At 43.8% G+C, this 46,180-nt stretch carries 55 protein-coding genes; 14 read left to right on the top strand and 41 right to left on the bottom strand.

The annotated features are described in order from the left end of the window. Positions 1-426, bottom strand: a 426-nt coding sequence (locus V7K76_RS23430; RefSeq protein WP_335030082.1) for a pentapeptide repeat-containing protein, incomplete at its 3' end; no start/stop codon positions are given. 93 nt (positions 427-519) lie between these two features. Continuing rightward, positions 520-1,374 (bottom strand): hypothetical protein, encoded by an 855-nt coding sequence (locus V7K76_RS23425; protein WP_335030081.1) that lies wholly within the window; start codon positions 1,372-1,374, stop codon positions 520-522. Between the two features lie 441 nt (positions 1,375-1,815). Between V7K76_RS23425 and V7K76_RS23420 the strand changes: the two genes are divergently transcribed. Together V7K76_RS23420 and V7K76_RS23415 are read left to right on the top strand one after the other, a co-directional pair. Next, positions 1,816-2,256, top strand: a complete 441-nt coding sequence (locus tag V7K76_RS23420; RefSeq protein WP_335030080.1) for a hypothetical protein — start codon at positions 1,816-1,818, stop codon at positions 2,254-2,256. A 48-nt stretch (positions 2,257-2,304) separates the two neighbouring features. After that, positions 2,305-4,683 carry a tetratricopeptide repeat protein gene (locus V7K76_RS23415; protein WP_335030083.1) on the top strand — a complete coding sequence of 793 codons (2,379 nt, stop codon included), beginning with the start codon at positions 2,305-2,307 and terminating at the stop codon, positions 4,681-4,683. Positions 4,684-4,709: 26 nt separating this feature from the next. Here the strand turns inward: V7K76_RS23415 and V7K76_RS23410 are convergent, their stop codons facing one another. After that, positions 4,710-4,985: a hypothetical protein gene (locus V7K76_RS23410; RefSeq protein WP_335030079.1), complete on the bottom strand. Its 276-nt coding sequence runs from the start codon at positions 4,983-4,985 to the stop codon at positions 4,710-4,712. A 12-nt stretch (positions 4,986-4,997) separates the two neighbouring features. Between V7K76_RS23410 and V7K76_RS23405 the strand changes: the two genes are divergently transcribed. Then, entirely contained in the window at positions 4,998-5,162 is a 165-nt protein-coding gene (locus V7K76_RS23405; protein ID WP_335030078.1) for a hypothetical protein, read from the top strand. Here V7K76_RS23405 and V7K76_RS23400 read toward each other — a convergent pair. From V7K76_RS23400 to V7K76_RS23315, 18 genes are all read right to left on the bottom strand, one after another. Further along, positions 5,148-5,318 (bottom strand): hypothetical protein, encoded by a 171-nt coding sequence (locus V7K76_RS23400; RefSeq protein ID WP_335030077.1) that lies wholly within the window; start codon positions 5,316-5,318, stop codon positions 5,148-5,150. The two genes, V7K76_RS23405 and V7K76_RS23400, sit on opposite strands and share 15 nt — an antisense overlap. A gap of 119 nt (positions 5,319-5,437) precedes the next feature. Next, entirely contained in the window at positions 5,438-7,468 is a 2,031-nt protein-coding gene (locus V7K76_RS23395) for a pentapeptide repeat-containing protein (RefSeq protein ID WP_335030075.1), read from the bottom strand. Positions 7,469-7,561: 93 nt separating this feature from the next. Beyond that, positions 7,562-7,735, bottom strand: coding sequence for a hypothetical protein (locus V7K76_RS23390; protein WP_335030074.1), 174 nt, complete (start codon positions 7,733-7,735; stop codon positions 7,562-7,564). Further along, positions 7,732-8,214: a hypothetical protein gene (locus V7K76_RS23385; RefSeq protein WP_335030073.1), complete on the bottom strand. Its 483-nt coding sequence runs from the start codon at positions 8,212-8,214 to the stop codon at positions 7,732-7,734. The genes V7K76_RS23390 and V7K76_RS23385 overlap by 4 nt, the downstream gene beginning before the upstream one ends. Continuing rightward, entirely contained in the window at positions 8,211-12,800 is a 4,590-nt protein-coding gene (locus V7K76_RS23380) for a phage tail tape measure protein (protein ID WP_335030072.1), read from the bottom strand. Before V7K76_RS23380 ends, V7K76_RS23385 begins: the two co-directional genes overlap by 4 nt. A gap of 160 nt (positions 12,801-12,960) precedes the next feature. Further along, positions 12,961-13,317, bottom strand: a complete 357-nt coding sequence (locus tag V7K76_RS23375; RefSeq protein ID WP_335030071.1) for a hypothetical protein — start codon at positions 13,315-13,317, stop codon at positions 12,961-12,963. 32 nt (positions 13,318-13,349) lie between these two features. After that, positions 13,350-13,880 carry a hypothetical protein gene (locus V7K76_RS23370; RefSeq protein ID WP_335030070.1) on the bottom strand — a complete coding sequence of 177 codons (531 nt, stop codon included), beginning with the start codon at positions 13,878-13,880 and terminating at the stop codon, positions 13,350-13,352. After that, the gene (locus tag V7K76_RS23365; protein WP_335030069.1) at positions 13,877-14,101 is read right to left on the bottom strand and encodes a hypothetical protein; all 225 of its coding nucleotides are present in this window, start codon (positions 14,099-14,101) and stop codon (positions 13,877-13,879) included. The genes V7K76_RS23370 and V7K76_RS23365 overlap by 4 nt, the downstream gene beginning before the upstream one ends. A gap of 5 nt (positions 14,102-14,106) precedes the next feature. Further along, entirely contained in the window at positions 14,107-14,805 is a 699-nt protein-coding gene (locus tag V7K76_RS23360) for a hypothetical protein (RefSeq protein WP_335030068.1), read from the bottom strand. Then, the gene (locus V7K76_RS23355; protein ID WP_335030067.1) at positions 14,802-15,254 is read right to left on the bottom strand and encodes a hypothetical protein; all 453 of its coding nucleotides are present in this window, start codon (positions 15,252-15,254) and stop codon (positions 14,802-14,804) included. Before V7K76_RS23355 ends, V7K76_RS23360 begins: the two co-directional genes overlap by 4 nt. Beyond that, positions 15,247-15,618, bottom strand: coding sequence for a hypothetical protein (locus V7K76_RS23350; RefSeq protein WP_335030066.1), 372 nt, complete (start codon positions 15,616-15,618; stop codon positions 15,247-15,249). Before V7K76_RS23350 ends, V7K76_RS23355 begins: the two co-directional genes overlap by 8 nt. Next, positions 15,615-16,016 (bottom strand): hypothetical protein, encoded by a 402-nt coding sequence (locus tag V7K76_RS23345; protein WP_335030065.1) that lies wholly within the window; start codon positions 16,014-16,016, stop codon positions 15,615-15,617. Before V7K76_RS23345 ends, V7K76_RS23350 begins: the two co-directional genes overlap by 4 nt. A 1-nt stretch (position 16,017) precedes the next feature. Continuing rightward, on the bottom strand, positions 16,018-16,401 hold the full coding sequence (locus V7K76_RS23340) for a hypothetical protein (RefSeq protein WP_335030064.1): 384 nt from the start codon (positions 16,399-16,401) through the stop codon (positions 16,018-16,020). Continuing rightward, positions 16,394-16,783 (bottom strand): hypothetical protein, encoded by a 390-nt coding sequence (locus V7K76_RS23335; RefSeq protein WP_335030063.1) that lies wholly within the window; start codon positions 16,781-16,783, stop codon positions 16,394-16,396. The genes V7K76_RS23340 and V7K76_RS23335 overlap by 8 nt, the downstream gene beginning before the upstream one ends. A gap of 93 nt (positions 16,784-16,876) precedes the next feature. Next, entirely contained in the window at positions 16,877-17,056 is a 180-nt protein-coding gene (locus V7K76_RS23330; protein WP_335030062.1) for a hypothetical protein, read from the bottom strand. Between the two features lie 3 nt (positions 17,057-17,059). Further along, positions 17,060-18,193 carry a hypothetical protein gene (locus tag V7K76_RS23325; RefSeq protein ID WP_335030061.1) on the bottom strand — a complete coding sequence of 378 codons (1,134 nt, stop codon included), beginning with the start codon at positions 18,191-18,193 and terminating at the stop codon, positions 17,060-17,062. Position 18,194: 1 nt separating this feature from the next. Continuing rightward, the gene (locus V7K76_RS23320) at positions 18,195-18,812 is read right to left on the bottom strand and encodes a hypothetical protein (RefSeq protein WP_335030060.1); all 618 of its coding nucleotides are present in this window, start codon (positions 18,810-18,812) and stop codon (positions 18,195-18,197) included. A gap of 73 nt (positions 18,813-18,885) precedes the next feature. Beyond that, positions 18,886-19,620, bottom strand: a complete 735-nt coding sequence (locus V7K76_RS23315) for a hypothetical protein (RefSeq protein ID WP_335030059.1) — start codon at positions 19,618-19,620, stop codon at positions 18,886-18,888. A gap of 523 nt (positions 19,621-20,143) precedes the next feature. On the opposite strand from V7K76_RS23315, the gene V7K76_RS23310 reads away from it, so the two are divergent. Both V7K76_RS23310 and V7K76_RS23305 read left to right on the top strand, forming a co-directional pair. After that, positions 20,144-20,458, top strand: a complete 315-nt coding sequence (locus tag V7K76_RS23310; RefSeq protein ID WP_335030058.1) for a hypothetical protein — start codon at positions 20,144-20,146, stop codon at positions 20,456-20,458. Positions 20,459-20,803: 345 nt separating this feature from the next. After that, complete coding sequence (locus tag V7K76_RS23305) at positions 20,804-21,130, top strand: hypothetical protein (protein ID WP_335030057.1); 327 nt, start codon at positions 20,804-20,806, stop codon at positions 21,128-21,130. A gap of 559 nt (positions 21,131-21,689) precedes the next feature. On the opposite strand, the gene V7K76_RS23300 is transcribed toward V7K76_RS23305, so the two are convergent. From V7K76_RS23300 to V7K76_RS23275, 6 genes are all read right to left on the bottom strand, one after another. Then, positions 21,690-22,151 carry a DNA phosphorothioation-associated protein 4 gene (locus tag V7K76_RS23300; protein WP_335030056.1) on the bottom strand — a complete coding sequence of 154 codons (462 nt, stop codon included), beginning with the start codon at positions 22,149-22,151 and terminating at the stop codon, positions 21,690-21,692. Between the two features lie 24 nt (positions 22,152-22,175). Next, a complete protein-coding gene (locus tag V7K76_RS23295) occupies positions 22,176-24,224 on the bottom strand; it encodes an AAA family ATPase (protein ID WP_335030055.1) in 2,049 nt (682 codons plus the stop codon). Then, entirely contained in the window at positions 24,217-24,414 is a 198-nt protein-coding gene (locus V7K76_RS23290; RefSeq protein WP_335030054.1) for a hypothetical protein, read from the bottom strand. The genes V7K76_RS23295 and V7K76_RS23290 overlap by 8 nt, the downstream gene beginning before the upstream one ends. 12 nt (positions 24,415-24,426) lie before the next feature. Further along, on the bottom strand, positions 24,427-25,836 hold the full coding sequence (locus tag V7K76_RS23285; protein WP_442936789.1) for a DNA phosphorothioation system restriction enzyme: 1,410 nt from the start codon (positions 25,834-25,836) through the stop codon (positions 24,427-24,429). 768 nt (positions 25,837-26,604) lie between these two features. Next, positions 26,605-28,395, bottom strand: coding sequence for an ATP-binding protein (locus V7K76_RS23280; protein WP_335030053.1), 1,791 nt, complete (start codon positions 28,393-28,395; stop codon positions 26,605-26,607). Positions 28,396-28,446: 51 nt separating this feature from the next. Continuing rightward, a complete protein-coding gene (locus V7K76_RS23275) occupies positions 28,447-28,941 on the bottom strand; it encodes a sigma factor-like helix-turn-helix DNA-binding protein (RefSeq protein WP_335030052.1) in 495 nt (164 codons plus the stop codon). 831 nt (positions 28,942-29,772) lie between these two features. On the opposite strand from V7K76_RS23275, the gene V7K76_RS23270 reads away from it, so the two are divergent. From V7K76_RS23270 to V7K76_RS23260, 3 genes are all read left to right on the top strand, one after another. Continuing rightward, positions 29,773-30,618 carry a hypothetical protein gene (locus V7K76_RS23270; RefSeq protein WP_335030050.1) on the top strand — a complete coding sequence of 282 codons (846 nt, stop codon included), beginning with the start codon at positions 29,773-29,775 and terminating at the stop codon, positions 30,616-30,618. After that, positions 30,615-30,740: a hypothetical protein gene (locus V7K76_RS23265; RefSeq protein ID WP_335030048.1), complete on the top strand. Its 126-nt coding sequence runs from the start codon at positions 30,615-30,617 to the stop codon at positions 30,738-30,740. The genes V7K76_RS23270 and V7K76_RS23265 overlap by 4 nt, the downstream gene beginning before the upstream one ends. A gap of 67 nt (positions 30,741-30,807) precedes the next feature. Further along, positions 30,808-31,314: a DUF6464 family protein gene (locus V7K76_RS23260; protein WP_335030047.1), complete on the top strand. Its 507-nt coding sequence runs from the start codon at positions 30,808-30,810 to the stop codon at positions 31,312-31,314. A 145-nt stretch (positions 31,315-31,459) separates the two neighbouring features. Here V7K76_RS23260 and V7K76_RS23255 read toward each other — a convergent pair whose 3' ends face one another. Beyond that, complete coding sequence (locus V7K76_RS23255) at positions 31,460-32,416, bottom strand: minor capsid protein (RefSeq protein WP_335030045.1); 957 nt, start codon at positions 32,414-32,416, stop codon at positions 31,460-31,462. Positions 32,417-32,421: 5 nt separating this feature from the next. Between V7K76_RS23255 and V7K76_RS23250 the strand changes: the two genes are divergently transcribed. Further along, positions 32,422-32,808, top strand: a complete 387-nt coding sequence (locus V7K76_RS23250) for a hypothetical protein (protein WP_335030044.1) — start codon at positions 32,422-32,424, stop codon at positions 32,806-32,808. Here V7K76_RS23250 and V7K76_RS23245 read toward each other — a convergent pair. Then, positions 32,750-34,237 carry a hypothetical protein gene (locus V7K76_RS23245; RefSeq protein ID WP_335030043.1) on the bottom strand — a complete coding sequence of 496 codons (1,488 nt, stop codon included), beginning with the start codon at positions 34,235-34,237 and terminating at the stop codon, positions 32,750-32,752. The two genes, V7K76_RS23250 and V7K76_RS23245, sit on opposite strands and share 59 nt — an antisense overlap. A gap of 90 nt (positions 34,238-34,327) precedes the next feature. On the opposite strand from V7K76_RS23245, the gene V7K76_RS23240 reads away from it, so the two are divergent. Then, positions 34,328-34,597 (top strand): hypothetical protein, encoded by a 270-nt coding sequence (locus tag V7K76_RS23240; protein WP_335030041.1) that lies wholly within the window; start codon positions 34,328-34,330, stop codon positions 34,595-34,597. Positions 34,598-34,986: 389 nt separating this feature from the next. Here the strand turns inward: V7K76_RS23240 and V7K76_RS23235 are convergent, their stop codons facing one another. The 11 genes from V7K76_RS23235 to V7K76_RS23185 all read right to left on the bottom strand — a co-directional run bounded on the left by V7K76_RS23235 (position 34,987) and on the right by V7K76_RS23185 (position 40,941). Continuing rightward, the gene (locus V7K76_RS23235; protein WP_335030040.1) at positions 34,987-35,319 is read right to left on the bottom strand and encodes a hypothetical protein; all 333 of its coding nucleotides are present in this window, start codon (positions 35,317-35,319) and stop codon (positions 34,987-34,989) included. A 47-nt stretch (positions 35,320-35,366) separates the two neighbouring features. After that, positions 35,367-35,723 carry a hypothetical protein gene (locus V7K76_RS23230; protein WP_335030038.1) on the bottom strand — a complete coding sequence of 119 codons (357 nt, stop codon included), beginning with the start codon at positions 35,721-35,723 and terminating at the stop codon, positions 35,367-35,369. Next, on the bottom strand, positions 35,720-35,947 hold the full coding sequence (locus V7K76_RS23225; protein ID WP_335030037.1) for a hypothetical protein: 228 nt from the start codon (positions 35,945-35,947) through the stop codon (positions 35,720-35,722). The genes V7K76_RS23230 and V7K76_RS23225 overlap by 4 nt, the downstream gene beginning before the upstream one ends. Continuing rightward, the gene (locus tag V7K76_RS23220; RefSeq protein ID WP_335030036.1) at positions 35,947-36,147 is read right to left on the bottom strand and encodes a hypothetical protein; all 201 of its coding nucleotides are present in this window, start codon (positions 36,145-36,147) and stop codon (positions 35,947-35,949) included. The genes V7K76_RS23225 and V7K76_RS23220 overlap by 1 nt, the downstream gene beginning before the upstream one ends. Further along, a complete protein-coding gene (locus V7K76_RS23215) occupies positions 36,147-36,584 on the bottom strand; it encodes a hypothetical protein (RefSeq protein WP_335030035.1) in 438 nt (145 codons plus the stop codon). The genes V7K76_RS23220 and V7K76_RS23215 overlap by 1 nt, the downstream gene beginning before the upstream one ends. Next, positions 36,574-38,313: a hypothetical protein gene (locus V7K76_RS23210; protein ID WP_335030034.1), complete on the bottom strand. Its 1,740-nt coding sequence runs from the start codon at positions 38,311-38,313 to the stop codon at positions 36,574-36,576. The genes V7K76_RS23215 and V7K76_RS23210 overlap by 11 nt, the downstream gene beginning before the upstream one ends. A gap of 7 nt (positions 38,314-38,320) precedes the next feature. Next, positions 38,321-38,626, bottom strand: a complete 306-nt coding sequence (locus tag V7K76_RS23205; protein ID WP_335030033.1) for a hypothetical protein — start codon at positions 38,624-38,626, stop codon at positions 38,321-38,323. 84 nt (positions 38,627-38,710) lie between these two features. Then, positions 38,711-39,526 (bottom strand): hypothetical protein, encoded by an 816-nt coding sequence (locus V7K76_RS23200; protein WP_335030032.1) that lies wholly within the window; start codon positions 39,524-39,526, stop codon positions 38,711-38,713. A gap of 82 nt (positions 39,527-39,608) precedes the next feature. Further along, positions 39,609-39,848 (bottom strand): hypothetical protein, encoded by a 240-nt coding sequence (locus tag V7K76_RS23195; RefSeq protein WP_335030031.1) that lies wholly within the window; start codon positions 39,846-39,848, stop codon positions 39,609-39,611. 11 nt (positions 39,849-39,859) lie between these two features. After that, positions 39,860-40,204: a hypothetical protein gene (locus tag V7K76_RS23190; protein ID WP_335030030.1), complete on the bottom strand. Its 345-nt coding sequence runs from the start codon at positions 40,202-40,204 to the stop codon at positions 39,860-39,862. Between the two features lie 446 nt (positions 40,205-40,650). Next, positions 40,651-40,941 (bottom strand): hypothetical protein, encoded by a 291-nt coding sequence (locus V7K76_RS23185; RefSeq protein WP_335030029.1) that lies wholly within the window; start codon positions 40,939-40,941, stop codon positions 40,651-40,653. A 197-nt stretch (positions 40,942-41,138) separates the two neighbouring features. Between V7K76_RS23185 and V7K76_RS23180 the strand changes: the two genes are divergently transcribed. The 4 genes from V7K76_RS23180 (at position 41,139) to V7K76_RS23165 (ending at position 45,743) form a co-directional block, all read left to right on the top strand. Next, positions 41,139-41,375 (top strand): hypothetical protein, encoded by a 237-nt coding sequence (locus V7K76_RS23180; protein WP_335030028.1) that lies wholly within the window; start codon positions 41,139-41,141, stop codon positions 41,373-41,375. Between the two features lie 144 nt (positions 41,376-41,519). Next, on the top strand, positions 41,520-41,684 hold the full coding sequence (locus tag V7K76_RS23175; RefSeq protein WP_335030027.1) for a hypothetical protein: 165 nt from the start codon (positions 41,520-41,522) through the stop codon (positions 41,682-41,684). A gap of 225 nt (positions 41,685-41,909) precedes the next feature. Then, positions 41,910-45,281, top strand: coding sequence for a hypothetical protein (locus V7K76_RS23170; protein WP_335030026.1), 3,372 nt, complete (start codon positions 41,910-41,912; stop codon positions 45,279-45,281). 273 nt (positions 45,282-45,554) lie between these two features. Beyond that, positions 45,555-45,743: a hypothetical protein gene (locus tag V7K76_RS23165; protein WP_335030025.1), complete on the top strand. Its 189-nt coding sequence runs from the start codon at positions 45,555-45,557 to the stop codon at positions 45,741-45,743. Between the two features lie 108 nt (positions 45,744-45,851). Here V7K76_RS23165 and V7K76_RS23160 read toward each other — a convergent pair. Next, on the bottom strand, positions 45,852-46,180 hold a 329-nt coding region (locus V7K76_RS23160), incomplete at its 5' end, for a WD40 repeat domain-containing protein (RefSeq protein ID WP_335030023.1).

The raw sequence follows: 46,180 nt of genomic DNA, 5'->3' as shown, positions 1-46,180 counted from the left end.
GAAGGCTCCGTCGAGGGCTCCGGCGAGGGCTCCGGCTCCGGCTAAGGCGAAGGCTCCGCCTTCGGCGACGGCTGAGTTTAATCCTTGGCGAAGGATAACTATAAATAAAACAATTATTGTTACTAAGGCAATCCAGCCAAAAACATGATTTCCTGAACTTGAACTGTCAAATATGAAAGATATCCACAATCCAACGCTGATTGAGAATAATCCTGAAATTCCAGATAGCAGCCAGGAAACACCTACTAAAAAAAAAGCACAATGTCCTTGCAGTCCTGCTTTGGCATGACTGAAGTTTGCACCTATCAGATTAGCATTGGTGAAGTTTGCCCCTCGGATGTCGGCAGAGCTGAAATTTGCACCTGCAAGGTCTTCACCTTGGAAGTTGCGGCCTCGGAGATTTTGATGGGAGTTGTCTAAAGCCATATTCCATTTGACGGAGGTGAGCAAATTTTACTACACGCTCAACGCCAAAAATTTAGGAATCGTCAGATATTCTTTCTTGTTGCATGAGAATATTTACCAAAGTTTTTGCAAAGCCATTCGTTTAATTTGAATCGCCAGCACTGGGTCACTTTGGCATTCTTGCAGAAATTCATCAGGTGGACATTCCCCCATCGTCGCATAAGATTTAAGTCGATTGAGTCGCCCTGATCGCAGTTCTCGATTTTGCACACCTTGAGCACTTACAGTTGAGTAATCTGCCAGCTTGATATCCCACTGCGGGTTGTTTGTAATTGCGCCCAAGAGACTTCGCGCATGAGGTGTTTCTAACAGGGCTGTGATCGCTTCAAGGCTTGGGCAAATCCCCAGATTTGCAGCATCTAGAATATCTGATATCTCTATTTTTGTAAGGATTTGTAAAGGCAACACGGCAGGCGCGGCGGAACTTGTGCCCTCATGACAGTCTTTCACTTCAACACCAGAGACTTGGTTTTCTGTTGACAACGAAGTGGGTTGACCTTCTGGTTCATCCACAAGCGCCAGCGTCGTGCAGTCAGTCGCCATAGGCGAGTCTTCAAGTTCTGACGCGCTTTCGATTGACTGAGGCGACGCGCCCCCCAAGGGCGCGTGAGCCGTCTCCTCCCCACGCGAATTTTCGGATTGCGCGTCAGAACCAACTACCCTACCAACAACCTTAGTTGGTTGTTGGTAGGTAGTTAAAGAATTGTTAGCCACGTTGTTAGGATTTTGAAACCCTTGCAAATCCTCACTTTTTTGACCATTCTTTTGGAACGTTTCCAAATCAGCGTGGATTTGTTCCACTTCGGGGTGATTTTGATTCCGTTCGGCGTGGTTGATTTTCTCGCCGGCGTGGATATGTTTCTCGTCACAAGAATTGCTCCACTTAAAATCGATTTTTTGAATTCTCAATCACCGCAGTTAGACATTCCATACATTTTAACTTTCCGATCACATCGCCCCGCAAGGGGATGGAAACTCTTTGTATTGACAGTCCCAGATGCGACCCCAGAGTTCGTGTTTTAATTCCTTTACCCCTCACGGGGATGGAAAGATTTTATTACTTCTGCCCCTAACTTATGGTCAGGTTGACATAGCCAAAAATACTGCCCCTGCGATCGCCACAACCTCGCTTGAAAATTTTCCTGGATCTACTCAAGCTACAAACTTCTCTGCTTCTTGAAAAGAAAGGTGAGCAATTAGCTTTTCTGCTGCCACTGCTATTTCGCTCAGGAGCGATCGCTCCTGGTACTGTCGCACCGGCTCTTCGTTGAATACAGGACTTGGATGGCGCGATCAGAACTTCAGATGTGGTAAAAAATAAATAAGGATGCTGTGCTTACGAGGTAGTACATGGAGCCACTAACTGCTGGTGTGATCGCTATAGGGACTGTGATTGCGACTAAGGCTTTGGAAAAAACGGGTGAAAAGGTAGGGGAAACTCTATGGGATAAAAGTGGTAAATTTCTCGCATCGCTCAAAGAACATTCCCCTGGAACCGTAAACGCAATTGAGAAAGCGCCAGAACAACCTCTCGATTATGGCAAAGCTGTATTAGAGGTAGAATCAGCAGCTAAAGCTAATCCAGAAGTTAGGCAAGCTGTGCAGGAATTGGTAGCAGCAGCAGAAGTTAATCCACCATCGAATTTGGCTCAAGTGCTTCTAGAAATTAAAGAAGCTATAGAGAAATCTCAACAACCATATACTCCGGCTTTTATTCAAAACATCCAAAAAGCTATTAATGTAGCTCAAAATCAAACTATTGACCAAAGGGGTAGTACTTTCCACATTTGACTAGAGTCGTCTGAAGGGGAACGGACAAAGTTAAATCCCCCAAATAATATTCCATACACAGGAGCAGTTAACTTCGTTGGGCGACAGCATGAACTGACGATACTGCGTGAAAAGTTACAGCAATCAGGTACAGTAGCAATTTCTGCTGTGTCCGGGATGAGTGGAGTTGGCAAAAGCGAATTAGCAATACAATACTCACGAGAACATGAAAGCGATTACCCTGGGGGAATTTGCTGGTTAAATGCCAGAGAATTGACTCTGGCAGCACAAATCCTGCAATTCGCCCAGCTTGACATGGAACTGGAAGTGCCACAGCAGGATTGGCAAGGAAAGTCGCTAAGTATCAGTGAACAGGTAGCCTGGTGCTGGAAGAATTGGCAACCACAACAAGGGTTGGTATTGGTAGTTTTAGATGATGTAACAGATTTAGGGAATTGTCGAGAAGTACTGCCAACAGCTAACCGTTTCCAAGTGTTAATCACAACAAGATTGCGAAACCTAGACCCCAATATTCAAGAACTATCCTTAGATGTGCTCTCACCAGAGGAGGCTTTGCAATTGTTAACAGCCTTAGTGGGGGAAAAGCGGGTACAACGGGAATTGGAAACAGCGAAACAGTCGTGTGAATGGTTGGGGTATTTGCCTTTGGGTCTGGAGTTAGTGGGACGGTATTTAGCGAAGAAGCCTCCTCAATGGACTTTATTGAAGATGCTGCAACAGCTAGAGGCACAGCGACTAGAAGATCAAGCAATCAACTACGAGCAACAGCAATTACAACAAAGCTTGAGTACAGCACAACGAGGAGTCAAAGCCGCATTTGAATTAAGCTGGAAAGAACTCCATCCCCCGACACAAACTGTTGCACAGTTGTTAAGCTTATTTGCACCAGCTATCTTTGCCTGGAAATGGGTAGAGTCGGCAAGTGGGTTGCTCGATTTGACTGCAAGTGAAGTTGAAACAGCCAACGAGCAACTTTACGAGCGCCATTTAATTCAATGGGTAGAAAATACAGAAGATGGCTACAAAATCCATCCGTTAATTCGGGAGTTTCTGAAACTCAAGCTAGGAGCTTGCGAACAAGCCGATAATTTGAAACGCGCCTTTGTAGAAGTGTTTGTGGCAATTGCTCAAACAATACCGCAGTCACCAACTCAAGAATCAATTAACTCAGTAAAAGATGCTATCCCACATTTAGCGGAGTTAGCAGAAAACTTATTAGATGCAGTTAATGATGAAAATTTAATCTGGCCTTTTATAGGCTTAGGTAGATTTTATCAAGGACAAAGTTTCTATGCGCTGGCAGAACCTTGGTTGGAGCAATGTGTATCACTAGTAAAATCCCGTTTGGGAGAGGAGCATCCCGATGTCGCCACCAGTTTTAACGAATTGGCTGTACTCTACAGATCCCAAGGAAGGTACACGGAAGCCGAACCACTTTTGATCAAAGCATTATCACTCAGGCAACGCCTGCTGGGAGAGGAGCATCCTGATGTTGCCACCAGTTTCAACAACTTGGCTTTACTCTATGAATCCCAAGGAAGGTACACGGAAGCCGAACCACTTTTGATTAAAGCATTAGAACTGATGCAACGCCTTCTGGGAGAGGAGCATCCCTCTGTCGCCACTAGTTTAAACAACTTGGCTTTACTCTACGGATCCCAAGGAAGGTACAGGGAAGCCGAACCACTTTTGATCAAAGCATTATCACTCAGGCAACGCCTTCTGGGAGAGGAGCATCCCGATGTCGCCAGCAGTTTCAACAACTTGGCTTTACTCTACAGATCCCAAGGAAGGTATACGGAAGCCGAACCACTTTTGATCAAATCATTATCACTCAGCCAACGCCTGCTGGGACAGGAGGAGCATCCTGATGTCGCCAGCAGTTTTGACAGCTTGGCTGCACTCTACTTTTCCCAAGGAAGGTACACGGAAGCCGAACCACTTTTGATCAAAGCATTATCACTCTACCAACGCCTGCTGGGAGAGGAGCATCCCTCTGTCGCCACCAGTTTCAACAACTTGGCTCAACTCTATAAATCCCAAGGAAGGTACACGGAAGCCGAACCACTTTTGATCAAAGCATTATCACTCTACCAACACCTGCTGGGAGAGAAGCATCCTGATGTCGCCACCAGTTTTAACAACTTGGCTTTACTCTATGAATCCCAAGGAAGGTACACGGAAGCCGAACCACTTTTGATCAAAGCATTATCACTCAGGCAACGCCTGCTGGGAGAGAAGCATCCCGATGTCGCCAGCAGTTTCAACAACTTGGCTTTCCTCTATGAATCCCAAGGAAGGTACATGGAAGCCGAACCACTTTACATCAAAGCATTAAAAATTGCTGAACGAACTTTAGGGGTAAATCATCCCAACACAATTACTATCCGTGAAAATCTCAAATCTTTGGGCGATCGCCTAACTTAGCACCAGTCTAATTAAAAAGCTCAAAGCTAATTACCGCGATCGCAATTAGAGCTTTGCAGGCTGACAAGGGTTTGAGATGTTTTCGTAGTAGCGATCGCTTCAAGCTGGAAACTTCTCTGTTTCTTGAAAAGAAAGGTGAGCAATGAGCTTATCGCCCGCCTTATCAAATTCCGGCTCACTGACAAACCAAACGTAAAATTGAGCAAAATAGGAAACGTAGCTTGTGCCCACTGGTATTTCGCTAGTGCCAGGAGCGATCGCTCTAGTTCGGGGCGATCGCTCTCACCAAAAGCATTTATCAATTTTTGGAGTTTTTGAAGAATAGTTATTTTGGACTGAGAACCGGAGGGCGATCGCCAAAGCAAAAAAACTTTTTAGCCAGTGGCGATCGCACTTTAACTAAGACGAAGATACATTGCTGTTACCAGTTAAAACTAGCTCATCCTGAAAAATTTTCCAACATCTTACAAAATCATTAACGCATTAGCCAGCGCCGCAATCTGCCTTGCTATTATCTGCTTTCCTTCAGCCACCGAACCATGTCGCAATTCATGAATTGCTTGATGCAAACCTGTATGAGCATTACTGGCTGCTGCGATCGCTGTCTCTAAAACTTGAGGGTTTGGCTTGTTCACAACTTACCTCTATATCCCACTTTCAGTAAATATTACCAGTTATTTCAGACCTCTTGGACGTTCCAATTAACCCGAAAGCAGCAGGGATGGTGTTGTTAAAATGAGGGGTTAGGTATCTTTTACCCTAAACCGAATAATTTAGAAATCGCAGGCAATAATTTATTACCCGCTTCCACCACCGAGGCGATCGCAGGTAAGCCTGTAAATATCCCTTTCAACATGGTGATTGCGTTTTTTGCAGTCTTTTGCTTAGTCGATTCTTGGGGACTTTTACCTGCTTCGGCTATTGCTTGTATTTGTATTAATGCATCAGCTTTGTCTGTTTCTGGCAAATCTGCCGACTGTGAAATTGCTTCTTGCAACTGCGTCAACAATTCTTTAATTCCTGGTTTCTCGGCATCTGGTGAATCAGGCAATTGATTGAGGGCAATACTCACATTACCGCTAATGGTTCCTAGATTAGCAATAGAACTATTGCCAGCGATACCGCTAACATTACTGCTACCTTGAATATTGATGCCACTGATATCAGACATGATGGTATTTCCTTGTGTATAAGATTTCGGCTGCCCAAGTGCAGTTGTAATCATATTTTCTAAATTACGAATGCGATCGCTTTTTTCTACCAGCAATAATTGCTGACTCTGCGATAAAGCTTTGAGTTGATTATAATCATCAAAATATTCTGCACTTAGTTGAGATTTATCGCTACCTACTGCGGTTTTGGCTCTGAGTAAGAATTTATCATCGCCGCGTTTCTCCATTGCCACAATTTTTAACTCGGCTTCGGGATGGTTTTCGGCCAGGTTTTTGAAAGCGATCGCAACAGCGCGAGGGTCAACGCCTTGATTATGGTAAAGGTCGAGGGTGTCAAAAATTGGCTGGATAAATTCGGCAAAATCCCTGTCTGCAAATACCTCTTGTTTATTATCAGGTTTGCGGAGGGGATCAGGGTCTTCTTTGGTGGGTAAGCGCATAAAGACATATTCACACCTCACCCCATGCAATTTAGTTGTATTTGTAATGCCCCAATCTTCAATGTACGCGCCCGTGAGTGTTGCACCTGTTAAATCTGTGCCGTCTAGTTGCGTTTGCTTTAGCTTTGCTCTTGACAAATCGGCATCTTGGAAATTAGCTTCACTGAGGTCAGCACCGATAAAGCTGGCATCTGCTAGGTTAGCTTTTTTTAAGTTGATACCTCGCAGGTTTTGACGGTCAAAGTTTGTGTCTTGTCCCTGCCCTGTAACCAGCAGTTGACGTACTTGTGAGTTTTGAAGATAAGTCAAACCAGGAAGAACACGGTCAAGCATTTTGGCTTGATGCCAACAGCTACAGATAAGGATAGTGTTTCGGAAATCTGTACTTTTGAGCGTAGCTTGGGTGAAATCAGCATTGGTTAAATCAGCGCCACGAAAACTTGTACCTCTTGTAGCTGCAAAGGCAACAGCGATATTGCGAATTAAGGAATATTTTTCGTTTCCTTTCATCGCTTGCCAACCAATGTAAATACTAAATAACACTCCGACGACGGCGACAGCGAAGGCTCCGGCGACGGCAAAGGCTCCGGCGACAGCAAAGGCGATAGCGAAAGCAACGGCGATGGCTCCGGCGACAGCAAAGGCGACAGCAAAGGCGACAGCAAAGGCGACGGCGACAGTGAATGCTCCGGCGAAGGCTCCGGCTCCGGCGAAGGCTTCGGCGATGGCTCCGGTGACGGCGATGGCTCCGCCTCCGGCGACGGCGATGGCTCCAGCTCCAGCTCCGGCGACGGCGACGACGAAGGTCAAGGCTCCTAAACCAGCTACTACTCCTTGGCGAATTGTGACCAAGAAAAAGGCAATTAATAGGATTAGGACAGTCCAGCCCATAATATGAGTTTCTGGTCTGGAATTAAATATTTGTGACACGAAGGAACCATTGAAAGCCCATAACAATCCTGACAGTCCCGACAACAACCACGAGACAAAGACTAGGAAAATTACCCACCAGCGTTGCAGTCCAGCTATGGCATGGCTGAAGTTTGCACCTGTTAGATTAGCGTTGGTGAAGTTTGCCCCTCGGATGTCGGCATAGCTAAAGTTTGCACCCGCAAGGTCTTGTCTTTTGAAGTTTCGTCCTTGGAGATTTTGACCAGAGAAGTCTAAAGCCATGTTCCATTTTATGGAGGTGAGCAAATTTTACTACACGCTCACTGCTTTCAATTCAGGAATCGTCAGATATTGCTTATTTTTGCATGAGAATAGTTACCAAAGTTTAAGCAATGCCATTCGTTTAATCTGAATTGCCAACACCGGGTCACTTTGACATTCTTGCAGGAATTCATCAGGTGGACATTCCCCCATCGCCGGATATGATTTAAGTCGATTGAGTCGCTGCGATCGCCATAGCTCCAGGAAAATTTTCCTGCTTCTGTTCACACTGCGAACTTCTCTGTCTCCTGAAAAGAAAGGTGAGCGATTCGCTTGTCCCCTGCCTTGTCAAACTCTGGCTCAGAGACAAACCAAACATGAAATTGAGCAAAATAGGAAACGTGACTTGCACCCACCATTATCTCGCTAGTACCAGGAGCTATTACCCGAGTTCTGGGCGATCGCTCCTGATACTCTCGCACCTTATCAATCAGGGTAATCTCGGCACTAATTTGGGGCAATACCCTCCGTCTGACATCGGATTCATGATACATTGCTCCCAAAATACGCATATGCTGTTCGGTACAATAAACACTGAATGACCATAAGTGTGGTTGCTCAAAAGCTGGCCCATCACCAATGCCGTTTCCGTTGGCTGAATATTCCAGCTTCCCCCCATCTATAGCTCTGGCTCTGGGGAATTTTGGCTCTAGAAAATTGCTGAAGCTAACAGAAAGACTATCCAGGATTAAGGTAATACCGCTCATAAATTGGCACTCCTCACCGCATTTTTGGAAATATTGCTGTAAATGTCCGCTGCATCACTCACAGGGTTTGCGGTGGTAACATTAAGTGCAGATGGGCGAGAAGCGATCGCCACTAAGTTAGCATTCATTTTTTGCAGTTCAGTGACAACATCTTGATTCGATAGTTTGGACTCCATTGATGTGCTGCTCTTACCTGCATCACCCATCGCACCTGACACTTGGTTGCTCCATTTCGCTAAATCTTCCAATCCATTACTGACGTTAATTAAGGTATTAGAAAAATCAGGCGGCTTATCTGGTGCCGACAGCGGCTTGGTAAATGGATCGGGAGCAGCACTGCGGCTGACAGGACTGTAATAATTACTGTTTTTAGGAGGGGTAACTTCCTTATCCCTGGACTCCCTCGGAACAACTTCATTGGGCGAGATCCCACCCGTACCTGATGCTGTCGCTTTTTCCTGATTTGCTTTGATTTGAGACTCTCTTTCCTGATCCGCCTTGTCTGCTGCCTCACGTTCAGCTTTAGCCTTGGCCTCAATCCGAGCAATTTCCTTCGCCCTAGCTTCAGCTATTTCCAAAGCCGCCGCTTGATCTTGGGCTGCATGGGCAGCCTCCCGCTGCGCTTGCGCCCCTTCCTGTTGAGCCAACTGCGCTTTCTTCGCATTGTCGGCTAATTCAGCCTGCATTTCGACACTGCGCTTGGCAGCATCTATAGATTTAGCGGCGACTTCTTTGGATAAATCTGCGGTTTTTATATCCGCATTGGCTGAGGCGATCGCATTTTTGTCACCTAACTGTGTTGCTTTTTCTAAATTTGCCTTAGCTTGGATTTGTGATTGACTAGCCTTGGAATCGAGAATTTGAGCTTCTAAAAGAGCGATTTCTGCTGTTAATTTGGATCTATTTAATTCAATATCTAATAAAGTTCGAGCAGCCTTTTCCTCGCGCAGAGCCGCAGTATTTTGTTCTTCGGCTAGTGTGTTTTGTAATTTACGCCGTTCGGTTAGAATATCGGCTTCCGAAGTATTTGCAAATCCAGAAGCTTTTAACTGGGCATTGAGTACCGATGCAACCCCTGGATCTAAATTAGGATCGCTATCAAGCTTACGCCGTGCTTCTACTGCCCGATCCACCGATGCCAGTTTGCTGTTTGCCTTGACATCACTTAATCCGGCGATCGCCTTTTCTAGATTTAGACGACTTTCTAGTAAATCCTTCTCTTGCTGTTGAATTTGCAGCAGGTTATTACGAGCATTCTTCTCCTGCTCCAGCAAATTTACAGTTTCTTCAATTGCCCTCTTCTGGGCATCAGCACGCTCTTGAATACCTTTAATCGCTTCGTCTAATGCCTGTTTGCGGGCTTCAACTTCCTTAGTGACTTCTTGAAGAGTTAAAGCTGTTACTCGCTTTTCAATTTCAGTTCTACGGTCAGCGGCTTGTTCCTTGTCTATGAGTTTCTTAGCTTCTAATTCGCTAATTTGGCTATATTCTTTATTGGCTAATTCAATTCTTGCACTGACAGCTTGTTGCTCTATTTCTAGAATTTTCTTAGCAGCAACTTCACTCTTGATTGTGCCATCAGCTTCCTGCTGTTTGACACCAATAACGGCTCTATCACCCTTAATATCAACAGATGAGAGTTTTCTAGCATTAACTTTATCAATTGCTTTGAGTTCACGGGCACGAGCATTTTCTTGAGCTTGTACCTCATCCTCAATATCTTTAAGTTTTAACTTTTTGATATTGCCGTTAATTTCTATTTCTTGTTTTGCATACTCTTGAGCCGTGATTGCATTACGCGCTCTTAAACTTTTAATCCGGTCTAATTTATTTTCCTCTGATGTGATTTCAGTCTTGGTGCTTGCAATTTTAGCTTCAGCTATTTGCTTGGTTGCTTCTTCGTTTGAAATGACACCTTTAAGCTGTAATTCTCGAATCCCGATAGATTTTTCAGTTTCAATATTTATAATATTCCGAGCAGAAGCTTTAGCAATAGTATCTTCATTTTTTAAAGCTTCTTCATTAGCTGCTTTTTTCTGAGATACCAAGTTTTGAGCAATCTGCGATCGCAGGTTAGCACTTTCGCCTTCAAGGTCTTTAATTTTGGTATTAACTTTCTCAATTTCTTCTGGCTTTGCTCCCACTTTAGCCGCTTCTAATTTAGGAATCTCAGTTGCAATTAATTGTTTCCTATCATCAAGTCCCTTCTTTTCTACCTCAAGCAGTTTAGTATTTGCTTGTTCTTGAGTAATAGTTCCGGCTGCTACCTCTTCATTGATTCTGGCTTTTCTCTTGTCAGTAGCAAGGGCAATATCCTTGGTAGATTTATCGTAAGCTTTACCTAAAGATTCGACATCAAGAATTAAATCTTTTAAGGATTGAGAGTTGTTTTTATTCGCTTGAGTATCAGATTCAATCTGTAAAACTCGCTTCCGTAAAGCTTGTTTTTGAGATTCTAGATTCTTAATATTTTCATTGATTAATTGCTGTTGCTCAATAGTTGGAGCTTTTTGAGATTTGAGGGTATCGATGTAGTTATCGAGTACGTTGATTTGCCCAGAAACTTCTTGTTTAAATTTCTTAATCCCCTCAGCACCTAGCCGTTGCTTGTCAGCAGCATCAACTGTCATCAAACCATATTTAGCCAGGATGTCATTGGAGACATCCATAGTTTTTCCAGTTTGGTCGAGTTGCTTATCCAAAGCAAACATCGCCAATTGATTACCGCGCTGTTCAGCGGTGAGAATCGCTAACGAATTTCCATAAGTTGAAGTGACATCGCTAGTTCCCCCAAGCGCTTGGTCTAGTTGAGCCAATCCCGCCCGCGCTGCTTCAATTGGCCCAGATTTTGCCAGTGTCTGCCCTAATAGATCGAAACCACTAGCTGCCGTAGCAGTTTTGGTAGCAGTTTCACTGAGCGCAGAACTACCCTTTTTCAGGCTGGCTTCAAACTCCAGCATTTTTCGGGTGTTGTCCTCAACCGTAAAACTGAATTTGGCCCCTTCCGAACGCTTAAAAGCTTCAGAAACCGCGTAGACAGCACCCCCTACCAACGCTGCTTGAACTGCCAGGATTGCCAGTTTGCTAGCAAATCCTAAAGTCGCTGTGGCAGCTGTACCTGTGGCGGCGGCGTATACATTGCGGGCTGTCGTAGCTACCCCCGACTGAATAGTACTGGCAGCCAACGCCAAATTACTCAAAGAAAGTTCAGTGGTGAGAACTCCGGTGACAGCAGCAGAAGTCCCGGTGACTGCGGTATTGGCTGCTGTTGCCGCACTATTTAAACCTAGTGCCGCAGCGCTTGCTGTAAAACCAGCTGTAAATATCGGAGTCAGTGCCCCAACAGTTGCGATCGCTCCTCCCAATGTGAGCATCCCTCCAGTCAACCCAATGGTTACACCCAAGGTTTGCTTGACAGATTCGGGCAGGGAGTTAAAAGCTTGAAGAATTGTAGCTGTGGCTGCAACGACGGGCGATGCTACTTGAAGTATTCCTTGTCCTAAACTAACAAAGGCTTCATTAGCTTGGTTTGCAGAACGTTTAAGTTGACCTTCAAAAGAATTTGAAACTTTGTCGGCAGCGTCTTTTGCAAGTCCGGCACTGTTTTGAATATAGGCTAAGTTCTTATTGAAAAATTCTACATTTTGTCCGGCGCTGGGCATGATTGCTGCCACAGCTTCCACCGATCCAAATAACTCAGTTAGAACCTGGGGAGTAGCTGCCCCTTTGGCGTTTAAGTCTGCCAGAATACCGGATAGCCCCTTAGACTGCAAAGCCGCAGCGTTAAACTGTACACCCAAATCTTTGGCTAGTTTGGAGGCGACCAAGGTCGGTGATAGAATCGAGGTAATCGCTTGGCGAATACCTGCCACAGCACTGGAAGCCTGCACACCTTTGGCGGTTGCACCAGCTACATAGGCAGAGAATTCCTCAAGGCTCACCCCGGCTGCCGCCGCTGTAGTTGCAGCCTGCCCGATTATTCCCGCGTACTGCGCTACGGTTATTTTTCCAGCGTTTTGTGTGGCGATTAAAACGTCCGTAATATGAGCAGCCTTATCAACTGATTGCCCGTATGAATTAAGAATTGTGGTAGTCGCATCTGCTACCGTATTCACATTACTAAATCCACCGATCGCAGCGTAGGTGGAGTTTTTGAGGATGTTGGTAACGTCGGCGGTTTTAGAGTAACCCGACGATAAAACATCGTATGAACTGTTAAGCAGATCGGTGGAGGTGGATTGATAACCCAAATCAGCCGACAGTTCCCGCATCGATTTAGCCAACCCATTACTATCTTCAGTGAGGGTGGCTGCTTTGGCTTTTGCAGAATCAAAAGCGATCGCGGCTTCTTTGGCCTTATCTGCGACGATTGATAACGCGATGCCAGCAGTAGCACTCAACCCGCCAAGAGTGGCTTGTAGTGTAGAAGCAGAGTCATTAACTCCATTCAAACCACTCCTAGCTGGATCGGTGTTGAGTCCAACATCAGGTAGGCTATTTAACAAGTTTCGCAGATCGGCAATATCCCTGGCAAGTTGTTCTCTTGCCAAGCGAACTTGGATATCTACAGTGCCGACATTAGTCATTGGTTATTAGTCATTAGTCATTAGTCATTGGGCATTGGGCATTGGGTATTGGGGACTGGGTATTGGGTATTGGGGACTGGGCAATAATCAATAGTTTTTCTTCCCTACAACGCCAGATCAAGAACTGCCTCCCCTGCCCCCTTGCCTTATTCCCCATTCCCTATTCAGCCGCTGCCCTAATCAACTCAAGATCGACTAAAGGGCCTACCCAAGTAGGCAATAGTCCCTCCTGTGCCAAATCCAAAAAGATAATGGCCGTAGCTTGAGAAATTGTGAGGCGAGCATTTTTTGTAAATAGTTTTTGTTGATAAGGGTTAAACCAGTTGGAATCTGGGTTTTTAACTCCTTTCAAATAGCAAAGCGCCATGCCGACGCTGGCAATTGGAGCAGCCCAATGGTAGGCGTCAACAAGCTTCGTCTGGTGCATCTGCGCTACAGCCTGTTCGATCAACCAAATCGGCTGATTACCAAAGTTTAGAAAGTCAAACCTTTCTTCACTTGGGTAGCCTTGACGCAATTGCCAGTAAATAGCGCTCCAATCAACAAGCTCTACTTTTTTGCTTCTTCTGAGTTGGCAATACCAGCTTCAGATAAATTGTCGGCAACAACAAAACCCAGAGGTACGCTTGATTGTTCTGCAAATACAAAGTAAGTACCTACAATGTCTGGGCGACTTGCGACTACGCCCCCACAAGTAGTTGCATAATCGGCAGCGGCAATATAAGCATCGCTTCCCTGAAGCCTAACCAAATAGCTGTCACCAACCCAACGGGTGCGCTCGTTGTTGACAAAATCATACAAATCTTCAATCAGGGGAAAGCTGTGAATATTTTCTAAAGTATCTTTGCGAGTCCAATTAGGATCGACTCTGTACTTGAATAGAACCGTTGCAATTTCGATTTTGGCTTCTGATAACGACTGGTTTTTTAACCCCACATAATAATCTGCGATCGCCAATTCTTCATTCGGTGTCAAAGACCCTAAGCGAGGAATTTTCAATACCCCATAGTCGGGGTGTCCAACCTCTACATACTCTTGCGCTTGTTGAGGTTCGGTTTTCCAGGGTAATTGCTTGTTCATATAATCCTCAGTACAAAATTGTAATTAACAGTTTCAAGAACGACATCAACCAGGGATACCTGGTATTTCACTTGATCGTTTTCTTGGTCTATGAGGATGGGGAAATCACTCAACTCCTCATCCGGATCTGCTAGCAGAATCCCCACCGCAATTTGCTGCTTTGTAACCTGACAGTGGCAAGCAAATAAACCTCTAGTTTGCAAACTACGATGAAAACCCATAGGGACTAAGTTGTAGGCTTCGGTTGGATTTCGTTGCAATAGCCGAGGAATGCAACTTCTAAATTTTGACTAACGAACCCGTCTGCCGGGACTTCATCGGGAATTGAGGTTACTGCTGCGGGTCCCTCAGTTACCTTGCCCGCGATGTAAGCCTCTGATGGAGGCGGAAGCATCCGTCTCACCCAAACTTCTTGATCGTTTTCGTAGGCATATTCAGCCGTTCGCAGTCCAGCATCGTAATAGAGGTAATTCCCCGCGGCGGACAAACCGCGTTCTCGACTAGTGGTAGTCCCGTCGCGTTCTGATCCAGAATCAAAGGTGATGCTCGATTGCAAATTCGCGCTGCGGGCTACTGAAGCTCCAGACCGAGCTTGAATTCTTACAGGAAATTCAGCAGTAGCTCCATCAGCGATCGCTTCTGGCAAGGCATAAACAGTAAGAGCCGTTGCGCCAACAACAGCATTCGCCGAAAGCTGGGCTAATCGCTCCACACCGCTTTCATCCTTGAATAATAGCCACTGCCCCTTGGGTATCAATCCCGTCAGCGCAGCTTCCAATGGGATGCTAGTTGCTGCTTTGGCGATCGCAGCAGACGATACTCCGGCTGCAATTAGAGTTTGATCTACTGGCTTGGCTCTTACCCCAGTGGGCAAAAGTGCCAAGTATAATTTCGTACCCTTTGACTTTTGAATAGCTTGGGTCATAAGTCACCTGTATAAAAAGAGTGAAGGATTTGCATTTCGCAGGTTTCGATATTGCCAATGAACGGATCGCTGATAGTGCGAATTGGATCGCCGGTAATATCGAGAACGCTTAGAAGTTTGAATAATGGCTCAATGGTGCTTTTGGACACATCGTATTGTCTTAAAATAATCTGGGTAACAACGCTTTGGATAATGCCATCCAGTCGTTGTCCTACACGTACAGAATTAAGCGTTACTAAAACTACCTCTAAGCCACCAGCGACAGAAGTCCCAACAGGTGGGTAAACCTCGACATTTGACCCCAATCCTAAAAGAGCGATCGCGGGGTCGGTCGTGCCATCAGGAAAAGTGTAAGTTCCGATTTCGCCAGCCAGTGCAGTCACGATCTTGGATCGCGACGTTGCAAGTGCTGACTGAAGTTCTGGTAATATATTCGCCGCGTTAGCCATTGCCAAGTTTCCTCCGAGCGAGAGTGCTGACAGTGCCAGCAACGTTAAACGTTGCCAAGGTATAGGTTGTCCACGGTCTTCCTGGGATGACTGTCCCATCGGGCATGGTGTAGCCCTGGTGAACATAAAATGAGTAGTCAACGGGCCATGCAAATGTTGCTTGACCTAATCCTTGAAAACTTATTTGCTGACAGGAGCGCAACCCTCCTCTGTCAATAATGTTTCGAGGAGATGGTGCGGTTGGCCACTGCCAAATATTGGCTGTAATAGATTTAGTAAACTCGCGTCCCAAGAGAAACACAGTTTCTTTGAAAGCCTCATCCAATGCCCGCTCTGCTTCTGAAAAGTCAAGGTTTGCTGTCATTTGATTTCAAACCATCCAATTAGGCGATCGCCAATAATTTCCTCGGTTTTGAAGGGGGAGCGCCCTCTCCTCAAAATCACAAACTCCCCGTTTAATTCGTCCCAGGTTGCAGATGCTCTAGCTTCGTGCTGGATGGTATTTGGTATGAGCAGAGTTCCTGGCTGACCATTTAAGGAAACAGAAACCACACGTCCCTCCAAATAAACTGCTTGTAAGCTGACTCCAGGCAAACGCTCTTTTCTATAGGCGCTTGCAGCTTTAAGCATTGCTGCCACTACTAGGGACTCGCCTGCCGCAAACATCCGATTGCCCGTTATAGGGTCAACACCCGCCGCTGCTCCAGGAAGTATCCAAGTCAGCGTGGCATTGGCGAAACTAGCAAATGGCGATTGCGGCATGTCAGTAAACCGGGATATTGGGAATTGAGGTTGTACCAGCATTTAGCAGTGGCAAATCAACGCCAACCATCAGAGCTACAAATCCCGCCGGAACAGTCCACCCATATTTGCGATCTAATCCCCGCTGAATATCGAGATATGACTCAATCGGGCGAACCATCCCTGTAAAACCTACCCCGTCAGCATTAGATAGCTGTTGGTGCTCTTTAGCTTGTTCGAGAATTTTGGCAACCACCCAGTAAGGGCGAAACTGAGTAATTTGGTTCGCATCCACCGCCGCTGATTCCCGAAGATAAATCTCTACGTTGACTGCTGTCGCATCATCAAAACCTGTTAAGGTCTTGACTAGATCAAAGTTTGTTTGGTAATCAGAAAAATCAGTCATTGGTCAATGGTTGGAAGCAGGTTGCTACAAATTCCTCGGTGATGTCTCGGAAGTCATTAACTTCAAATAAACGTTCCAGGAATTGCTCTGAAGCTGGATTGATTGGGGTAGTTGCTGCGGTTCCGGCATCATGTAGAAGGGTAAATATCCTGATTAAATCAAGTGCCTCTTCACGATCCTCGTTGAGTAAATCAGCGAAAAACAAGATTAGGATAGCGACTATGTGTAGATAGCCTGCGTACCCAAATGCGTCGCAAATTATCCCAATCGACGGGTTAATTACTGAGCAGACACAATGAAATACTTTGAGTTGCCCAACGTTATCGGGGTCGCTTGCCCAGAGAGAAAAATTTATAAAAGTGGGACGATGCAATTTTTCCATAATTTTTCTCAAAGTATAAAAAGGTACTACCCATTGCGAAAAGATGGGTAGCCCCCGACCTTAAGCTGTAGTAGAGGAGCGGCAAAAGGTCGATTATTTGGGTGGGGATTTCGTCAAGGGTGAATTTTTCTCTACCTCAGATACACCCTCTGTTTCCGTGGGCGACCACCCTAAAGCTACAGCTAAATCTTCAGGAATTGATTGCAACCCCGCTTGATAAGTTTTCCCACGCCAGCCGACTGCATAAGGAACTTCAAACTCAATAAGTGTCATAGCTCAAGTTGGATCGGGAATGTTCAGAACAGCGATCGCTTCTGGATCTTGAATGACTGGCAGAATTGTTTGCCACCCCTGCATTTCAATGCGTGGGGGCTTGTCATCTTTGTAGGTGGCGCGGTTTGTTACACCAGGTTTAGCTTCGCCAACTGGTCTACCAATCGCGGTGTAACCCAAGGTGTTATAGAGGGGAATTGGTTCCTCGCCACCCAAATCAATCGTCTGGTCACGTCCGGTTTCACACAGGAGAACGAAAGCGTTTTCGTCCATGAACCGTTCACTTGACCCGTCGCCATTGAAAAAGCGGAGGTCGTAGGTATCACATCGAGGAATTTCGTTCTTGGCGAATGCCAAATCGACAACGCTAGCTGTCCCGTTGGGTCCAGTACCTGCCAAGCTTCCTTGGATGATTGTGATCCCGCCACCGTAGGCTTGCACCTTCGGAAGCATTGCCAACCGCATCTTCAATTTGGTTGAAGTGACACAACGAGTAACAATCAAACCTTTCTCGGTTTTGAGCCAGTTGATTTTACCAATGATGTCTTCAATTGCATCATAGCCATCGTTGTACCAGCCAGTTGGACTACCTACACTGCCACTAGGAATTGTCACTCGATGTCCCGCTGGGTTGGGGATGTCAACAATTTCTTGATAGTTATTGGCACCCTTGCGAATTATCCGAGCCTTGACGATCGCATCAGCCCGCTGCTTTTCTCGATACTCAGCCAGCGCTCTGCCGATAGTGCGATCGGTAAAGTTGACAATTTGTTCTTCTGCTTGTTGCATACTATCGACATTATTTTGTCCTAATTTTTCAATTAGGGTGTCGAAAGCTTGCCCAGTAAATTCTGACCCAATATCGGATTCTCCAAGCTCCACAAGAAAAGAACCGACTCGCGCCCCACCTTTGATTACTACCGGCGAATATCTAGTGCCGGAGTTAGGCATGATAGTCTTGTAGCTGATTTCTTCTTCGCGGAACTCATTTCTAGGTACGTTCCGTTCAGGGAGAAGTTCGCTGAAGTAATATCTGCGAGTCCTGGGGCCGAACTGTAATCGGGGATAATTGACCGTATCTATTAAAACGTTTTCCGCCTTCAACCGCTCCAACAGAGCGCTGACACTTTCTGGCATCTCAACCTCCCTGCGTAGTTGGATAAAGTTCTTTAATTTTTGCCAAAACGGCGGAAAGTCCCGTGAATGGGTAATCAGGGAGATAATTGTAATAGACTAAAGCTTCATGCCGATAAAGCGTGGCATCGGCGTTGCGGTTGGCGTCGTCAATGTCGTAAGCCAAAAGATAAAAGTCATCATGAGCGACTGCGGTTTTCAAAGCTACAGCCACGCCACTCGCTGCCGATGCACTTAATCCAGCCGTAATAGTCAAAGTACGATTAAGGTCGTTGACTCCATTTGTTGCAATGGTGTAGTCTACCGTTGCAATAGTCAGAACGTCTCCAGACCGGTATCCTGATGTGCTGCCAACTGGCAAAATCGTTCCACCGCTTGCTACTGCCGCAGTTAGGATAGTGGAGAGAGTTGTATTTAAATTGTTATTGACTGGCTCCCAGTGGGTGGCATTAGCTCGTCTTCCCAAAAGCACACCACTAGAAATTTGGCGAATGCTGTTGGACTCAGCAAATTTATACTTATTGACTCGCACACCTCCAGGCAGCAAGCTATCGCGATCGCCAAAATCGGCCATCCATCGGGGCGCAGTATTCCGCGTCCCGGAAAATTCTAATCTAGCCACAATATTTTTGACCTTGCGCTACTTTTGGCTGACCACCAAGGTCAAGATTGTCCACCAAGGACGATTAAAGTTTTTAGGCTTTTACAGCTGGTGTCCCGTAAAGAGGAGCAAGGGTCTTATTAACCACGCTGCCTTTCTCTCCAGCCCCTTTCGGTCCGCCCTCTGGAAGCCTGGGACTGGGATCACCTTGAAACAAAGCTGGCACAAAAGCTTTCCAATTCGCATCAGCATATTCTCGCAATTCGGAGCGAGTCTCACCTTGCACTACAAATACCTTGTCGTTTTCTACAACTATCTGATGATCATCACGAAGCAAAGTCTGCAACACTTTAGGCTGTGCCCCAGCTAAAGTCGCTGCTTCCGTGACACCAAGCGATCGCGCTAAGGTTTGCTTTTCAGATTCCAAAGCAGTTAATTTTGTTGCATTCTCAGCAATCTGAGTTTCTAAACTTGCAACTTTAGTAGTCGCTTCAGTTAGGGACGTTTCGGTTGCTGTGGTTTTCCCTTTTTCGGTTTCGAGGTCACTTTTTGCTTGCTGCAATTGTCCGTGTAGGTTGCTGGTTTGATTTTTGAGTTCTGTTTCACTTGTTTCTAAAGCTTTGATGCGAGTTTTCCCTTCAGCATTTTCAGTACGCAATTGCTCAATCTCGGCGGCAGTGGTGGTTTGTTCGCTAGTCGCCCCTTTGAATTTCTGCCGCCAGTTTTGGGCTTCTTTATTTACACTGCTAACGTGATTGCGGATTGCCTCAGCCGCTTCTTTGCCGCCTTCCTGCTCATCCAGCCATCCCAGAGCTTGCATATAGTCCATAACAATAAATAAGATTATATACTTTTCGCCCCTTCATCTTACGAGCGCCTAAAATCCTTAAAATCGGTATCAGTACTGATTTTTTGATTTTCAGTGGGAAAATACGGACGACCTTGCTGGTTAACAAGTTACAATTGTTTGGTTTGAATCGATTTTATGGAGCTGGGCTAATGCTTGATTTAGTCCAATTTGTAAAATCTCTGAGGATTTAGACGCTGGTTTTTTTATTCACAAAGCATTTTTCCAAAAGTTCTGCGATGCACCTCGCAGAACTTTTTTATTGGGGAGAATAGTTATTCTTTAGAGTTTCCAAAAATCGGATTATTTTGGGAATTTAAAAATAATCGCAGTTTTATTTTTCCATATTTAAATGGAATATTCTGCGTCGCTATTTTTGAGGAGCCGCTTGGAACCCAGAACCCTTGCCGGGCAATATTTTCGGGGAAATAAGATGTTGCAAGAAATCAAAAAAAACGTGTTAGGATCAAGATGTGGCAAACAATCAACCGCGAAGGAGATATAAATGAGAGTATTTCAGATTACACAGGAACAGATTGATGGAAGTCAGGTATTGAGGCAGGAGGATTTGGGGAAGTGGTGTTACTTGGTAGAGGGGGAAATTCTAGGCTTCTTTAATACGTCGAAGGAAGCGATTGAAGCCCAATTGAATATATTGAAAGTTGGGCAGGAGGATATTGACGGATCGGATTATTTGGGATCGGAGCATTTGGGTAAGTGGGCTTATTTGGGTGGGGCTGCGGATGATTGGAAGTTGCAGGGATTCTATGAATCGGAGGCGGAAGCGATCGCTGGATATAAATTGAGCCGATCGATTTAGTAGTTGAGGGGCTGGAGATCCAGCCCCAGATATATGAGTTTTGCAAATAATTAAAAAGGCTGGTTTGAAATATGGATGAATTGAAAGTTGAAAAGATAAAGTTGGTAGTGGAGACGGTTAAGAATGAGGTGGGGTGTGCCTGTAAATTAGGTTCAGATTGTCAGGGTGAATTCCACATTATTCCTGGAACTAATTGCCACGCTTGTTTATTGTGTTGTTATGCCTTTTTGGATGGAGAATTTGTATTCCTTCCAAATCACCCGGAATTCGATCCCGCGCATCCATTGTTTAATTAATTGATATTGGGGGGTTCTCCCCCCGATCTATTCTTAGATGAGTGGGGATTTGAAATATTTCAAATCCTCAATTTTGTTATTTTCTCAATTCCAATATTTCCAATTCGCCAAACTTATATCTGCCTTGAGTTTGGTGATTTGGGTGGAATTTATCTTCCCCCAAGTTGCCCATTTATATGAGGTTTTTATGGATGACGAATTGAGGCTTGGGTCTGTGCCAGCAGAAGAAGGATATCAGCAATATGGAATTCCTAATTATCACGTCCGGGCGCAGAACGAATCTAAGATTTACAAAAAGCAATTGCTTCGTTTATTCCCCATTCCCAAATCCTTGAGAGGAAAGGCTGACTTTCAGTTGGATATAAATCTTGGATAAAAATACAACAACCATTGCCTTCGTCAAAAAAAGGAAAAGTGCAATCTATATATGGCTAGTATTTGTATTAAGAATTAGGGCAAGTATTCTGTCAGTTAAACCCAGTGTTGATTAAAGTTGAATACAAGTCCCACAATCCTTAATTTGACCCACATGCTGCTAATATATAATTATTAGCAGCATGTGTGTTATATTCAGTGTTTGGAGCTTATTTGTAAAGATTAGTGTGTGGCGAGCTTTGCTAATGTATTAATTTTGAAACCAGATTAAAGTTTCTGGAGTACACGGCATCAGCGTGCCAAACCGGGTTAATTGTACTCTAAGGCTGAAAGTAAGATGAGGGAAGCGTTTCAAGAAGCGCTTTTTGATGAAAAAACTATGATTATGCTGCTAGTTTTGATCGAGTTTGAACGAAAAATCGTCGTTTCAGGCACTTGAATTTTTCGATTCGTACAAAAAACCTTTTTTGGCACGGTGATGCCTATCTCAGTGGCTACCGTACTTGGGATCGCTTCTTCTTTATCTTTATAGAAGATGTGGAGTTTGCACCAATGAACTTTTACATTGACAATAAGTCACTTAAATCAAACTCTCCATCCTTTATTTGAGAACTATTTCTTTCTGATGCAAGCAGTAATAAAATGGTTTCTAGGTAATCCACTGACCCTTGTAGTTTATCTTTTAAGATTTCAAGTCCCCCATTAGCATACTCTTCAAAAATTTTCAGTTTCTCATTTTCTGAGTCTTCATCAGAAGCAAGAATTTTTGGGTCTCTAGTATGTGATATTGCCAATAAATTTATTACAGTATCATACCCTCTATTAATAAAAATAGATTGCCTAATAGGTTCTGGCTTTTTGGCAAATTCTTCCAAAGGAACTGATTTTTTTCTTTTAGCTCCTAATGAAGCTGCAAAAACCATAACATCTGCATAAGTGTCAAAAGGACTAGTTGCTTCTTCCACTAATGATTCTAGTAGGGTAGCTTTATCTTTTGAAATCCTAATTCTTTTATCAGCCATTGTTAAAACCTACTCTGCTATAAACTAGTTATATTTATTAACTTCCAAAATTTCTGTGTACTCTTGCTCTATTGGACTATGTTTAACTAAAGGATAACTATGACCGTATAAATCAATATTATCTTCGATAGAGTCATGTTTTGGAGAATAGTAAGTCAATACGTACTGTTTTCCTATATATTTAGTCATTTCTTGCTCAACTTCATTAATCCATTGTGCTTTATTAATTATCAAAACGAGTTGATCTGCTAATTGAGGAACTACTCTAGCTATTTGCTTTTTGTATTCTGTATCTAAAGATGAAAAAGGATTATCCATAACAACTGGAAATATACTGTTACCCAAATCCATCAAATTCTGTTGTTTGCTCCATTCGCGGACTTTGCCAATGATGCTAGAGATAAATGACAAACTAAGCATGACATTTTCTCCGCTAGATGCAGCTACATTTTCTTCACTCCCAGAGGTGTTTTCTATCAGTTTTAATTCATAATTATCACTCAGTTTAGGAACGTAAGGTTTAAATGACATCTGCTTAAAAATATTCTCTACGGCTTGTTCTAGCTCTGTTCTAAAACGTTTGTCTCTAATCTCTCGAATTCTTGACAAGCGATTTATAGCATCTTGAGCTACTTGAATTCTCTTAAGAGCAACTGCTTGTCTTTTCTCATTGGCTTTCTGCTGCATTAACAAATCATCTTTTCTTTTAATATCATTCTTGAGTTGTTCAACATTAGTTCTCTTTTCTCCTTCTTCTAATGTTAAATCTCTGATTGATTTTTTAATTTGTAACCGACGATTTTCTAGATCTCGAATATTTTCAATTGGACTGTTTTTCAAATCTTCGTGAATATCTTCAAGTTGATTTTCAATTGTAGCCAACCTTTTTCTTAGCTGTTCTTGATTGATTTGTTCCTCATCAATAGCTTTCCAAAAGCCAGGAACTTGTTTATCAATCGACTTAACTTCAGCATTCATTTGGATAACAGTTTCTTCGACATCCTCTTGTCCAGCCCTATTCATCCATGTTTCTACAAGGCTATAAGATTGATTACCTTCAATGAGTTCTGTCCCACAAATACAACGTTTTTGTTGAAGTAAATCTTTAACAAACTGTTGCTTGATACCAGATGGTAACTCACCTTTTTTTCTCAATCCATCTAAAATAATACGAAATTCAACAATGGCTTCGGATAATAAAACTACATAAGATTTTCTTGAAGTTAAACTTTTTAAATTGTTCTTCCCCTGCTTAATTTTTTCTTGAATTGAATCTACTTCTTGTTGAAGTGCGTCCCTTTGTTCTTGAAGCTGTTGAACACTCTCTAAGGCTCGGAGTTGTCCTTCAACATTATTTTCTAATTCTTGTTGATGTTTTAATTCTTCTTTTATCTCATTTTGTCTTTCTTCTAAAATTTGAAGTTCATCTTCTAGATTTTTCTTTTCCTGAATTAACTTAGCAGTTTCAGCAGAAGCAATTTTTTGATAATCTTGTTCTAATTCTTTTTTAGCGTCTGCTAGATGTCTTATTGCTCTATCAAAAACTTCTACACGCAACAGTATCTTTGTTGCGGCTGACATTTCTGCTTTTTTATCAGTTTGGACAATCTTTTCAATTCGTTCTCCATCAAAGAAGAAATATCTGTGTAAACTTTCTGGTAGAACTCGGTTAATAACATCTTTTGGAGGTTGAGAAGGCTTTATCCAACGACCATCATCATTTGCATACTGTAAACTTAAATCACCTTTTTCCTGAACGACCCCATTATTAGTTTTGAGAGCATAACAAATCCGCTTGGCTAAATACTTCTTTCCTCCATGCTCAAAAGTAATTTTGACCCAACATTCTACCCTTTCTTCTCTTTTGGCTTCGGCTATTGCTCGTTTATTGACAAGTTGCTCTGGACAAGCTAATCCTGGAGTAAATTTTTCGTACAGTACCCAGGTAAAAGCATTTAGAATTGCTGTTTTACCCGCTCCGTTATTTCCATGAATAACTGTCGTGTTATTTCCTGCTCTACTTGCTAATAGAATCTCTGGAGTTTCGCCGTAAAAAGGACGATAATTATACATCTGAATCGATAGTATTTTCATTGACGACTTCCTTTAGAATTCTGATAATATCTGCTTTTATTTGTGGTTTTTCTTGATAAAGCTTGTCAACTTCTGCTAGGAGAACTTGCTTGATAACCTCTTGAACCTTAGGAGAGGCACTCTGATATAGCTCCTTTTCATCATTAATATCACTGTAGTCTTGAGTCATTTTTTAGCAACCTTACATATCAAGCAATCCGTACTTATTTTGTATCTCTAAAAGTTTTACTCTGGCTTCCCCAGCGTTATCCGCTAAGTCAGCAAACTCCACAAATCTCCTTAGCTCCTTACGAAGCAAATTGCGCTCTACTTCTAATGATTCCCGTTCTAGTTCCGGAGGTAAAACAATCATGTCAAATAATGTAGCTCGCCGTTTGTTGGGGTGCGGTCGTAAAATTCGCCCCCTACGTTGAATAAACTGTCGCGGGTTACTACTACTAGCCAGAATCACCGCAGTTTGAGTTGCGGGAATGTCCACTCCTTCATCTAAGCAACGAATTGCCACCAAGCCCTGCAATTCTCCAGTTTCAAACTGATGCCGTAAGTCCTCTCGTTCTTCTAGAGGCACCTCAGCAGTGTAAGTGTTGACTCGATAACTCAGTTCGGAGCCTAAAATCCTAACAACTGCTTGCAACTGCTTCAAACTTTCTTCACTCACCTCATCTTCTACAGAACCATCTCCGCAGTAAAATAGGGTGTGTTGAGTGTTCAACCGCTCCCGCATCAAGTCTCGTAAAGCTTGCAACTTGTTAGCAGCGGCTCCAATCAATCTAGAACGTTGCATTAATAATTTTGTAAGGTCTTCCTCATCCCCACCCATCCCAATGACTTGTCCAATTTTTGCCGTCAATTCCACGTAGGCTTCTGCTTCTGCCTCTGTCAAATCCACCAGAATGGGATAGTACAGGTAATGCACCAATGCACCTTGTTGAATTGCATCAGCCAAAGTAAATTCTGGCTGCAAGACAGAACCAAAATATTTCAGTAGTGCTTCAGTACCTTTATCGTCAAAATGCCGTTCTGGTGTTGCTGACAGAGCTAAACGCAGTCCTATATTTCGTGGCAAGCTTTTTTCTAACTGACGCGCCCCTAAGTTATGAGCTTCGTCTCCCACAATTAGGGTTTTTTTTGGAAAATATGACAGTCGGGATTGCAGCGCCTGACTCATTAAGGTTGCATTTGTCGTAATGACCGTGAGAAACTGCTTGCGATTAGAATTTAGGTTGTACAGTTGTGTGGACAGATCCGCCTGCCATTTGCGTGCATTTTCAAAAGCTAAAATTGGCTCTAGACCAAACTTCTGGCATTCTCTTGCCCATTGAGTGACTAAATGTCGATAAGGGCAAACCACAAGCAGTGCCTGTAAACCGATTTGTTGATAGAGTTCGCAAGCAACAAGGAGTGAGGTAATTGTTTTACCACTGCCTGTTGCCATCTTCAAGGTACCTCGACCTTTATTGGCAAGCCAGTTATTCACTGCTTGCTGCTGATATGGGCGCACTTGAATATATAAAGGAATTTTAGGGCATCCAAGGAATTGCTGATCTACTTGCGATATGTACTCCTCTGATGGCTGAGATGAATTGTCTATAACTGAAGTTTGCAAACTTGGTTCCCATTGGGGTAGAGACTCCGGACAAAACCGCAATAACGAACGAGTTGCGGCTTCTGGGAAGCTAATCACTTCTAAATTTGGAGTACAGTTATTCCAAAGCTGCTGAAAATTCTCCGCTTTTCGCAAGACTCGCTCTTTTACACCCGGATGCCAAGAGCAGAACACATCAATGCATTCAAAGTTATCAATTAGGGCAGTAGAGCTTTCATTGGCAGAACCTGTAAAAGCAATAATATTTCCCTCACTATCACTAAATATACCTAACTTTTCATGATAAATGCCAGATTTACGAACATTTTTAGCTACTGCTAGCTTTATGTGCAAAAATCCTTGTGCTATTAACCAAGCAAGACTTGCCAAGCGGTCTTTAACAATTTGTTCAAATTCTCCCTCTAGCTCTCTCACTACAGCATTAACAATAATTTCTTCTCGCTGTTTTAATCCTTGAGCGATCGCATTTGCATCCTCCGACGACAGATAAGGAGAAGCAATTAACTGCATTTTTCCACCGGAGCGGATCAAGGCTGTTAGCCCTTGAGCAGCAGCAGCCATTGATGAGCTAGAAAAAAAACCTACGGCTCGACTGTAAACTGTGGCTTTTTCTAAACAGGGAATATAAAAATCTTGGATAAGGTCAGAGCGATCGCTTCGGTACTCATCATGTATTGTCAAATCTTTTAAACTCAAGTTACTTGCTCCATAATGCTTTCTTTCGGTCACAAAGTAGCCCTTTCTCTCTCAATATCAGCTCAATGCTTCACGAGTGTAAGCATGAGCATGTTGTCCCCAATACGACCGTAAGTCATCGTAAGCACTGTCTGGCTCTGAATGCATATTTTCTGCCTTAGCATAAGCCATGAAGAGTATATCAAGCCCTATTTGTGCTTTTCTCGCAACATCAATAGCCTCATCAGCTGTAACTGTTGATGAATCACATTTTGCTAAGTCCTTTAAAGGGTCATAGACTTTTTGAATAAAAGGGTGGCGGTGATTAATTCTAATGATTGCCCTACCATTGAGATGAGTAATCTCAAACAATTCTTTCCCAGGCCACGAACCATCTACAATGGTAATAGCAAATTCCTGAACTTTTTGTTTGATTTCTTCAGCACTCTCTGAATTTTGCTTTAGGTCAATTCCTAAATCCGAAAGTAAGTCTGCGAAAATTTTATCTTTTGTTTGTGCATCAAGATTCATACCTCCTTTCCCTTTAGGGAGCGTTTTCTCAGCTCTTTGAACAGCTTTTTCTGCTTGCTCGTGTTCTGGAAGATTATTACATTCGTTTGTGGCGGTATCATTCCAAATTTTAGCAATTTCGTTACGTGCTACTTCTATCGGTCTTTTTAGAAATTTCCTCAATTCTTCACGAAGTTTGGAGACTGGTTCAGCGCCCCTTTTCACATGGCGTACCTGTAAATACTCATCCAAAACAGCAGGAAAACTGACTTCAATCCCAATAAAACGATCTTTATCTTCAACTCCAGAAGGTAATAATTTTGGAACAATATCATAGTAAATTTCTCGGCGGTTTCTAACGATACTTATTCGACCTTCATTGTCCGGTATGTATAATCCTCTAAACAGAGAGTTTTCTTCCTTAGCTCGTGAGTTTTGTTTCTCTCTACCACCCTTACCCCTTACTCGTCGAAAATTTTCCGGATAAAGTGTAACTTTGATATGCACGTTGTGACCATCAATTTCAATGTCGCCTTCATCAAGGATCTTTGCTCGAAGGTCTTTCTGAAAATTCGTTATTACCCTAGGGTTTTCAAGCAAAAATAATGGATCGTGCAAAGTGATATGCTTACCATCCAGTTCAATGTAGAAACCTTCATTAATAAAGATGCGATATGCCCGCGCCAGAAATTTAGCGAGTTCAGTGAGGCGTTCACTAATAGCAGCACCAAAGCTACCACCATCAACTAGACGATCCACTTTAGACCAAACTATCAGTGTTCCTGACTCAAAAGGTTTACCCTCCTGGCGATGATGACTACCCTGGGGATATTGCATAAGGTTGGAGTACTCTGGCGGGTAACCTTCTACAATTTTGCCTTCAATAGAGGTTTGTGTGCCATTAGAAACCTCATCCAAATCAAGGTAAGCATGGTAATAACTTTCATCACCAAGGGGCTTGGTATAAATGTCTATGCGTCGGGCTTGGCTGATAGCAGCGAGCTTCATACCTACACCAAAACGTCCTAACCCATTACGCTGGTTGTACCGAGTTGAAAATCCTAGCTTGAGTGTATTGGGTAGGATTTTGTAAGGAATTCCATTTCCGTTATCAGCAAATGCAATTGATTCGATAATTTTAGATTCTTTAGATTTTGACTTTCCCTTGCTTTCAGTGGAAGTGATTTGTTCAAAGGTTTTAATCCGAACAACTGTTGCGTTAGCTTCATAAGAGTTATCTACCACTTCACCACTCGCAGCTGCAAGGTCAAAGCCTGATTCACGCATACTTTCAAGAGCTTTGTCAACTTCAATCAATTCTGAAGTGGGAGGTATAGTTTGTTGTTTAGTTTGAATCATGATTTTCTCCTTGTTTCTAAGCTGAGGCTATATAGGCGACTTTGAGAATGCTTAAACATTGGTATCAACCTCCCAACGATTCTTGGCACGTTTCCGGGCACGACTGATCCAAACACGAACCTGTTGAACTGAAATGCCAAGGTTCTCAGCAATTTCTTTGGCTTCACTTCCATTTAGAAGTAAGGTGAGTACTACTCGATCTTGGCTATTTAAAGAAGTTCGTTCAAGCCAATCTTCAAGTTGAAAAACTGCCTCTAAGTCTTTGAAACGAGGATCTGCAACCATTTCAATGTTGCGTTCGGAACGGTCATCCTCACAAGTCTTTATCTCTGCACAAGGGCATATCTGACTGCGACGGCGAAGAACTTTCCTGGCATCACTTAATGCATTCTTAATTAGGTGAAACGGCTTACCAGAAGTATTTGGGTTGCGAAGAATAGTATCAATTGCCCTATCAACTTGCTCAGTCAAATAAGGACTAGAGTAAAAATAGATACGAGAACGCTGTTGTAGTAGCTTTAGCGCTGCAAGAACATCGTCAGTCATTTAATCTCCTTGCTGTGTCCATTATCGGGCACGGCGTAAATAAAGTAAACGAACGATTAAGCTAGTATTTGTTTTTTTCTTTGGTGCGGTCGCTAAATGTCGATCACACCTTCAAGTGATTATAGGATATCCATTGAGCTTTGCAAAATAGGATACGTTGTAAATAAATATTGCAGAGTACGCCTTATTGATTTACTAACTTCCCCGAAATGACACCGGACGAATCAGGATTTTGCCCGGTTAAAGCAAGCTTTTATAACTTTTCGTTGCTGATACTTGCCTATTAATGAGCTTTTTAAGGGATGTTTTTAGAAGAAGGAATACGCTCGCTCAATCCGGTATTGGAACAAAGTAAAATCAAAAATTTCAAACATCTTCGTTACATAACTTTAAAACGTGTACCATTGTGCAGGTATCTCGGCGGATACCCTTATAGGCGGATTAAGTATTATCCGTTAATAAAATAAGGGGTGTAAGTAATAAAAATATTTCACTGCATAGAAATTTTTACTTTAAAGGTATTTAAGGGCGAGCATTGTATTCATTATGAAATCGTAATTAAATACAACGGTGGTTTTCAGGAAGCTACTCAGTTTGCTGAAAACGTTAAAGCGAATTGCCCTATAGAATGGGACGAGAAATCGATATCCGACTTGCGGGCTATGCATCTCATTCCCGACTAATTTCAATTGAGGGGGCTATAGCTAGGCTTTAAATAAAAGTAAAACCCTGCTTCGTGCAGGGTTTAATTATGCTAGTATTTCCGCACAAAAAAGCTTTGTCCGTTTGCTTAGTATAATACTGACAAGTGTGTGCTGACATAGATTTTTTATGAGCCATCAGCTAGTAAAAACCTCTCTTGGTTTTCAATGTGAAGTTTGTCGTTGGGAGTGGAAAACATCAAACACGGTAACGACTTGCCCTGGAGTTATTCGCTATGAATATGGCTCAAATCCAGACCATCTAAAAAGCCGAGTAAACCTCCACAAAAAGAACTTAAAACCTAAAGTAGGTACATGCGCCGCCGGAGTAATCTACCTTCAAAAGAAAGGAATTTACATCTGGCTTTATGATGAGAAGGATTGCGAGATAGACGATCGCAATTTACCTCAAATTTATCAATGGGATGATAGAGCCGACTTGCAAACCGTAGGGGAATTACGAAAGCAAAATTTAGCCCCAATTCCCGACACAAAACCGGACGGGGTTGCTTGGGGCTGGGATAACGACGAGGAATGTGGCAAATGGATTTCACTCTACCGCACCACTAGTTGCAGATGGCAACCGAAAGATAGCTGGTTAACGAAAAGTGCGCTTAGGGAAAAATATCTACTGTCGCCAAGTTGGATTAAAGAATTGGGGAAGTGCGATCGCACTCTTGATAATCCCCACGGACGCAATGCAGCCCCTATCCAACTTTATTCCCGACAAAGGGTAGAGAGCTTCTTAGCCGAAAGGGCTGAGGCTTATGCCGAATGGTTAGACAAACGCGATCACCACATAGCTATTTTTGAAGCTAACAGAGAAAAGATATTTCGCTCTCGTAATTTAGCCAAACAGCAAACCATTCAGTGTTTGCAATGTGCCTCTGGGGCTAGTACAAACGAAGGCTTTTTGTGTGTTATTTATCCAATGGGATTAAACTTTATACCTTGTCCAGATTGGAGTACTAGATGACAGGCTTGTTCGGTAAATATATTATTCAAAAAGCGGACGGGACACCTATAGATCCTAGCGCTCAATATTTTGTCCTTCGTCCAGATACCGACACTGCGGCAACAAGCTGCTATGTGCGGTGACGGTTCGCTTCGGAGGGACACGGAATAATTTAGAAGCAGGAAAATTTTCAAGCGAGCTACCGTAAATATGAACCAGATTGAGAGCATTTTAGAATTTCTGACAAACTGCGATTTACACCTGTGGAGTGATGCTACCCACGAAATTGATACGAAAGATATCAAGCACTTACTTAAATTTGTAATCGAACAACTTGACCCAGGATTATTACAAGTTGACGCATATCTGTATCAAGAATGGCGAAACTGGACAATCATCTTTCGATGGCGCGACTCTGATGGACTACGAACTGGAGCTGATCTTGTAATAGGACTTGGATATCTTGAGCGATTTAGAGGATGTCTTAATGTTTTAGGTTCAAGTCTTAGCGATCGCATTAGAATATCCAGCACTTCTAATGGAGAGCTATTATCCACACAAGCAGAAGCTTATATAACGGGCATGGCGATTCCGTTATTTCAAATTCCTACAATAGGCGATCGCAACTGCAAATATAATGCTAGATCACAGCATTTACGCTGCACTATAAATCCATCTGGCCCATGTGATGGGTGTATGTATCTTGAGAAAATATAAGGAGAACCAGGAAAATTTTCCTGGTTCTCCTTATATACTTTTGTTAAGAGCAGGTCAAGCCAGAGATAATACCGAAAACTCACGAGCAAACCCCAACTGGAAGGGATTGTAGCGAAGAAACTGGATGCAAGATTAGGAGCCTGTTTCAGCCACCCGCAGCGCGGGCAAAGTCAGCATCTTGAAATCCACCATTGGGAGTCCACACCGGGGTAGCTGGACGGGTTAATCCGCGCGCTCGCTCAAATTGAACCAAACCTGGGTTGAGGGGAGTTTGGGCAATCGCGGCTGTGGTGGCGTGGTGCGATCGCATCCATTCCAAATCGACCAACCCCGACGCAATCCACTCTGGCTTAACAGGCATCAGATAGCAACGGCATCGGACATGGAGAATGGCAAACGCTTCGTTCAACCGATAAATATTTCCACAGCGCAACGCACAAAAGCCACAAACCCGCTCGTCTTCTGCTGAAACTCTTTGAACATAACCGATAGAGTTAGTTTCGTAGCATTCCCTGGTCGTTTGGTCGGTAGCTTGGAGTGTGGCAGTGCGCGCGATACTTTCAGCGTTGCGTTTTGAGATACCCAAATTGCGCCGTAGCACACCCATTGTCCAAACAGTTCCCTTGTTTTGAATTAAGCCTTGAGCGATGACTTGTTTGGCGGCGGTTTTAAATTCTGTTCCAGTTCCTGTTAACCAAGTCATGGCATCGGATACCGCACTTTTCAAAGCCTCGACAGGCACGGTACTCGGCAATATGATTGTGTCGGGTGCGATCGTTGCTACCAACTCTCGCGCCATTGAACTTCCATTTTGGGCAGCTTGATTTATCAGTTGCGTAACTTCTGTTTCGAGGGTTGCCGCAGTCGTTGGGGGGAGTAAATTTAGTAACTGCTCAACTTCTTGCAGTAGCAATGCCGATCGCTGTAAACCAGTTAAGTTGGGTTGAGCGGTAGAAGAAAACCTGTCATGCGATCGCCTTAAGCTATCCTCTAATTGGGCATAGCTTGTGGCTAGAGCCTGAAATATCTGCTTAATGATAGACTCTTCCGAAGTTTGTAAAATACTATCAAAACGGCGAACCACATCAAAGGCATCATTCATAATTTATGGACTTTAGCGCTAGTTATTTAGATAAGTTTTTTAACACTGAGGAAACAATTGTTGGAATAGTTTTTCGAGAGAATTTAAGGGAGATGCTAGAAAAGCATTTTACAGAAGTTAGGGCTGGAGAAAATACGGCGATACTCCCAGACGCTCTCCAAGTCCCGCATATTTGCTTCTATGGGATTCGAGTTTTCTTTGATGCCGAGCAATTAGAAGATTGCTTGATATTTGAAGATAAAGAGCTTTTGCAAAATTATCTTAATCGGCGATCGAATGAAGAATTCCGAATGCTGGCACGAGCGAAATCAGCCTTAAATTCAGAACAAAAACCTATTTCTCCAATGGATTATCCGATTTGGGGGTGGGGTCTCCCAAAGCCCCAGGAATAGCAAATGCGGCGCTCATCGCATCTTTGGCTAATTCTTCATCAATTAGAGCTGCCTCAGCATCGGGATCTTCTATCCCTAAATTACTCATAGCAGTAGTTCGAGAAATCAGTCTAACTTGATAGTTAGTGCGGGTTTCTGCTGTCTCTTCAGGAGTGATATAATTAATTACCTTGCGAAGTTTTACAGTCGCGAAGGTGTCCTTATATTTAACTGGCTCAACGAACCGTAGCACTACTTCTAATATGTTGGCAAAAGCGTTTTCTATTACTGGGGCAGGACGGTCAAGACTCAAGTTAGCATCTTGTCTTAGTTGCACTCTGGATATCCCCGAAATTGCGCCATCGCCGGAGGCTAGAATATGTCCTTGATTGAAGGCCAAATATAGCCGTGCTGCAAATAAGCCAACAGAACTTACAAAAGTTGTAATGTCAATTGGATCGCGGTAGGTGACACCAGGAGTAGTGTAATCCCCACCCTGAAGTTTTATCCCAGATAAAAACGTCGTTTTTCCTGCTCCCATTTGTAACCCATTTTTATCAGGCACAAAGCGCTGTTTTCCTGGGCGATTGAAATCTTCAACCCACTCACCTGGGGTTTGAGCGTTGGTGATTACTCGCTCCAAAAAGCCTGCTAAATCTAGGTTTCGCCCTAACATAGTTAGAGCCTTATTGATGGCATTTTGCAAACGCTTGATGTCTTTATTAATGATTGGAGGCGATCGCAATTCGTAAATTGTCCACCGCCCACCAAAGTCTGCTTCCCAGCTTTCTGACTGGTTTTGTTGACTATTATTATGTTCGCCGGAATGCGTAACTGTAAAAGTCAATTTCCCAGTTTCGGGATCTAAAGATTGAATTTCAGTTCCGCCTTTGTAAGTATAAGCAATCTGCTCAATCTCGCCATCGTCGTCCCTATCCACTCTGACGCTTCCGAGTGGTGGGCAATGCAAACGAATTTTCTGATAGAGTTTGGCCGATCGCAGATTTTTGTATCGCTTAGGGCGATAAAGCCGCAGGTAGCCTCGGCCAGTTACTAGCATTTGGGTAACTGCCATTGTTAAGGGGTTGGCATCTTCATCAGCGTCCTGCATGGCAATATGCTTGAGCATTTGAGTTATCCAAGTTTGCAAGATTTTCTCGGCTTCAATAATTTGGGGCGATCGCTCCTCTTTATTTGGGTCGCTTACCTCACTGCCGCTGTACAAAAACCAGTGGGGCATCAAGCCAATCATTGCTGCTACGTTGCGATCGACACATTCTTTGATGAGATTATTGGAAATATATCCTTCTTCAATTTGCTTGGTAATTGTTTCTGAATGCGGGTCGCCATCTGCTGGTTTTGGCCCTGTCCAGAATTGAAAAGTATCGCCGCAGTAATATGCCCAGTTTTCTGTAATTTTTTCTGTTCTTGGATTTTGATTTTGTAGCACAACAAGAAAGCTGAAATACCTCTTCAAGAATAATGAAGTGAGCCTTTTGAGCGTCAACCGGACAATCACTGGGGTTACAGAAAAGAGGTTATGCTAACACTGAATAAAATGCTTCTGAGAATTCATGTCAATCAGCACAACATCCGAGCTAATAACCAAGGCGCAAAGTTACCAGTAATTTCTGTTAAGTTAGCTGAGGAAAATATTTATGCGAATCGTGTTGATATTTTGGATTTCGATGGTCAGGTAATAGCGACCGTTGTTTACCGACCGTATCAGCCTTTACCTTGTGGTGCTAAGGTTTGGATTGAAACTCGTAGCAAAGTACGAGTTCGCGGTAAAATTGTGCCGGAAATCTAGTTATCAACCAACTGCCAGATCGGGAACCGCGAATCAAAACAAATCAACTTCCATAGCAAGGAGTCCCCCACCAGATAAGTACTCGGATTGGTGATGCTGATTTGAATGGTGCGAAAAACATTTCTACAATTGGGGCTGTGATTGTAAACCAGCCTCGTGGTTCGGGATTATCTTGTAAGTTAGATGTGCGTATTAGTAAAAAGACTGAGTATGTGCAACTAAACTTATTTGATATTTCTAGGGCTTCTGAAAGCCCCCACTGTACCTGTACGGCTGTCAGTGGCGGGTAGTTTACCAAACAAGAAATGGTGGGGATTGCCCACCACTAGTTTCCATGCTTGCGCTAAATAAACAAACACAAACATAAAAACTACATCGTTAAAAGTAGTTTAACTTATATTATTTTTACTATCTAACTCGGCTTGGATAGCAGCGATCACTTCCGCCAAGAAATTAATATCTTTTTTGACTTTTGCGATTTCACCGCGGCAGGACATATCAACATTGCTAATCCGTCGTCGAACCTCGTCCATTTGAGTTAGAGAAAGAGTAGGATTTGCTGGCGGAGGTGGGGCTGAAAATTCAACGTACTTCTTAAGCTCGTTGATAATATATTGCTCCACAGACAACCCTTCAGAATGGGACTTGACTCGAAGGAGCGTCAGTAAATCCCATTCTTCATCGGTTCTAAATTTGATACGAAGTTCGTTTTCGTCTGGCATTGTATCAGCATTTCAAGCGAACATAGGTTCTTTATAGACAGAGATGATTATCTCAAGTTTTTCCTAGTTTCATTCGCCAATATCAAACTACTTGTCGCCGCCCCCGTTATGAAGCCAACTGGCGTAATTGCGATCGCCAAGTTCGGGCGGAACAAAATAGCGACTATACAGGATAACCCACTGCACATCAACCCCGCAGAGACAATCAGCCTTGTTGTTGCTTTTCTTCTCTCGCCTAGTGAATCGAATAGTCCAATTTCTGCCAGTGTGGATTGGTTTTCTAGCCCCTTTACGATGCTGTGAATGTCTGTTTGTGCAGTTTTTTCGAGGCGTGCGATCGCTTCTCGATCTTTGGCAACTGGGCTGGTAGCAAGAATTGTTAAAGCTTCAGATAGTTCGATCATAAACTCTCCATAATATTGAGTGCAATTTGAAATTCGGCAATCTTTTCTGTTGTCAACTTTCTTACCTCTTGCATCATTTTTTCAAATTCTGTTTTGTCGAAAGGCTTCTCTTTAGCAGTTTCATAATGCTCTGTAACCACATCAAGGAAGGCTGATGGGTTCCAGTCATCCTGTCCGTCCACAATTGCTAGGAATTCGAGTTGTTTCTGGCTTAGATCAAGCATCACTCTTCTGCCTCTTCTTGATTTTCTAAATAATAATTAACTTCCTGTTCTGCGTGTTTGGTCGCGTCAGATTCTCTCTCAAACCCGCTACAACACTGACTATCTAGAATTTTCTCGCCTTTTTGGTACGCTACCCAGTGATAAATTTCTTGGTGTTTCCACCAACTAACTTCAACTAAAATATCTCGAACAATAAACATTACTTTGCCTTTCTAAATAATGAATTCAGGAACCTAATCGAGTGCAAAACTATTACCCAAAACCAAAATTTAAATCTCAATCGCCAAGCCAGCGCTGGGACATTGTGGTTATCCAAACCACCCAATTGCTTCCAGACTTTCGTGTAGTGAACGCTATTTGGGCGATCGCTACGCCCATAAACGTTATGGTGGCAATTTTCGCAGATCGGAAACGCATCGTAGCCAATAATCTCCCGCCCAGACACAGTTGCTCTAGGGCTGTGGAATAAAAGCAGTCCCAGCAATCGCCGGATTGGACTGCGCTTGTACTTAACGTGATGCACGACTACGGCTCTCCCATGCATGGGATTGCATGTACAGAATGGCATCAACCGTAATCCCCTCTTACAGGTCATCCGCCAGTTTTCAGCGTACTCAAAGGTGGTTTTAATTGCCATCAGCTTCCAGCATTGCTTCTAATTCGCCGTTGTCGTAGTTATCAATCAGCCAACGGAACAACGTTTTCCCGTGGACGCTGTACGATCGCGTGGAATGTTGCTTGTTCTCCGCGCACTTAAGAACGGTTCTGATAATTTCCCGTTCTGACATCCCATCGTTTACCCGATTGCGAATTTCATTGAACAAGGCGTCTGCCGTAGTGTCTGGGTACAAGTCGCTGACCTTGCGAATCGTCCAGGCAAAGCTAGCAACTTCATCATCTGCACCGTTGTAAAGGCGTTCGTACTCCCTGTACTCCTCCCTCATGTCAGGGACGATGCCAAGAATAAATTCTCCGGTGTCTGCGTTCGAGGACAAAACCATCGGGCGCTGCTCTTGCACGGACAAAGCTTTAGCTTCTGGGAAAATCGCCCTCATCCGCTCCCTTTCTTTGGCATCAGCAATGACGTGCTGGTTGCCGATCGCCTGACTAATAATTTCGTAATTACCTTGATTCTTTTTCACGTTGCGGAACGCCTGGTACATCAGGATAACGCCTGCTCGTCCACCCTTGGAAGACAAGAATTTCAAGTCTTCAATATTCGATGACTGGGTTCCAACGTAGCCAGCGACATTAAGCTCTCGTCCATTAAAAATAATCTCTGCCATTGCAGCGTTGAAAGCGTCGCCCAAAGAGATTTTCTGATAAGCTCCAGACTCCTCTGGATACCTGACAATTTTCTTACTCAGCGACGAACTAAGTAGTTTTTGTTGAGACATGAAATCGTCCAGAATCAGGATTACTGGAGTTTCCTCACAGTATTCCTCTCTTTCTGATTTCGCCATAGCCGCCCGTTTGCGTAGTTCTGTGATTACCTCCAACAAAATGTCATAGCACTGGTTGGAATCAGCATTGAGCCGCGCAACCGTCGCCCCCGAAAAGCCGTCGTTCTTCATGGCGATCGCATACAAGCGAAGCCTATCACCAAACCGCTTTTTCTTTCGACCAACCACAATTCCCAGCGATACTGATTTACCGGCTCCGGGCGTTCCCAGGAAAATTAGGCTTTGACTGGTATCGATTAGCCCGTCAATTGCTCGTGAGCCAGCGGCGATAAGCGAGCTTAAGGCATTATCGCCAACTACTAGAGGGGAAAATGTGTCTTGGACAGTATCAAGCGAATCCTGGTCGATTGCAGTAGCGGCAGCATCTATTGTGGCTGTGGCAGCTACTCCCGTTGATTCAATCTGAGCGGATGGTTTTTCGGCTAAAATCTGTTCGGCTAACTCAGGATTGTTTTCCAGCAGCAGCATGGCATACCCATCAAGCAGCTGCTGTTCAAAATCCTTAAATCGAATATCCGACGACAAAAGCAGCTTTTTCTCTTCCTCGTCAGCCAGAATCGCTTGTCGCTTCTCCTCAAGTTCAGCATCGTTTTCTTCCTCTTTGGCGGCGATCGCCAAACTTTCAACTTCTAAACCGGAGACAACATAACCCCCAGCCAAAAGTGCCATTGCCACTAATCCGAGAGACAGGCGCATTTTGCCGTTCCCTGGCAGCACAACTGCATTCTGCGCTGTCTTGGGAGGTGTGACATCAACAGAAATTGCAACTCTGGTACATGGGTTTGTCGCCGCGTCGCAATACTCCAGCCGGGAATTGAAATATCCCGATAAGCTACCGATTGCAGCTATAGCTCCACAAATGAAAAGTCCCGCACTCGCGGGAGCATAAAGTCTGTGCAGCATATAATCCCTACTTCACAAATACCAACAGCATCATCATCGCTATCACGACACCCAACCCAATAAAGCCAACTTGCCATGTCGGGAGAATCAAACTGCCCAACGTAATTGGGTTGTTCAAAACCATAAAAAGTGCATCCCAAAACGCCGCGATCGAGAGCGCCATCGCTAACCCACTCAACCGCCGAAGCATCAAGGTTTCTTGGGAGGCATCTTCGGGCGGGATTAGGAGCAACCAGCCGGCGATCGACAGCTTCAAGGCAATGTAAATAATCCAGCCTCCTACCAACAGGCGGGAGAAGTGAGCAGCGCTCACACCAAGCGAAAACCAAAATCCGTATGCGCTGCCAAAATGAACAAGTTTCATCATTTTGAGACGCTTTGAAATCTTCGCCATTGGCTATTTACCTGACAAGAATTCAAAAACTGAGTTGGCGGCGGTGCCATTTTTCATCCCGCCTTCAGGGACAGCAGCCGATTTGGTTGGGGCGAATGCTTTCGGGCTGGTCGTCCCATATTGCATCAACCTTTTTAGTCTAGCCCTAGTGTCCAGCACCGCAACCATCTCTACAGGCTTTTCGTTGGGTTCGGTTTCAGCCTTGGCTGTCTCCTTTTCCTTATCAGCTTTGAGCTTTTTAGCAGCCCGTTTTAAGGCCGCCTGTAGCTTGTGTTCCTGGAGTTCAATATGGCTGCTAACTTCATTCTCAATTTGCTCAACAGCCGTTCTGCTATCCGCCGCGAGTTTCTTTTGATTTCCTAGATGCCCCTTGTGGGCAACGAAGATATCCAAAACAGACTGATCAACTTTCTCAATGCCTGCTACACCTTGTTTGACGCAGCGATTCACGAATTCGTGATATTTAACTATCCCACCGATATAGCTCGTCAGGTTCTGCTCAATTGCAGGCAAATTATCCAGAAGGAAATTTAGCTGATCTAGCTGATCAGCCATCTGGCCTATTTCATTCGGTGTCATCCCTGGCAGCGTCGTCAGGAAGTCCCCAATGCCAAAATAGCTGTTCAGCAATCCCTGCATTTCGGGCGCTGAATCAAAGGATTTTATTAATCCGGTGACTGACGGCGCGATGGGAGTGTTAGCCCTGTCAGTAGTGCTTTTCGAGGTGTCAGGGCTGTCCGCCACTGACGAATTTTGACCATTTCTAACCTTGACTAAGGCACTTGCAAAGGCTGAAGCGAATGTTTTTTTATCTGCCATTTTTCACCTCCTAAGAAGAACGCCTTTTATCAACCCTTCGGATTCCGCTTTCTGGCGCTCAAGTTGAGCGCCACAGGCGGCATTATCTAATTCCTTGTTTTGAATCCCCTGCTTCAGTCGAGAGTTTTCCATCCAGAGAAAAACGATCACGACTGCGATCGCCACCATCCAAAACAGGTCGAACAGGCTGAACTGTTGCTTCTGTTCCATTGCCGCTAACCAAAAAACTACAAATTACATAGGCAGAAAGTCCTCCCCCAATAATTCCCAGAAAAACCAAAACCCAAAGTAAAACGTCAACAAACTGGGTAATTTTCTTCATATAAAACAGCATTATGATGCTTTCGATTTGTCGGCTGGCGCTAGGGCTTTCAGAGGTTTCTCGTGCCACTCTGTCAGCTGCTTCGCTTGCTCCCCCAGCGTCGCCAAAGTCCCGGCTTCAAAGGATTTGAACATCTTCGGGGCGATTCGTCCCATGTCGCCACCAGCAATTCGGGTCAGCACTAGCTGCATAATCCGAGCGCCGCGCAAATCAACAATGCTGTCTGCAACAGCTGTATCGAAGGCATCAAACTGCTCATCCAACTGATACCCAGCTTCTTGTCCTGTCTCTTCTGACCGAGTTTCGGCAGGCTTGGCGGTGCCTCTAGCTTTGGCTTGAGCATTCTGAATTCCCATAAATCTCCTCCATTCTTTGGCGAATTTTGTCTACGGCAGTTTCGTACTGGAAGCGTTTTACAAGCTTCCGAAATTCAAACAAAACCTGCATTGTCTCTCTACTGAATCCCTCGTCTTGGGGCTTGAAGTCAAAGCCTTTTGGCTTAATTTTCATCGGCACCAAGCACGATAGATCCCTCTTCAAAGTTGATTCCGATCCCCCATACAACTCTCGGCACACGGCTACTCTTGGTAGATGAACGACTCTCTGGGGAAGAACATCGTCTATCTCCTTGTTCGCCCATTCGTTCAGGTATATGTCCTGCCACGAACGGCAAAACTCTCTAGGCCGCGATCGGGTCATGGTCTTATTCACGGTCAGTTCACAGTCGGTTCAGGAAAAGCCCACGTTCAAACAATAAAAAAAAGCGCCTGATGGCGCTACAGATTTGTGGGATTTCCCACAGTTATTTTTGCTGAACCTGGTTTGCTAGGACTGCGATCGCCCAGTCGGGACAATCTCGATAAAACCAAGCTCTCACCGTGCTTAATGTTGGAGGCTGCCCGCCTGAAGCACTGTAGAAATTTTCGATTACTTTCATAACCAAACGCGATGCAGCCATTACAAAGTCACGTTCTTTCGGGTAAAACTTTCCTGCCAAGCCTTCTTTATCCAATAAATCCTGAGCTATCTTCTCTAGTTTTTGCTCGTTACTGAAAGGAATTTGGCAGTGTTGAGCATCTGCGATCTGTGCCATTATTAATTTGCCTCCAAGTCTTGTTTGGATGGAACTGCCTTCGGGGGGAAGCGATCACGGTCTGCTAAGTATGCGATCGCTTTTAACTTTTGTAAGCATTGTACTGCAAAAGCACCCTAGTGCCTACCACTAGGTAAACCTATGGTAAACTATTTTTAATTAAACCCTACCAAGTAGCTACCACTAAGGCGAAAATTATGGAACAACCAGCCGTATATGAAGTGGATACCATGCCAGAAACGAACGCCCCCAAGATGGTCAAGATAACTTTTGCTGTGCCAGAGGAACTTCACCAGCAAATTCTTGATTTAGCAAGCGCAGAAGGGTGGAAGCCAGCAGAATTGCACAGGGTTGTTTGGGTGTTGGGCTTTAATGCCTACGCAGAGGGAAGTAACAAGCGACTGGTTAATCGCAATTTGCGGAAGAAAGATTAAAATCGTGAAATTTTTCACGTTTCCACGTTCACGCAGCAAAACGCCACTCGACTAGGTGGCGTTTTCAGTCAGCAGTACCTTGCTAATCACATCCGCAGATGCTAGAAACGGTGGTGTTCATGGCAACTGAGAGCTAAGAAAAATATGCGCTGGAAGCGGGTGTTGTTGACCACGGGATTGGGCACGTTAGCCATATTTATAGCTGCAACAGCCTACCATGAATGGCGAGCTAGAACACAAGGCTGGTGCATTCGTTTTGCCCCTGATGGTAGCCAAAAGGTTTTGTACGGGGATGATTGCTGGAAGTAGCTATCGCTATTGCAAAGCTCGCATCATTAGCGCGAGAAATTAGATGAGGAAAAGAACTTCATAAAACAAATCCAGGAAAATTTTCCTGGATTAGCTGTACAGATCGCCTGCGTTCAAAACTAGTTAGTAAAACAGCCTCCAATAGCCTGAGGCTATTTTAATTCCTATGCTCCCGCAGCAAGTAACTAGTTGTGCTAGAACAGCTGAACTAGTTGCAGACAAGTTATGAAACCTCATAAATTTACCTATCCTGAACAGGAGCGCATTTACCGTAGATTAAACGCCCTAGTAGGCCCAGGCGCAGCAGGTTTTTATAAAGATGCTTGCCGCATGATGGAAATGGACGATCCATTGGAATCTACGACACACTTTGTAGGGCATTCGTTGCGAGAGGTTGAGAGTTCTCTCCGCAGCGTTCTAAAACCCATCTTAGCTCCAGCTGACGGGAAGAAAAAATCTGGCGACGACAACCACAAAAACGAAATCCTAGCGGTACTGAAAACATTAGAAATTCCTGAAATATCTGCTGTTGGCGAAACTTGGCTTAAGTTGGCAGATAAAGACAGTGAAGATAGACTACATAGGCGTGCTCATCGCGACGATTTAGCTCCGCCCAGGAAAATAGATGAGAATTTTGAAAGCTTTTGGAGACAAATCAACGAGCTTCTGGATGTAGTTCTTGATAGGTTTGAAACTCGTGCATCTCTGATTCGAGGAAATCTAGATAATTTACTTAAAGCCGAACCAAGTCAACAACATATTGATTACTTGCGACTTAAGACGCCCAATAGTCCCTTTGCTCTTGGATACTTTTTTGAGCGCCTAGAATCCCCTACATGGCTCAAACCACTCCAAAAAGAAGGCTTTTTCAATAATCCACCAGCAATAGAATTTGATCCCGATTCTGGGGGCTTTCGGCTTCCTATTTGGCAACAGTCTCAGTACTTGATAAAAGTTGCTTCCCACGAGCCTGAAACTGTTTTGGAAATTAGCAAACAGCTTTTCGAGTTAGGCAGTAATAACATCAGAATTTACGAGGACTTAGCACAAGCCGCTCTGAATATGCCGCCTGAGATAGCCGCCCTTTGGGCTAAGGAAGCAATTAAGTGGCTTAAGAAACAAACTTACCTTTTTGGACAGTTACCAGACAGGTTTGGCAAATTAATTATTCGCCTTATTAGCATTGAAAATCAAGCAGACATAGCTATTGAATTGGCAACTGAACTTCTTGCATTTGTGCCTGAAAATGGGGAGAGTTTATCATTTAAGCAACCCGTCATTCGTTTTGATGAATACTCTTACGACAGAATACTCGCTGAGTATGTGTCTGTATTAGCAGACAGTCAACCTCATGAAGTCCTAACAATGCTTTGTGATTTGCTGGATAGCTATTTAAACTTTTCAGGGCTTGGTCGTACAAATCGAATTTATGAAGATCATTCATATTCGTGGTGTCCCAACATCGACAGCATTGAACGACATTATCATGGAATCAAAAGCATTTTGACGGATTCTATTTTTGATGTTGTTAAACGTATTTCAGAGGCAGATAAAAATCAAGTAAACAATTTGCTGCAAAAACTCCAAAACCATCGCTGGCGAATTTTCGATCGCATTGCTCTCCATTTGATAAGGCAGTTTCCGGAACAAGCTTCAGAAAAAATTATTGAGATCTTGACACAGCAAGATCGTTTTCAATTCCTTGAAAAATACCTTAGTTACTCACACGAACATGCACGGTTATTGAAGGAGCAATTCACCAACCTTCCGAGTGAAGCTCAAAATCAAATATTTCAGTGGCTAGCCGAAGGGCCGGTAGACGCACTAGAAATTGAAGAAGATAAACGAGATAGCTACATTAAGCATTGGCAACGAGATTGGCTATCTATTATTAGTGATTATCTTCCCCCAGAGTTAAACCAGTTTTATGATCGCCTTGTCCAGGAAATCGGCCCACCCATATCTCTAGATTCGGTAAATGATAGGTTTAGCTATACTGTGTATGTTTCCGTCCCTCCTAAATCAGGGGCTGAATTGGCTCAGATGTCTCAAGATAACATCGATGAGCTATTTACTTATTTGCGAGAATGGCAGCCTTCTGGGGATTTAGGTGGAAAATCCAGGAATGGTCTGGCTTTGGAGCTTGCTGAACAGGTGATTGCTTTCAACCCTGAAAGCTTTGTTAGTCAAATAGAAAGATTTCAAGAACTCGATCCGGCGTACATGGAGTGGCTGCTTCGAGGACTACAACAAGCCTTGAAAGGTTCGGTCAGCGGACAACCACTTTTTTCATGGCAACCTGTAGTTAATTTCTGCGAATGGATGCAGGAGAACTTGCACGAAATACGTAATAAGGCTATCTCAAACGGATACTCAGACTGGAGTCGAATTCGTGATGCGATTGTTGAGTTGATTGCATCTGGACTTTCAGCAAACGAATCAAACAAAATACCCTTGACACTTCGCAGTCAGGTTTGGAAGCTCTTGCAATCCGCCATCGATGACCCACGCGTTACACCAGGCTTTACCCCTCAATATGAGGGCAGCAATTACAGTGCCTATGATGCTTCTTGTAATACAGTGAGGGGCAAAGCGATACGCGCAGTTATTTCGTATGCCTTGTGGGTTAGACGAGATACTAACGAAAATGTAGCTTCTCAAGATTTCAATGACTTACCTGAAGTCCAACAGATTTTGGAGCAACACCTCGATCCTCAGCAAGATCCGTCGTCTGCTATCCGTGCAGTTTACGGCAACAAGTTTCCCCATTTATTCAACTTAGCTTCAGAATGGTCATTGAACAACGTAGATCGAATTTTCCCTGAGTCTCCAGAGTTGCAAGGGATGTTTGAAGCTGCTTGGGAAGGATACATTGACAACGATATCTTTCATGATGTTTTCAGCGTTTTAAAACAAAAATACGATCGTGCTTTAGAGCAATTGTCTGTCAGAAATCCTACCTCTCGGCAACAGTCAGAAGCAGGCAGAGCTTTGTCTAATCACTTGGTCTATCTATTCTTGTGGAAAGAAATAGATATAACTGAATCTGATAGCTTACTCCAAAAATTCTTTGCTAATGCTAGTGCGGATCTTCGTCAAAAGTTTATGCGACAAATTAGCTGGAAATTACTCTACGGCGATCTTAAGCTAAATGAAGAATTGCGCCAGCGTCTCCAGAAACTTATAGAGTGGCGTATTGCTGAAGCTAACAACTCTACTTTTCCACTTGAGCAAGTATCGGATCTCAAGTACTTTAGTTGGTGGTTCGCCTCTGGTCAGTTCGATAATCAATGGGCGATCGCAAGGCTAATGAATGTCTTTAAGTTACTTGGAACGGTGCATCGTGCCAGTAATTTTCTTGAAACCCTTGAAACTTTAGCATCTACCTTACCACAAGATGTTGTTCAATGCTTGTGTATTATGGCTGATAGTAATCAAGCAAGAGAATGGTTTTTGTCGTATTCTAGTGTTAATTACAGTGGCATATTGAGAGCAGTTATACAAAGTGAAGACGAAGTTGCCCAGAGGTTAGCCAGCGATCTCATTAATCGGCTATTGTCACGTAACTTAGGAGATTATCGAGAATTGATTTCTTAAACCATAAAAGCTCATGAAGGAGTTCGTCATACCTAAAAAGCTAGGGCAGGGTTGTTCCTAAACTGCGCTCAAAAGCGTTAAGTTACAGGAAAATTTTCCTGGATGTACTTGTGCAGTCTACTTGCCTCTATAAAATATCAAAGATTTGGCGATCGCCACAGATCCAGGAAAATTTTCCTGGTATTACGCTCAAGTGGAAAAGGATGTTGCTCTTGCTGAGAGCGATGGCAAGCGGATAGGGCAGAATTCAGAATCACTTCGACGAATCCGCCAGTGCTGAATTTTGATTGTCGTCGGGTGCGATCGCACCATGATGAAACAGTGGCGATCGCCAATAGCCCTCTGAATGCGGGATTAGCCCAGTTCGAGCGATCGCGCGGTTTAGTTCGCCCAGCTACTCCGGTGTGGACTCCTAATGGTGGTTTTCAAAATGCTGACTTTGCGCGCGTTGCGGGGCATTGAGCGGATTCTGGTTAACTAATAAAACTGAAGAGGTGCGCGGACGCGTGGGTTGTCGAGCTTGCGATCGCACTCACCCAATTTTTTGATCTAACCAACTCAATCAAGGTTTTATCTGTTGCCAGATGTCACAGACTTGGTATTTCCCTTATCCCTGGCAACTCCATCACACACATGCCGATCACTATCACTCACATTGGGGTTATTCCGCAAATAATTGCTTACCCAATCACAACCCTTTTCCATTAGGCTATCCAAATTTAGATTCCACAGCTTCACCGTCTTGTCATCACTGGCGGAGGCAATGGTTTTACCGTTGGGGCTAAATGCCACGCTAGAGACCCCACTGCTATGGCCTTTGAGGGTTTGGAGTTCCTGCCCCTGGAGATTCCACAGCTTCACCGTCTTGTCATCACTGGCGGAGGCAATGGTTTTACCGT

This window comes from Nostoc sp., assembly GCF_036917975.1.
GTDB lineage: Bacteria > Cyanobacteriota > Cyanobacteriia > Cyanobacteriales > Nostocaceae > Nostoc.
The sequence above is the reverse complement of the archived record's forward strand: the minus strand, read 5'-3'. Positions and strand labels throughout refer to the sequence as shown.

Excerpts from the sequence above, each read along its gene's own strand:
- V7K76_RS23335 (WP_335030063.1), bottom strand. The coding sequence starts at position 16,783 with ATGGAAAAATTGCATCGTCCCACTTTTATAAATTTTTCTCTCTGGGCA.
- V7K76_RS23220 (WP_335030036.1), bottom strand. The coding sequence starts at position 36,147 with ATGTTTATTGTTCGAGATATTTTAGTTGAAGTTAGTTGGTGGAAACAC.
- V7K76_RS23185 (WP_335030029.1), bottom strand. The coding sequence starts at position 40,941 with ATGGCACAGATCGCAGATGCTCAACACTGCCAAATTCCTTTCAGTAAC.
- V7K76_RS23200 (WP_335030032.1), bottom strand. The coding sequence starts at position 39,526 with ATGGCAGATAAAAAAACATTCGCTTCAGCCTTTGCAAGTGCCTTAGTC.
- V7K76_RS23175 (WP_335030027.1), top strand. The coding sequence starts at position 41,520 with ATGCGCTGGAAGCGGGTGTTGTTGACCACGGGATTGGGCACGTTAGCC.
- V7K76_RS23345 (WP_335030065.1), bottom strand. The coding sequence starts at position 16,016 with ATGCCGCAATCGCCATTTGCTAGTTTCGCCAATGCCACGCTGACTTGG.
- V7K76_RS23370 (WP_335030070.1), bottom strand. The coding sequence starts at position 13,880 with ATGAACAAGCAATTACCCTGGAAAACCGAACCTCAACAAGCGCAAGAG.
- V7K76_RS23255 (WP_335030045.1), bottom strand. The coding sequence starts at position 32,416 with ATGAATGATGCCTTTGATGTGGTTCGCCGTTTTGATAGTATTTTACAA.
- V7K76_RS23365 (WP_335030069.1), bottom strand. The coding sequence starts at position 14,101 with ATGGGTTTTCATCGTAGTTTGCAAACTAGAGGTTTATTTGCTTGCCAC.
- V7K76_RS23180 (WP_335030028.1), top strand. The coding sequence starts at position 41,139 with ATGGAACAACCAGCCGTATATGAAGTGGATACCATGCCAGAAACGAAC.
- V7K76_RS23315 (WP_335030059.1), bottom strand. The coding sequence starts at position 19,620 with ATGGACTATATGCAAGCTCTGGGATGGCTGGATGAGCAGGAAGGCGGC.
- V7K76_RS23295 (WP_335030055.1), bottom strand. The coding sequence starts at position 24,224 with ATGTATAATTATCGTCCTTTTTACGGCGAAACTCCAGAGATTCTATTA.
- V7K76_RS23340 (WP_335030064.1), bottom strand. The coding sequence starts at position 16,401 with ATGACTGATTTTTCTGATTACCAAACAAACTTTGATCTAGTCAAGACC.
- V7K76_RS23275 (WP_335030052.1), bottom strand. The coding sequence starts at position 28,941 with ATGACTGACGATGTTCTTGCAGCGCTAAAGCTACTACAACAGCGTTCT.
- V7K76_RS23355 (WP_335030067.1), bottom strand. The coding sequence starts at position 15,254 with ATGGCTAACGCGGCGAATATATTACCAGAACTTCAGTCAGCACTTGCA.
- V7K76_RS23195 (WP_335030031.1), bottom strand. The coding sequence starts at position 39,848 with ATGAAGAAAATTACCCAGTTTGTTGACGTTTTACTTTGGGTTTTGGTT.
- V7K76_RS23170 (WP_335030026.1), top strand. The coding sequence starts at position 41,910 with ATGAAACCTCATAAATTTACCTATCCTGAACAGGAGCGCATTTACCGT.
- V7K76_RS23250 (WP_335030044.1), top strand. The coding sequence starts at position 32,422 with ATGGACTTTAGCGCTAGTTATTTAGATAAGTTTTTTAACACTGAGGAA.
- V7K76_RS23260 (WP_335030047.1), top strand. The coding sequence starts at position 30,808 with ATGAACCAGATTGAGAGCATTTTAGAATTTCTGACAAACTGCGATTTA.
- V7K76_RS23265 (WP_335030048.1), top strand. The coding sequence starts at position 30,615 with ATGACAGGCTTGTTCGGTAAATATATTATTCAAAAAGCGGACGGGACA.
- V7K76_RS23225 (WP_335030037.1), bottom strand. The coding sequence starts at position 35,947 with ATGCTTGATCTAAGCCAGAAACAACTCGAATTCCTAGCAATTGTGGAC.
- V7K76_RS23350 (WP_335030066.1), bottom strand. The coding sequence starts at position 15,618 with ATGACAGCAAACCTTGACTTTTCAGAAGCAGAGCGGGCATTGGATGAG.
- V7K76_RS23330 (WP_335030062.1), bottom strand. The coding sequence starts at position 17,056 with ATGACACTTATTGAGTTTGAAGTTCCTTATGCAGTCGGCTGGCGTGGG.
- V7K76_RS23235 (WP_335030040.1), bottom strand. The coding sequence starts at position 35,319 with ATGCCAGACGAAAACGAACTTCGTATCAAATTTAGAACCGATGAAGAA.
- V7K76_RS23395 (WP_335030075.1), bottom strand. The coding sequence starts at position 7,468 with ATGGCTTTAGACTTCTCTGGTCAAAATCTCCAAGGACGAAACTTCAAA.
- V7K76_RS23385 (WP_335030073.1), bottom strand. The coding sequence starts at position 8,214 with ATGAGCGGTATTACCTTAATCCTGGATAGTCTTTCTGTTAGCTTCAGC.
- V7K76_RS23310 (WP_335030058.1), top strand. The coding sequence starts at position 20,144 with ATGAGAGTATTTCAGATTACACAGGAACAGATTGATGGAAGTCAGGTA.
- V7K76_RS23240 (WP_335030041.1), top strand. The coding sequence starts at position 34,328 with ATGCTAACACTGAATAAAATGCTTCTGAGAATTCATGTCAATCAGCAC.
- V7K76_RS23380 (WP_335030072.1), bottom strand. The coding sequence starts at position 12,800 with ATGACTAATGTCGGCACTGTAGATATCCAAGTTCGCTTGGCAAGAGAA.
- V7K76_RS23420 (WP_335030080.1), top strand. The coding sequence starts at position 1,816 with ATGGAGCCACTAACTGCTGGTGTGATCGCTATAGGGACTGTGATTGCG.
- V7K76_RS23290 (WP_335030054.1), bottom strand. The coding sequence starts at position 24,414 with ATGACTCAAGACTACAGTGATATTAATGATGAAAAGGAGCTATATCAG.
- V7K76_RS23280 (WP_335030053.1), bottom strand. The coding sequence starts at position 28,395 with ATGATTCAAACTAAACAACAAACTATACCTCCCACTTCAGAATTGATT.
- V7K76_RS23230 (WP_335030038.1), bottom strand. The coding sequence starts at position 35,723 with ATGATCGAACTATCTGAAGCTTTAACAATTCTTGCTACCAGCCCAGTT.
- V7K76_RS23325 (WP_335030061.1), bottom strand. The coding sequence starts at position 18,193 with ATGCCAGAAAGTGTCAGCGCTCTGTTGGAGCGGTTGAAGGCGGAAAAC.
- V7K76_RS23360 (WP_335030068.1), bottom strand. The coding sequence starts at position 14,805 with ATGACCCAAGCTATTCAAAAGTCAAAGGGTACGAAATTATACTTGGCA.
- V7K76_RS23190 (WP_335030030.1), bottom strand. The coding sequence starts at position 40,204 with ATGGGAATTCAGAATGCTCAAGCCAAAGCTAGAGGCACCGCCAAGCCT.
- V7K76_RS23215 (WP_335030035.1), bottom strand. The coding sequence starts at position 36,584 with ATGGCAATTAAAACCACCTTTGAGTACGCTGAAAACTGGCGGATGACC.
- V7K76_RS23210 (WP_335030034.1), bottom strand. The coding sequence starts at position 38,313 with ATGCTGCACAGACTTTATGCTCCCGCGAGTGCGGGACTTTTCATTTGT.
- V7K76_RS23300 (WP_335030056.1), bottom strand. The coding sequence starts at position 22,151 with ATGGCTGATAAAAGAATTAGGATTTCAAAAGATAAAGCTACCCTACTA.
- V7K76_RS23270 (WP_335030050.1), top strand. The coding sequence starts at position 29,773 with ATGAGCCATCAGCTAGTAAAAACCTCTCTTGGTTTTCAATGTGAAGTT.